The following is a 55,280-nucleotide window of genomic DNA, read 5'->3' on the forward strand; positions in this document are numbered from 1 at the left end:
GCGAGGGAGCCGGTGAGATCGGGTTCTTCAGCCCGAGCAGCTGGTGGCCGCTGTTCGTGTGCCTGGCGGCGGCCTTCGCCTTCGCCGGGTTCGTGTTCGGCTTCTGGATGTTCCTGATCGGGGTCTTCCTGATCCTCATGGCCATGATCGGGTTCGTGTTCCAGTACTACCGGGGCAACTTCTCGCACTGAGCGAAAGCTGAGCGAAACCGGAGCGGGTGTCCTTCCTTGGGGGAGGACGCCCGCTTTTTCAGGTTCTTTACCAGTGGTCGGATGTGGTGATTCGATCACTCAGGGTAATAAAGGAGGCAGAAGCGGTTCGATCTTGGGCGAGGGAGTCACCGTGGAGCGCGTAACGTATGGATCCGCCGGTCTGCTGGTCTTGGTGCTGGCGACCGCGTGCTCGGCGAACGACCCGGCGCCGATCGCCATGGTCGGCGGCGCGCGGGGGCCCGCGGTGTCGTTCTCTCCTCAGGACAAGACCAAGGACGTGCCCACCGACCAGCCCGTGGTCGTGGCGGCCAACAGCGGCAAGCTCAGGAGCGTACGGGTGGACGCTGGCAAGTCCGCCTCCCTCAAGGGCGTGCTGAGCGGTGACGGCAGCCGCTGGCGTAGCATCGGCACCGCCCGCCCCGGCACCGCCTACACGGTCACCGCCGTCACCGAGGACGCCGCGGGCAAGCAGAGCACGACCAGCAGCACGTTCACCACGGTCAAGGGCAAAGAGACGTTCGACATCGAGACCATCACCCCGAACAAGGACGACACCGGGCTGACGGTCGGTGTCGGCATGCCCATCATGATCGCCTTCGACAAGCCGGTCACCGACCGGGTATCGGTCGAGCGCAACCTCACCGTCCGTAGCTCCAAGCCGGTGGAGGGCGCCTGGCACTGGTTCGACGACCAGCACGTCGACTTCCGGCCACAGAAGTACTGGCCCGCGCATACGAAGGTGCGGGTGGACGCGCAGCTGGCGGGGGTGCGCGGGGGACCGGCCATGTACGGCAAACGTGACGTCACGGTCAACTTCAAGATCGGCCGATCGCAGATCACCAAGGGCAGCACCGACGAGCACGTGCTCACGGTCCGCCGCGACGGCAAGAAGGTCCGCACCATGCCGATGAGCGCCGGCCAGGGCGGGCAGTGGAAGTACTACACGACCTCCGGTATTCACCTGGCGATGTCGCGCGAGCCCGTCACCGTCATGACCTCCCCCGGGATCGGGCCGGGCCAGGCCGGCTACTACCGGCTGACGGTCTACAACACCGTGCGCATCTCCAACAGCGGCGAGTACGTGCACAGCGCGCCCTGGTCGGTCGGCTCGCAGGGCAACTCGAACGTCAGCCACGGATGCGTGAACATCAGCCCGGACAACGCCAAGTGGTTCATCAAGAACACCCTCATCGGCGACCCGATCATCATCACCGGGTCGCCGCGGAAGCTGGAGCCCCTGAACGGGTGGGGGCACTGGCAGGAGAACTGGAGGCAATGGCTGAAGTGGAGCTCGCTCAAGGCGGGCCCCACGATCGGCCTGTCGTAGCCGGCCGGCACCGGCACGTCCTCAGGCGATGCCTGAGGACCCGGCAGCTCCGTGCCGGGAGCCCCGCCGTCAGGCGGGGCGCAAGGAGCGGCTGACCTCCACCCACCGATCCAGGAGGGCCGCGGCGGCGCCGGAGTCCACGGCCTGCACCGCGCGGGCATACCCCTCGGTCATGGCGGAGTCGAGATCGTCGCCGGGGCCGTCGTAGGCCACCAGCGCGGCGGCCGCGTTGAGCAGCACCGCGTCGCGCACCGGCCCGGTCTTGCCGCGCAGCAGGTCGTGCACGGCCTGGGAGTTGAACGCCACATCGCCGCCGCGCAGCGCGCCCGCGTCGGCGCGCGGGATGCCGAGGGCCGCGGGGTCGAACGTCGTCTGCGTGGCGGTGCCGTCCTTGACCACCCACACCGTCGAGGTGCTGGAAATGGTCAGCTCGTCCAGGCCGTCGTCACCGCGGAACACCAGGGCGGACACCCCGCGCTCGGCGAAGACGCCCGCGAGCACGGGCAGCATCCTGGCGTCGAAGACGCCGATGGCCTGGGCCGCCGGGCGGGCCGGATTGGTGAGCGGGCCGAGGAAGTTGAAGATCGTGGGTACGCCGATCTCCTTGCGCGTCGGCCCGGCGAAGCGCAGCGCGGGGTGGTAGACGGGGGCGAAGCAGAACGCGATGCCGGCGTCTTGCGCCACCTGCGCCGTCTGCTCGGGCGTGAGATCGAGGCGGATGCCCAGGTGCTCCAGGACGTCGGCGGCGCCGCACGAGGAGGAGGCGGCGCGGTTGCCGTGCTTGACCACGCGCGCGCCGGTCGCGGCGACGACGATGGCCGCCATCGTCGAGACGTTGACGGTGTGGGCGCGGTCACCCCCGGTGCCGACGATGTCCACCACGCGGCCCTCCACGCTGAGCGGCGTGGCCAGGTCGAGCATGGTGCGGGCCAGGCCCACCACCTCGGACACCGTCTCACCCTTGGCGCGCAAGGCGATCACGAAGCCCGCGATCTGAGACGGCGTCGCGGAGCCGGACATGATCTCCCGCATCGCCCAGGCCGTCTCGTCTGATGTCAAATGCTCTCCGGCCAGGAGAGCGGAAAGCAGGGCAGGCCAGGTCGTCCGGGAGTCCATGGGGCACCTACTTAGCGTTGAGTCGGGTGGAGGAACGGCGGCGCATCAGGTCGGCCACCGTGTCGGCCACGACCATGGGCTCCAGCGGCTGGGACACCACGGCATCGGCCTTGGACCATTCGGCCAGCCACCGGTCGTCGCGCCGGGCGATGATCAGGCAGATGGGCGGGCAGTCATAGACCTCGTCCTTGGCCTGGCGTGAGACGCCCATGCCGCCCGCGGGCTGCGTCTCGCCGTCGAGGACGGCCACGTCGATCTCGCCCGAGCCCAGCCACTGGTGGACCTTGGGCTCGGTGGCGCACTCCACGATCTCGACGAAAGGCACGTCCGCCGCGGGCCGTCTGCCGATGGCCTGGATCACCTCGGCCCTCGTGGCGGCGTCGTCGCTGTAAACGAGAACCTTCATCGTGTCGTCGGTGCTCCCAGATGACGTCACTGTCGCGCTCACTATCGGTCGTAGCGGTAGGGTCACCCTGGATCGTACCGGTGTGCCGGGGTGCAAACCCAGGTTGCCGCCCGTTGGGGGCGTTTTGCGGCAATTATCCCAGGTTGGTGGCCGGTTTGTACCTGCTAACGGGGGGTCGTGCGCGGGACCGGCTACTGGAGCCGCAATAATGCTGCCCGTGGCGACAGCATCCGCAATAACTTCGACGACGACAGCACCGTCGTACCGCAGACCCAATCTGGTCAGCGTCGGGACGATCGTGTGGCTGTCCTCTGAGCTCATGTTCTTCGCGGCGCTGTTCGCGATGTACTTCACCATCCGGTCGGTGAGCGAGGGCAAGGGTCTCGAATGGAGCCCCGCGCTACTTCCCGCAGGCGCGCAAGCCGCTGAGGGTGTCGCTCACCTGGACATCCCGTTCGCAACGGTCAACACGATCATCCTGGTGCTGTCGAGTGTGACGTGCCAGCTCGGCGTGTGGGCCGCAGAGAAGGGGCAGGTCAGCAGGCTCCGCTTCTGGTACATCGTCAGCTTCCTCATGGGCGCGGTCTTCATCGCGGGCCAGCTGTTCGAGTACTCCAAGCTGGCGTCAGAGGGCGCGACCCTGTCCGCCAACGCCTACACCTCGGTGTTCTACCTGACGACGGGCTTCCATGGCCTGCACGTGACCGGTGGCCTGATCGCGTTCCTGTTCATGCTGGGACGCACGTACGCCGCGAAGCGCTTCACGCATGAGCAGGCCACCAGCGCGATCGTCGTGTCCTACTACTGGCACTTCGTCGACGTCGTCTGGATCGGTCTTTTCGCGACCATCTACATCATTCGTTAAGGAACGGGATCTCTGTGACTAGGATCACCGCTTGGCGGCGGCATCCCCTCGCGAGATACGCCGTCCTGATTTTGGCGCTGGCGCTGGTCGGGATGGTATACGCCGCCTTTGTCCAGGCGGGTAAGCCTGCCGACGCGGCACTCGCGGCAGGCAAGGTCGATGACGTGGCCGAGGGCAAGAGCCTGTTCGTCCAGCATTGCTCGAGCTGCCATGGCATGAACGCCGAGGGCATCAACGACAAGGCGCCCACGCTCATCGGCGTCGGCGCCGCGGCCGTCGACTTCCAGATGAGCACCGGACGCATGCCCGCGGGCGCGCCCGGCCCTCAGGTCCCGCGCAAGCCTCCGGCGCCCTGGGTCAACGAGACGACGACCCGCCAGATTGCGGCCTACGTGCAGTCGCTCGGCGGCGGCCCGCAGGTTCCCGGAGCCGAGCAGGTCGACGCGAAGCTCGGCGACGCCGGCCGGGGCGGCGAGCTGTTCCGCGCCAACTGCATCCAGTGCCACAACTGGGTCGGCGCCGGTGGCGCCCTGACCCAGGGCAAGTACGCCCCCAACCTCAATGAGGCGTCCCCCACGCAGATCTACGAGGCGATGGTCACGGGCCCGCAGGCCATGCCGGTGTTCAACGACACGACGATCACGCCGGAAGAGAAGCGCGACATGATCGCCTACATCACCCAGGTGCGTTCGCAGAAGGACCCGGGAGGTTTCGGCCTCGGGCGTATTGGCCCGGTCACCGAAGGTCTCGTAGCGTTTGTTGTGGGACTCAGCGCCCTGGCACTCGCCGCCATCTGGATCACCGCGAAGAAGCGACAGAAGTCATGACAGACAACGAGCACGAGATCGAGCAGCCGGACGAACGCGTACCCAAGCGCGTCATCGGCACCCCCGCGCCGGGCACCTCGATGCTCGGCACCGTGGAAGCGGCGGAGCCTGCCGCCGAAGAGGTCCCCGGCGTGACGCTGCAGGACGAGGCCAAGGCCCGCAAGGCGGAGAAGGTCGTGGCGCTCTGCTTCACGATCACCTTCCTCGCGTCCATCGCGTTCATCGTCTCCTATGTGGTGTTCCAGGTGGGCAGCCCGGAGGCGACAGGGACGTCCAACCTGGCGCTGGGCAGCACGCTGACGATCGCGATCCTGGGCCTGGCGGTCGGCATCGTGGTCTGGGTCCGCCAGATCATGCCGAAATACTCGCTGATCCAGGAGCGCCACGCGATGGCCTCCGACGAGCCCGACCGCGAGGTCGTGGCCGACACCTTCGTCCAGGGCGCCAACGAGAGCGGCTTCGTCAAGCGCAAGCTGCTGCGTCGCACGCTGCTGCTGGCGGCGGCGCCGCTCGGCCTGGTGCCGCTGGTGCTGCTGCGCGACCTGGACAACTCGAAGATGCCGGGCTCCAAGTTCAACGAGGAGCTGCGCCACACCGTCTGGGGCGAGAAGAACAAGGAAGGCAAGCCGCTCAAGCTCGTCGTCGAGGGCACCGGACAGCCGATCAGGGCCGCCGACTTCAACTCGCCCGGCGGCATCCTGTCGGTGGTCCCCGAGGGCTACGAGCACGACCTCAACGCCCTCGCCAAGGCCACGCTCATTCTCATCAAGTTCCGCCCGGAGGAGCTCAAGTCCGGGGTGCGGAAAAACTGGACGCACGACGGCATCGTCGCCTACTCCAAGATCTGCACCCACGTGGGCTGCCCGGCGGCGCTCTACGAGCAGAACACCCACCACATCCTCTGCCCGTGCCACCAGTCGACGTTCGACGCCGCGGACGGCGCCAAGGTGATCTTCGGCCCGGCCGCGCGGCCGCTGCCGCAGCTGCCGATCGCCGTGGACGAGCAGGGCTACCTCATCGCTCAGGGCGACTTCGACGTGCCCGTCGGTCCCAGCTACTGGGAGCGCGGTGACGCCGAGAGGGCGGCCCGGGAGCAGGGAGGCCAGGCATGACCACCGAACTGAAGACGGTTCCCAAGGCGATCTCCGGCCCGTCGACCTTCCTCGACGACCGGCTCGGCGGGGCCAACTTCCTCAAGCGCAACCTGCGCAAGATCTTCCCGGACCACTGGTCGTTCCTGCTGGGTGAGATCGCGCTCTACTCGTTCATCATCCTGCTGCTGACCGGCACGTTCCTGACGTTCTGGTTCAAGCCCAGCATGGAGCACGTCATCTATGACGGCGTCTACGAGCCGCTCAAGGGCGTGGGGATGTCCGCGGCCTACGCCTCGACGATGGAGATCAGCTTCGAAGTCCGGGGTGGTCTGCTCATGCGGCAGATGCACCACTGGGCGGCCCTGCTCTTCGTGGCCGGCATGACCGTGCACATGCTGCGGGTGTTCTTCACCGGCGCCTACCGCAAGCCGCGCGAGCTCAACTGGATCATCGGCGTGCTGCTGCTGACGCTGGCGCTGCTCGAGGGTCTGACCGGCTACTCCCTGCCCGACGACCTGCTGTCCGGCGCCGGTCTGCGGATCACCGAGGGCGTGGCGATCTCGCTGCCGCTCATCGGCACGTTCCTCACATTCTTCCTGTTCGGTGGGGAATACCCGGGTGAGGACATCATCGCCCGGTTCTACTCGCTGCACATCCTGCTCATCCCGGGCATCCTCCTGGCGTTGATCTCGGCTCACATGGTGCTCATGTGGGTGCAGAAGCACACCCAGATGCCCGGCAAGAGCCGCACCAACCAGAACGTGGTGGGCGCGCCGTTCTACCCGGCCTTCATGGCCAAGGCGGGCGCCTACTTCCTGTTCACCCTCGGGGTGATCGCGGGCCTGGCGACCTTCGCCCAGATCAACCCGATCTGGCTGTTCGGCCCCTACACACCGGCGGACGTGTCGGCCGGCTCGCAGCCCGACTGGTACATGGGCTTCCTGGAAGGCGCGCTGCGCATCATGCCGCCGTGGGAGATCAACCTCTTCGGCACGACCCACGCGGGCACGTTGCCGCTGAGCGTGATCATCCCGGCGCTGGTGCCGATGGGCATCATCATGACCGGTCTGGCGCTCTATCCGTTCCTGGAACGCTGGGTGACGGGCGACAACCGTGAGCACCACATCGCGGACCGCCCGCGCAACAACCCGCACCGCACCTCGATCGGCATGACGGCCATCACGTTCTACGGCGTGCTGTGGCTGCTCGGTGCCAACGACGAGATCTCGGCGAACTTCCACATCAGCCTCAACTGGACGACGTACGCAGGCCGGTTCCTGATCATCTTCGCGCCGGCGCTGGCGTACCTGATCACCTACCGCATCTGCCTCGGCCTGCAGCGCCAGGACTCGGCCGTCGTCTCGCACGGAGTGGAGTCCGGTGTGATCAAGCGGCTGCCGCACGGTGAGTTCATCGAGGTCCACACGCCGCCGGCGGACGACATCGAGGCTCACGTGCGCGGCAAGGAGCCGGTGCTGATGCTGCCGGTGGCCGAGGACACCGCCGGCATCCCGCCCAAGGGCATGCGCGGGCCGCTCGGCAAGCTGCGCGCACGCATGTCCAAGGCGTACGGCGGGGAGAAGATCCCGCTGGACGAAGGCCACGAGCACGAAGAAGAGCACGCCGCCATCAGCGGCGGCGAGGATCACACGCTCACCCGATGACACCGGCCCGCTGATGACACCGGCCCGCTGATGACACCGGCCCGCTGATGACACCGGCCCGCTGATGACACCGGCCCCGGACGGATCTTTCCGTCCGGGGCCGGTGTCTTTATTTTTACGGTCGCCCAGCGTCACCGCACGCGCCGTAGCCCCTTGCCGCCCGTCATGGCCGGTCGTGAAGGCTCACGGGTTGCTCGCCGTGACGGAGCGCGTTCTGGGCCTGCTCCGTGGTCAATGCGGCACCAAGAGGAGGCAGGCGTCAGTCGGCTTCCGGGAAGCCGATCGAGAAGGCCGCGTCCAGGTCGTGTTTGCTGAAGGCGCGGAAGGCGATGTGCGTTTCCGTGTGCAGGACGCCCTGGACCTTGTTGATCTTTCCTGGGACGACCTCGGCGATTTGTTCATAGGCCGGGACGCGGACCATGGCAAGGAGGTCGTATTCGCCGGTGATGGAGTAGACCTCGCTGACGCCGTCGATCTCGGCGATCGTCTCGGCGACCTCCGTGATCCGGTCTACCTCGGCGTTGATGTGGACGATAGCCGTGACCATGGAGCAACTCTAGCGGGTTACCGCAAAGGCCGCCCCTCGCGGCCACGTCCCTGGTCGAGATGGCGGTAGGCGAGGTCGATGCGGGCCTTGTGGCGGGCGGCGCCCCGGGCGGGCAGGCTCCACACGCCGTCCACCTCCACCAGCCGCACGCCCGGCGATTCCAGCCAGCGCAGGATGCACTCGGTCTCCTCGGCGCTGGCGGCGTGGACCGGGCCAGGACCGGGGATGACGACCTCGGCCGTGGCCGTCAGGGAGGCCACGAAAGGGGTGGGATGGACGCCCTTCTGCAGGACACCGGCGGCGGCGAGCCTGCCGTATCTGACAACGTGGACGTCCCAGCCGCCGCCGAACGCCGGGCTGGCGGCGACCAGTTGCGGGATGCGGGTGAGGGAGCTCAGCCGCTGCATGCGGGCCGCCGTGCGGACGAACGCGGCCAGCCGGTCGCGGTCCACGGACGCCTCCTCGTAGCGCTGCTCGACCGACAGACGCTCCATGCGGGCCTGAACGGCGGTGAAGACGGGCGTCGCGTCGAGCGTCATGGCGCGGCGGGCGCTCTCGACGTGGACGGCGTATTCCTCGGGGCTCTCCCAGCCCTCGCACGGCGCGCCGCAGCGGCCCATCTCGTGCAGCACGCAGGCCGCGCGCCGGGTGCGCAGGCTGATCGGCTGGGTGCACTGGCGTAGTGGCACGGCCTCGTGCAGCGCGATGCGGGCGTCGTCGGCCAGCCGGGCGCTGGTGAACGGGCCGAGGTAGGTGGCCTCGTCGTCCTTCAGCTCGCGCACGATCGACAAGCGGGGAAAGGGCTCGGCGGTGAGCTTGAGCCAGAGCACCTTCTCGGGGAAGCGGGAGCGCCGGTTGTAGCGGGGCTTGGCGCCGCCGATCAGGCGCAGCTCCCTGACCTCGGCCTCCAGGGTGGTGGAGCAGACGATGTGGCGCACCCGCTCGGCGATGCCGATCATCTCGCGGATGCGCGGCCGGGTCTCGCTGGCGGTGAAGTAGGAGCGCACGCGGTTGCGCAGGTTGGTGCTCTTGCCGATGTAGAGGACCTCGCCCCGCTCGTCCTCGAAGAGGTAGACGCCGGGCGCGTGCGGCACGGACTCGGCCAGGTGCCGCTTGCGCTGCTGCTCGGGCGTGGGGGCGCGGACGAACGACTTCAGCTCCTCCAGCGTGTGCACCTGGAACGAGCCGGCCCGCCCGATCAGCCCGTGCAGCACGTCCACGGTGGCCCGGGCGTCCTGCAGTGCCCGGTGGCACGGCTCGACCGGGCTGCGGAAGAATCTGGCCAGCGTGGCCAGCTTGGCGTTGGGCGTCTCGTCGCGGGTCAGCACGCGCCGCGCCAGGTCCACGGTGTCGACGACCGGGTTGGCGGGCGGGGGATAGCCGTGCGCGGCACAGGCCGCCTTGAGGAAACGGGTGTCGAACCCGGCGTTGTGCGCCACCAGCACGGCCCCGCGGATGAACTCCAGGAAGCTCGGCAGCACCGCCTCGATCCGCGGCGCGGCCACGACCATGGCGTCGGTGATCCCGGTCAGCACGGAGATGAACGGCGGTATCGGCCCCCCAGGATCGATCAGCGTGGAGAACTCGCCCAGCACCTCGCCCGCCCGCACCTTGACCGCCCCGATCTCGGTGATGGCGTCCTCATTGGGCGCGCCGCCGGTCGTCTCCAGGTCGAACACGACGAACGTGACCTCGTTGAGCGGAGTGCCGAGTTCGTCGAGAGTGCCTTGTACCGCGTCCACGAACCAAGACCATAGAGAGACCGACCGACAGGATCGAATAACCAACCCCCTTGATCATTAGTTACCCTTCCCTTTGTGTCCACGGGAAGACTTGCCGGCCGCTACGCACTCCAGCGCCCCCTCGGCGCTGGTGGCATGGGAACGGTGTGGCTGGCCAGGGACGAGATGCTTGACCGCGACGTCGCGGTCAAGGAGCTCATGCTGCCCGAGGGCATGTCGCCCAAGGAGCGGGCCGACTCGGTGAAGCGGTCCGTGCGCGAGGCGCAGGCCACCGCCCGGCTGCGCCACCCGGGCATCGTGGCCCTGCACGACGTGGTCGTCGAGCACGAGCGGCCGTGGCTGGTCATGGAGCTGCTGCGGGGCCGCACGCTCGCCGACACCGTGCGCGAGTTCGGGCCCATGCCGCCCGACTACGCCGCGCGGATCGGCGCGGACGTGCTGGAGGCGCTGTCCGTCGCGCACGCGCAGGGCATGCAGCATCGCGACGTCAAGCCCGGCAACGTGTTCCTGACCGAGAGCGGCAGGGTGGTGCTCACCGACTTCGGCATCGCCCGGCAGGAGGGCCAGGCCACGCTCACCGAGCAGGGGCTGATGATCGGTTCGCCCGGGTTCATCGCGCCCGAGCGGCTGGAGGGCCACCCCGGCGGCTCGGCCAGCGATCTGTGGTCGCTCGGGGCCACGCTCTACACCGCGGTGACGGGCGCCGCCGCCTACGAGGGGTCGGCGGCCCAGCGCGTACGCGACACGCTGACGCAGCCGCCGCCCGTCGCGCCCGGCCCGCTGGGGCCGCTGATCAGCGCCATGATGGCGCAGCACCCGGAGGCCCGGCCGGACCCGCGGATGATCGTGCCCGCGCTCAGGCAGGTCGCCGCCGGAGGCCCGCTGCCCCATGTGCCGGCCGGCCAGGAGACGACCGCGCCCAGCCCGGTCAGGAAGCGCGGCCGGGCCGTGGCGTGGATTGCCGCGGCGGCCGCTTTCGTGGTCGTGGCGGCCGGCGGCTTCTTCGTGCTGAGGAGCATGGACAGCGGGGCACCAGCGGCGTTCACCGCGCCGATGGACGTGTGCACGCTGATCAACCCGGAGGAGGTCGGCTTGCTCCTGCGCACGCAGAGCCCGCCCAAGGGCCAGCCGGGCGCCGACAGCGTGGGTCCCAAGTGCGGCTGGCCGATCTCCCGCACCGGCGTGGGCCTGCAGGTGCAGAAGGACTCCGACACGGTGGACCCCTGGTCGATGACCCCGGTCAGCGCCCGCAGGCTGTTCCAGAACCAGAAGCGCTACTGGTCGAAGTTCGACGAGCTGCAGTGGAAATGGCCGGAGATCGGGGTGAAGGACTCCATGAAGGCCAAACGCACGCCGGTGCGCCAGATCACCGGCGTGGGGGAGGAGGCGTTCGCCTTCGAGCTGACGGGCCCCACCGGGCGGATGCTCTCGGCCTACGTCTACTACCGGCTGGCCAACCTCGTGGTGAGCGTCGAATACTCCACCATCGCCGACCGGCCCACCGACGAGGACATCAAGCAGTCGGCCCTGAAAGCGGCACAGGCGAGCGAGCAGGCGTTGCGCCATGCCGCATGACCTCTACCTGCTGGCAGGCCGTTACCGGCTGATCGAGCGGCTCGGACAGGGCGGCGCGGGCACCGTGTGGCGGGCCATCGACGAGATCCTGGACCGGCAGGTCGCCGTCAAGCAGGTGCGCGTGCCGGAGGGGCTCAACCCGGCCGAGCGCGCGCAGTTCACCGACCGGGCCATCCACGAGGCCAGGTCGGCGGGGCGGCTGCGCGACCCGGCCATCGTCCTGGTCCACGACGTGGTGCTCGAAGGCGACCAGCCGTGGATCATCATGGACCTGGTCACCGGCCGTTCGCTCGACAAGCTGATCAAGGAGCGGGGGCCGCTGCCGCCCGAGTTCGTGGCCCGGGTGGGGCTGCAGGTGCTGTCGGCGCTGGAGGTCGCGCACGCGCACGGCATGCTGCACCAGGACGTCAAGCCGGCGAACATCCTGCTCGACTCCGACGGCTCGGCCATGCTCACCGACTTCGGCATCGCGGCCCCGATGGGCGGGCGGGGCCAGTTCGGCAGCGGCGGCTCGCCCGGCTACATGGCCCCCGAGCGGCTCAACGAGCAGCCTTCGGGCCCGGCATCCGACCTGTGGTCGCTCGGCGCGAGCCTGTACACCGCAGTGGAGGGCCGGGCGCCGTTCGAGCGGGACCTGCCGGCCGCGGTGGCGGCGGCGGTGCTGCTCCACGAGCCGCCGTTCCCGATGCGGGCGGGCCGTCACCTGGGCGGCCTGCTGATGGCCATGCTCGCCAAGGACCCCGCCGCGCGGCCCACCGCGCCGCAGATCCGCCAGGCGCTGGGCGCCCAGCCCGCCGCCACGGCACCCCGGCGCCGCCGCTGGTGGCCGGCCGTCGCTGTGCTCGCCGCCGTCGTGACGCTGGGCGCGGGCGGCTGGTACGCCGCCGCCGCGCTCCGCGTCGAGCCGGAGACCGGCAGATTCGCCCAGGCGCCCGACCCGTGCAAGCTCGTGAGCGACGCCCAGGCCGCCCGGCTCGTGAAGGCCACGCCCAAGCGCAGTGCGAGCAGGCCGGGCGAGTGCGAGTGGGTCATTCGCGACAAGCCCCAACGCCGCCTCATCGTGCGGGTCTGGGCGGAGCGTCCCGACGGCGACCTCGGCGGCCCTCAGGTGGCCGAGCGGCGCTTCGCCAGCGAGAAGGTCACGCGCGCCGCCGCGGAGGGCACGAACGGCAGAGAGAACCGGGGGGACGTCACCGACGTCAAGGGCGCGGGGGAGTCGGCGTTCATCCAGAACTCGTTCACTTTCTATCTGAACTCCGCGGAAAGCGGCCGATCCGACAGCATCGTGCTCTTCCGGACGAGTAACCTGCTGGGCGAAGTGGTCTGGCATCGCGAGGACGTGCCGGCCTCGAAGCCGGCGGACAAGGAGACGGCCATCGCCGCCGCCCGCCTGGTGGCCGCGGCCATCCCGAAGTGATGCCGACCATTGAGTCGCAAGCACCTTGCAAGGGGCGTGACTAGCATGTTCTCCCGCAAGTCAGGGCAACCCCAGGAGTCTTCGTGAATCCCGGTAGCGAGCACCAGCCGCCGACCACCCCCTACCAGGTGCCGGGCAGGCCGTTCGAGCCGCAGGGACCGCCTCCGACCATGCCGAGTGCGCCGTACCTGCCGCCGTCGTTCCCGCCTCCGCCTCCGCCTCCGCCGCCGAAGCGGCGTCGGCCGGCCTGGCTGCTGCCCACGCTGTCCGCCGCGCTGGTGGTGTTGGTCGCGGCCGGCGGTGTGGGCGCCTATCTGGTGTACGGCAAGGTCTCCGGCTCGTGGTTTCCCGCCAAGACCGGGCAGCCGTCGTCGTCCCAGTCCGCGGCGGGCGGAGCGAAGGGGCCGGACGTGTGCGCCATGCTGCCCAAAGAGGAGGTCGACCGGCTCGTGCCTGAGGCGACCGTGACCAAGTCCTCCAGAGAGTCCGACACCACGGTGACGTTCTCCTGCAACTGGGTGAACCGAAACATTTCGTTCGGGGAGTTCCGGCGCGAGCGGGAGATCGACGTCAAGATCGATCAGTGGAAGGGCGAGGGCGCCAGGACCGGCAGGTCGCTCGCCCAGAACTCCTACGAGATCGACTACGGCGGCGGGAAATACGCCGAGACCGCCAAGCCGACCCTGGACCCTGGCGAGAGGATGTACAACTCCCCGCTCAAGGACATCCCGGGCGTGGGCGAGGGCGCATTCGCCCAATACACCTGGACCCGGGACAAGAAGCTGAGCTGGTACGCCTTCGGCAAGGCGCACGCCCGGGTCGGTGACATGACGATCGAGCTCCGATACCAGGCGGGTCAGCAGCGCAAGGACGCGCAGATGCTGTCCAACGACACCGTGCAGGCGATCACCGAGGAAAACGCGATCCGCGAGGTGAGCGGCCTGATCGCGCACTTCGCCAAGGGCGCGGCCGCCTGGCAGGCGAAGAACCCCGACGTGCTGGCCCAGCCGGAGCCGTCGCAGACCCCGAGCGCGACGAGCGCTCCGCCGACGCCCTCGCCGTCCGTCCTGCCCTCGTTCCCCGCCGACTGCGGCGCCTTGACGGAGGTGGCCACCCGGCTGGTGCCCGATCCGGAAACGCGGGCCCGCGGCACCACGATCGGGGCCGACAACCAGACCGAGTGCCGCTGGCTCAACAAGAACCTGCCGGGCGGCGAGGGGATCATCAAGATCCGCAGCGCGCTGATCACCGTGCACCGGTTCACCAACCGGGCGGGCGGCGTCGACGAGGCCTCGGCCAAGGGCTACTACGCCAGCGAGCGCGGCGGCGACCGCCATATGGCGGAGAGTTCGATGGGTGGCATCACCTGGGGCAAGGTCGCCGACGTCGAAGGGCTGGGAGAGCAGGCGTACCGGCAGTTCGTCCAGACCAGGGGGCGGGGCGAGGTCTCGGCCTCTTCCGGGACGGTGCTGATGCGCAAGGGCGCCGTCGTCGTGCGGGTCGACTACTCGGGGCACCAGCGGCCCGAGGGTGAGGCGACGAACTCGCCCAAGGTCAAGCTCATGACCGAGAAGGACGCGCTGGGCGGCGCGCTCACCCTGGCCAGGGCGTACATGGCGGAGCTGGACAAGCAGCCGACCGGCAGCTGAGCGCGCGGCAGGCGAGCACCGGTCCAGGCGCCCCTCGCGGATCGTCCTCCTGACCAGTGATCCGCGTCAGCGGTTAATGAGGCTGCAACCGGGTTGCAAGTGAGACAAATACCGTTATGTCTGCAAGCACTTGAGCCGCGCGATCCGAGTTTGTCCAGTACAGGGGCATGGGCAAACCACAGGGATCACGCGGCTCGCTTCTTTTCCGTCACGTGTTGCGTGCCGAGCGGTCCAGGAAGGGCTCCAGCAGGCCCGGCATCGCGCGCGAGGCCAGGTCCAGACCGTCGCCGCGGCCGACGTCCACGACGTCGTAGCGCCCGTCGCCGGCGGCGGTGGTGGCCGACACCGTCAACAGGCCGTGGCGACGCTGGAAGAGCGACTCGGTGATGGTCCAGCCGGAGATGCCGGCGCGGTCGAGCGCCACCGTACGCCGGACCACGGCGCCGGTCCGCGTGATCAGGTGCCGTCCGCCGAGCGCATGCCCGAGGCTCCTGGCGCTCTCCGCGGCCAGCCATAACCCGAGCGGCAGAGCCACGGCGGGCGCCGCCCAGACCCCGGCCTGCACCCACGCCCACGGCACCAGCGACGACGCGGCGGCCGCGCCTGCCGCCAGAACGAGCACGGTCACCAGAGCCCGCCTGATCCGCCTGCGCCTGGCCGCCCGGGGATGTGCCGCGAGCCCCGCCGGGGCGGGGAGGTTCGTGCGCGCGATCTCGGCGGCGAGGTGGCCGGCGACGGCGCGGGGGAGTGGCGGGGTCAGGGCGGCGACGTCCTCGGTTTCGTTCTCGCCGGCCTTGCCGAGCCCGGTGGCGATGGCCTTGACGCGCGCCCCGCCGCCCAGCCGGAGCAGCAGCGGCTCGCTGATCTCCACACCCCGCAGGCGACGCTCCTCCATCGTGAGCGACCGGGCGGTCAGCAGGCCGCGGCGTAGCCGGAGCCGCCCCGGCTCACGTTCCAGCCGGTAACGCCCCCACGACTCGGCGAACAGCAGCACGGCCCCCAGCACCCCTACGGCGGCGTTCGCCACGACCAGCAGCGGGACGGTCACCAGCGGCCGCGCGGTCACCCAGCTCCACAGTCTCGCGGCGACCTCTGTGGTGAGCACCTTGACGCCGATCGTGTCGAGCCCTTTGTAGGCCAGGCCCAGCACGACCGCCGCGCCCGTGAACGTCCACACCGACAGCGGCGCGTAGGTGATCCACGACCACTTGAGCTCCGCCAGAGGCGGGTCCGCCTGCGGCCCCGCGACGGCGCCGGGCAGCAGCGTACGGCGCAACGTCTCGGCGTCGTGCCTGGTCAGCGGATCCAGGCGGAGCTCGTCGTCCCCGGCCGAGCGCTCGCCCGTGCCCACCTTGACCGCGGTCAGCCCGAACGCCCGCAGCACCGGATCGGCCCGCAGGTCCACGCTCCGCACCCGATCGCGCGGGATCGAGCGGCGCTGCCGCACGGCGATGCCCGAGCGCAGTTCGAGCCGGTCGCCGGTCAGGCGCCAGCGGGTCGTGCGCAACCTGATCACGTCGTACGCCAGCACCCCGGCGACGATCAGCACCGCGGCCCCCGCACACACCGCCACGACGCCGGCGACCGGCCAATCCCGGGTGGTGAGGAACCGGACGAGCCCGAGCACGGCGGGCACCACGAACACCGATGACTTGACCGCCGACGCCCCCAGGCTGCGGCGCGCCAGTCGCTGCCAGTCCTGGCTCCGGCTCGCATCCCGCTCGCGCCGTACGGAGATCTCACTCATGTGGCGTCACCAGGGGTGGCCTGAGTGATCGCGGTCAGGCGTTCGGCCAGGTCGGCGGCCAGCGTGTGGTCCAGAGCCTCGATCTTGATGGCGCCCGCCGACGACGCCGTGGTGACCGTGACGTCCGCCAGCCCGAACCATCGCTGCACCGGCCCCCGCGCGGTGTCGATGCGCTGGATCCGTGACATCGGCGCCACCTTCCAGGTGTGCGTCAGCCAGCCCTTGCGCGTGTAGACCGCCTCTTCGGTGACCTCCCACCGCTCCACCTGGTAGGAGGCCCGCGGCGCCACCACCGCGAGCACCAGGCAGCCCACGGCGAACGCCGCGACCACCATCCCCAGCCAGACCGGCCGGTCGGTGAACACCCAGTACGACACCACCGCCCCGGCGGCGACCGGCACCATGAGGATCAGCCACTGCACGGTCCACCACGGGATCGCCCGCGGATCGGCCTGGTGGCGCGGCGGCCGCAGCGACGTCGTGCTCATTCGCCCGCCTCCGCCTTCTTCGCCGAGTCGGCGACCGCCAGCAACACGAAGCCGAGCACGCCGATCACGACGCCCGCGAACACCTCGTACCCGTCGAGGAACGCCACGTGGTTGACCACGATCAGGCTCTCGGCCCACCGCCACCACCCGAGCACGGCGTTCACCAGGCCGGCCACCCCTTGCAGGAGCAGCAGCCAGCCGAACACCTTCAATACCGCTTCCATACGCACAAGCGTCCTGTCCGGCCGGCTGCTCCCGCGTCGGCCGGAGGTCTCGCCCGGCTGCGACTTTGGTCGGTGTCGCCAAGCCGGTGGAAGGGCCTAATCTCGGTGCCTGTGACGCGAGCGCGAGGGCGGGACGAGCTCGTCCCCGAATACCGGTGGGTGCTCCCGTCGGTGTTGCTCGGGGACGGCCGCGAGGGCCGCCGGGTGCGGCGCTCGCTGCGCGACTGGGTCGTCGACATCGCCGTGTTCCTGATCGCCTGCGGCATCACGCTGCTGGGGCTGCAGGAGATCCAGGACGAGCCGGAGCCGCTCATCGCGATCGAGCAGGTGATGGGCGCGCTGTCGTGCGTGTCGGTCTGGCTGCGGCGCCGCTGGCCGGTCGGGCTCGCGCTGGTGCTGGTCATACTCTCGTCGTATCTGGAGCTCGTCGGCGGTGCGTCCATCGTGGCGCTGTTCACGGTGGCGGTGCACCGGCCGTTCAAGATCTCCGGGCCCATCACGCTGCTGGCCCTCATCACCCTGATGCCCTACCTGGTCCTGCGGCCCCAGAGCGACATCGATCCGCTGCCCTGGGGCTTGCTCCTGGTGGCCCTCATCCTGACCATCTACGCCTGGGGCATCGTGATCAGGGCCAGGCGGCAGCTCATCTGGTCGCTCAGGCAGCGTGCCGACATCGCCGCCGCGGAGGCCAAGCGGCTCGAACGCGAGCGGATCGCCAGGGAGATGCACGACGTGCTCGCGCACCGCATCTCGATGCTCAGCCTGCACGCCGGCGCGCTGGAGTTCCGGCCCGACGCGCCCGCCGGCGAGATCGCCAAGGCGGCCGGGGCCATCAGGACCAACGCCCACCTCGCGCTGCAGGACCTGCGTGAGGTGATCGGCGTGCTGCGGCACGCGCGGCCGGGCGAGGACGACACGGGGGACGACACCGTGCCCGACCGGCCGCAGCCCACGCTGGCCGACCTGCCGACGCTGGTCGAGGAGTGCCGGCAGGCGGGCATGGACGTGCGGCTCGACCTGCGGGCGGACGACGTGCCGGAAGGGCTGGGCCGCAACGTCTACCGCATCGTCCAGGAGGCGCTCACCAACGCGCGCAAGCACGCGGGCGGCGCGCCGGTGACCGTGACCGTGGCGGGCACGCGCGGCAAGGGGCTGTCGGCGGAGGTACGCAACCCGCTGTGGTCCCGCCGCCCCCTGCGCCTGCCCGGGGCGAGGGCGGGACTCATCGGGCTGACGGAGCGTGCGGAGCTCGCCGGCGGCACACTCGAGCACGGCCCGACGCCCGAGGGGGAGTTCGTGGTACGCGCCTGGCTGCCGTGGCCGGTGGAGACGACCTTGGAGGACGCATGACGGGGCCGATCCGGCTGTTGATCGTCGACGACGACGCCATGGTGCGGGCGGGGCTGTCGATGATCCTGGGCGGCGTGGCCGACATCGAGATCGTGGCCGAGGCCGGCGACGGTTCCGAGGTGCCGCCGCTGGTGGCCGAGCACCGGCCCGATGTGGTGCTGATGGACATCCGCATGCCGGGCGTCGACGGTCTCACCGCCACCGAGGCGCTGCGGGGCACGTCGTCGCCGCCCGAGGTGGTGGTGCTGACCACGTTCCACGCCGATGCGCAGGTGCTGCGGGCGTTGCGGGCGGGGGCGGCCGGGTTCCTGCTGAAGGACATCGCGCCCGGCGACCTCGTCCAGGCGATCAGGAAGGTGGCCGCGGGGGAGCCGATCCTGTCGCCGGCGGTGACCCGGCAGCTGATCACGCACGTGTCGGACGGCGGCGCGGGGCAGCGTACGGACCGGGCCAGGAAGCTGCTCGGCCGGCTCAGCGAGCGTGAGCGCGAGGTGGCGCTGGCCGTGGGCCGGGGCAGGTCCAACGCCGAGATCGCGCGGGAGCTCTACATGAGCGTGCCCACGGTCAAGGCGCACGTCTCGCGGATCCTGACCAAGCTGGACCTCAACAACCGGGTCCAGGTGGCGCTGCTGGTCTACGACGCTAACGACTGAGCAGCTGCTCGATGGTGGCCCGGTGCAGGACCAGGTCGTCGGGGTCGGCCGGGTCGGGCTGCTCGCCGAAGTGGATCCTGCGCTGCCACACCCGGGCCATGATGATCCCGTGCCGGAGGGCGGCATACATCTCGTAGAAGTCCATGTCGCGGGGCTGGTAGCCGGTCAGCTCCCGATATTTCTGGCATACGTCGTCACGCCGCATGAATCCAGGCATGCCGGGGAAGCCCGCGGCGACGGTGAGGTCCTGGAAGAACCGATGCAGGAAGATCATCCAGGAGAGATCCAGCTCGCGCGGCCCCACGGCGGCCATCTCCCAGTCGAGGACCGCGACCGGAGTGAAGTCCTGGAACATCAGGTTGCCGATCCTGGCGTCGCCCCAGCACAGCACGTCGGGCCCGGGATCCTCCGGCCAGTGCGACTCCAGCCAGCCGAAGGCCCGCTCCAGCACGGGGATGCGCCGCTTGCCGTGCGCCCACTCGTAGTACGCCTGCTGCGCCTCGACGTGCGCCCGCAGCCCGCCGGCCCCGATCACGGACAACTCCCGCGGCGTGAACGGCGCCTGATGCAGCGCCGCCACGATCCCGACGCTGGCGTCCTGCAGCCTGCGCTGGTCCTCGGGCGCGGCGTCGCACAGCCACCCGCCGAACGTGTACGGCATCACGTCCGGCGGCACCTCGCCCTCGGCGCATTCCATGACGAAGAACGGCGTGCCGAGCGGGCCGGGATCCGGCTCGAGCCAGAGGACCCTGGGCGCTGGAATTCCAGCTATTTCCCTGGCCAGGCGCATCACGTCGAACTGCGCCCGCACATCATACGAGGGGAAGACCGGAACGGCTTCTCCCGCCGGTGCGAGCCGTGCTACGCAGCGCGTTCGCTGCTCATCCCAGGTGGCGGTGAAGAACAGGGTCTCGCTGGACATGCCGTTACTCGTCGGTCTGGACAGTCCGGACACCGAGGCGTCCCTGCCGACCCTGCCGCGGAGCCAGGCAGTCAGCTGATCACGCAGTTGTTCCAGGTCGCGGGTGGACGTACGCATCTGCTCGGTCATGACCGGCCTCCCGGCTCAACAGGCGCCCCGGCACAGTCGTACACCCCCAACCAAGCGCTCGTCCATACGCAGGTGGCCGTTACGGTCAGGTACGCGGCAGCCGTACCCTTGTCTGAAAGGGCATGTCACGAAGGGACAAGTGGGATGAGTTCAGCGGGTGAAGGCCTGTCTCGCCCGCTTCCCGAGCAGGTGCGGCTCAATGTCGTCGACCTGGCGGCTCAAGTCCTCGGGACGATGCCCGGTGCCTCCATTCCACCGCCGTTGCGCGGCATCGCCAAATTCGACCCGCGCAAGCGGGCCAAACTCGGCAGCGCGCCCATCGCCGCGCAGCTGGAGAACGACAAGAAGTTCCGCGAGCTGGTCGCCGAGTCGGTGGCCGCCGGATGGCCCGAGCTGGTGGCCTCCCTGGCCGAGGGCCAGGTGCCGCCGGCCGCCGATCCCGTGCTCGTGGCTGCGGCGGCTTACCTCATCCGGCCGCCCGGCTGGGAAGAGATGATCGAGCTCGCCCGCACCGACCTGGAGCAGTCGGCCGCGGCGGCCGAGGGGTCGGAGCGCGAAGAGGTGGTCTCGCGGCTGCGTGAGCAGCTCGCCGCGCAGAAGAGCGCCGCCAAGGAGGAGGCCGATCGGCTGCGCGAGCAGGTCAAGCTCGCCCGCGCCGAGAATTCCGACCTGCGGCGCAAACTCCACGACGCCCGCGAGCGCGCCAAGGCCGCGGTCGCGCGGGCCGAGGAGATGGAGCGCGCGGCCGAGGACGCCAGGTCGGCCGCCGTGGCCGCGGGCAGCGCCGGCGAGTCCGAGCTGCGGCGGTTGCGTGAGCGGCTGGCCGACGTCGAGAAGCAGCTGGAGGCCTCGCGCCGGGCCGCCCGCGAGGGCAGGAGCATCGAGGACGCCCGCATCAGGGTGCTGCTCGACGCGCTGCAGGACGCCTCGGCCGGGCTGCGCAGGGAGCTCGCCCTGCCCACGACGATCAGCCGGCCCGCGGACTCGGTCGCCGCCGTCACGGGCGAGCGGCCCGGCGTGCGCGCGGTGCCCGCACGCGCCCTCGCCGACGACGACCCGCAGCTGCTCGACCAGCTGCTGGCGGTGCCGCAGGTGCATCTGGTCATCGACGGCTACAACGTCACGAAGACCGGCTACGGCACGCTCACGCTCGCCGACCAGCGCAACCGGCTGATGACCGGGCTCGGCGGGCTGGTCGCGCAGACCAGGGTCGAGGTGACCGTGGTGTTCGACGGCGCCGAGCTCAACGCCCCCGTCCAGGTGGTCGCGCCGCGCGGGGTGCGGGTGCTGTTCAGCGCGCCGGGGGAGACCGCGGACGACCTGATCCGCCAGCTCGTACGCGCGGAGCCGCCCGGCCGGGCCATGGCCGTGGTGTCGTCGGACCGCGAGGTGGCCGAGTCCGTCAGGCGGATGGGAGCCAGACCCGTTCCGTCTGCCTTGCTGCTGCGCCGGCTGGGCCGGGCCTAGGTTACGAATTGACTGTTTGGGGGTAACCCCAGCCGCCACTTCTGTACTATTTCGCCCCAGATGTTATCCCTGGGAGGCGACACAGTGAGGTTTGGCCGAGTGCCGGTGTCCGTGGGTATCGCGTTCGGGCTGGTGCTGTCCCCCATGGGAGCCGCCGTCGCTGATCCCAAGCCCACGATCAGCCAGGCGAAGGCCAAGCTCGAGAAGCTCAACGACAAGGCCGACAAGGTCGTCGACCAGTACAACACGGCGACGGAACGCTACAAGAAGGCCAAGAGCACCTACGTCAAGCTGAACGACAGCTACAAGCGCAAGCTGGAGACGGTCGCCGACCTGCGGGCCCAGGTGATCAACATGGCCGTGGACAGCTACCGGCTCGGTGGCGACGTCATCTCCCTTCCCGGGCTGATCGGCGCGGGCAATCCCGAGGACTTCCTGTCGCGGCTGGCGGTCGCGGGGCAGATGTCGCAGGAGCGGGCGCAGAAGCTTGCCGCTTTCGACCGGGAGAACCGCGGGCTGAAGGCCGAGCGTGACAAGGCGCAGGAGGCGCTGGAAGCGGCGGACAGGGAACGCGACGGGGTGGAGAAGGAACGCTCGGAGATCCTCAAGCTGATCGCCGAGCAGAAGAAGCTCCTGAAGAAGCTGGGCGCCTACAATCCCGGAAATCCCAGCAGCGCCGGCATCAAGTACACAGGGTCGGCGTCGGGGAACGCGGCGGCGGTGCTGCGGTTCGCGTACGCGCAGGTCGGCAAGCCGTATGTCTACGGGGGTACAGGGCCCGGCGGGTTCGACTGCTCGGGGCTGACGCAGGCGGCGTGGCAGGCCGGAGGGGTGTCGCTTCCCCGCACGACGTGGCAGCAGTGGGCGTGGGGGGCCGACCGCAAGGTGTCACTGGACGATCTCCAGCCTGGTGACCTCATCTTCAGCGAAGGGCTGGGGCACGTCAGCATCTATGCCGGGAACGGGGAGATCGTGCACGCGCCGCAGACCGGTGACGTCATCAAGGTCGTCCAGCTCTCCGACTACGGCCGCACCCTCGCCGGCGCCGTCCGTCCGTAAGGCGGCGCCTGCCCATCACGCCCTCGCCATCGCAGCATCTTCTCCGTCTACCGCACCGGGTCGGTGGGCCGGGAGGTGAGCGTGCTCAGGAAGGCGGAGACGGCCGGAGGGCGGTCGGTCGGGGGCAGGGTGGCGGCGAGGATGGTGCGCGACGGCAGGGGCGGTGAGGGGCGCAGGAGCCGGATGTCCGGGCGGGCGGTCGCGTAGCCCGCGATCGACGGATAGAGCATCACCCCCACCCCGGCGGCGACCAACCCCTGCCTGCCGTTCCAGTCGTCGCACACGTGACTGATCCGCGGCGCCCGGCCCAGAGCCGCCGCGAGCTGGGCGATGGGACCGAGGCAGTCGGGATGGGTGCCGTCGATCCACGGATCCGCCGCGAGATCCCGCAGCCGCACCCGGCTTCGCTTCGCCAGCGGATGGCTGACCGCGAGCGCGACCAGCAGCTCGTCCTCGTGCAGCGGCGTCAGCGCCACCCCGGGCATGCCCGCGGTTCCCGAAGGGCCGCTCATGTCCCAGGAGGTCAGGAGGGCGATGTCGGTCTCACCGTCCAGGACGGCGGCGCACGGGTCGTGTTCGCCGGAGCGGACCGTGAGGGAGAGCTCCACGTCCGGATGCCGGGCCGCGAATGAACGGAACCGGTCGGGAAGGTAGCTGGTCGCGGCGCTCGGGAAGGCCGACACCCGGACCCGCCCCGCCTCCGCCGTCGCGAAGGCCCGCATCCGCGTTTCGAACAGCCTCAACCCCCGCAGCACCTCATCCGCCTGCTCCAGTGCCGCCCGCCCGGCGTCCGTCGGCCGGACGCCACGCGGCAGGCGTTCGAACAGCCGGACGCCGGTGTGCCGCTCCAGCGTGGCGATCTGCCGGGACACGGCGGGCTGCGTCATCGACAGCTCCTCGGCCGCCGCCGAGAACGATCCCAGCCTCCCCACCTCCACCAGCACCTTCAGCGACCACATATCAAGCATGCACTGAGCTTATGGGTTCCATGCCAAGCCCGCAGTGGTGTGCATGGCTGCGGGCGGTCATGCTCGGTCGTATGGAGACAGAAACGGTGGACAACCACCAGTACGAGTGGCTGAGTCAGGTGCTTCCCCGGCAGGCGCAGCGGGTCCTCGACGCCGGGTGCGGGCGGGGCGAGTTGGCCCGGCAATGCGGCGCGGTCACTTGGTCACCGCGATCGACATCTCGCCGGAGGCCGTCGGAGCGGCGCGGGCGGCCGGGGTGCCGGCGGTGCAGGCCGACATCGTGACCTATCCCGACTCCGCCGACGACGACCACGCGCTCGTGCGCCACTACGACGGTGAATCGTTGTTCGATGCGGTCGTCATGTCACTCTCGCTGCACCACGTGCATCCGCTCCAGGCGGCGCTGGACCGCGTGCGGTCGCTGCTCCGGCCGGGCGGGCTGCTGGTCGTGGACGAGTTCGGGTGGGAATGGGCCGACCGGGCCGCAACCACCTGGTTCTACGATGCCGGGTCGTTGCTCGCCGCTGCGGGAGTGGCGGATTTCACCCGCGAGCCCAGCGGTCCCGGACGTGACCCGCTCGAGCGATGGCGCGAGGCGCATGGGGACCACACCCCCGCGGACGTCATGCTCGCCGCCCTCGCCGAACGGTTCCAGGTCACGAGCATGCGGCGAGAACCGTACTTGTCGCGATATATCGGCGGAAAGGTGACGAACAGCAGCACCGACGTCCTCAACGAGCTATGGCGCATCGAACGGGACCGTATTGCCGCGGGAACGCTCCCGCCCACCGGCTTCAGGATGACGGCGCGAAGCATGTGACGAAAGTGACAATTGGGACCTTACACGACAGTGTGCCGCAGTTTGTGAGAAGGGTCACATTTCCATAACTGAACCTGGCGTTCCAACAGGGGTTTCGGACCTGACAGAACCAGTTGTTGGATCTTTACAACCTGACTGGCGCTTTGCCGAGTCTTGACGTTTCGGCGTAGCTTCTGGCGTCGCAGTGACAAGCCATGTCGCCGCGAATCCGCATCGGTCCCCCCGATGTGAGCCAGATAGAGATCCGCCGGTCGCCGCCGTACGTCCCCTTGTCGAACACGACACCGGACGGCGACCTGCCGAGTCCGTGCAGCCAGGAGGCACGGAGCCGGGGAACCATCGATCCCTTCCCGGGATCAGGGGTGAATCGGCGCGTATCGCGCCGTAGGGCGACTTCCAGGCCCGAATCCGTCAGCTAACCCGGTAGGCGTTCGTGGAAGACCCAAGGAGAAATCCTGTCTACCTCCCCGCAGAACCCCCGTCTGTCCCGCATTGCCCTGAGTGGCGTAGCGCTCACCATGACCGTGACGGCCGGAGGTCTGATCCTCCATGCCCCGACGGCGCAGGCGGCGACGACCAGCGATTCAGCCGGTGCCTCCACGACCAAGGCCAGTACGGCGGCTAGCTCCGCGACGTCGGCCAAGGCTCTCAGGATCGCCCGGCAGGAGGCGAGGGCCCGCAAGGCCGTCGCCGTGGCCAAGGACCAGATCGGTGACCCTTACCGGTACGGTGCCACGGGCCCTGGTTCGTTCGACTGCTCCGGCCTGACCCAGTACGCCTGGAAGAAGGCAGGCGTGAAGATCCCCCGCGTGGCGGCCAGCCAGTTCGCCGGCATCAGGAAGAAGGTCTCCTGGAAGAATCTCCAGCCAGGCGACCTGATGTTCTTCAGAGGGCTCGGTCACGTGGGCATCTACGTCGGCAACGGCAAGATGCTCCACTCCCCGCGGACAGGCGAGCGGGTGCGTATCGACAAGCTGAGCAGCTGGCGCAAGGCGTCTTTCGTCGGCGCTGTCCGTCCCGGCTTGTGAGGAAAAGGGCTCCGATCCCATCGGGGCCCTTTCTTCATGCCCGCCCTCTTTTGTACGGCGAGCCACCGTCCCCCACCCGCCGTACGGGGCTGATGGCCCTCCAGGGAGACGGTGTCTGATCCCTTCACAAGCGGGCCGCCGTTACGGCGCGATGTGGGCCGCCTGCCGTGGCACATCGGGGCCCGGCGACGATCGGCCCGGTGACGATCGGCCCGGTGACGGTCGGCCCGGTGACGGTCGGGCCCGGCTGCGATCCGGCCCGGCTACGATCGGACATCGTGTCCGAGCAGGTGAGTCGACGAGCCGTGGTGGCCGGACTCCTGCTCCTCGCCCCCGCCAGCGCCCCGGTCCCCGAGTCCCCCCTTCTTCCCCCGGAAGCACGTGACCTGTGGCGCGACGGCGTCGTCCTGGCCCGCGCAGGGCGTTCCCTCGTGGTCGGCCACCACACCCCGCCCGGCACGCTCGACGAGCTGGCGCGGCGGGCCGACACGGCGGGACGCCGGGTGTCGGACGTCCTCGGCAGGCCTGTGCGGCCGCTCGTCGTCGTACCCGGGTCCGCCCGCGAGGCGGCCGGGCTGGCCGGGGTGGGGCGGGTCGACGGGCTGGCCGCGGTGGCCGACGGTGGCCGGGTGATCGTCGTCCCGGAGGTCTTCGCCAGGCTCAACTCCACGGGGAAGGACGTGGTGCTCGCGCACGAGCTCACCCACGTCGTGGCGGGCACCGGCGACCTGCCCGTCTGGCTCTACGAGGGGTTCGCCGACTATGTGGGCTACCGGGACGCGGGGCTGCCCGTGCGGACGGCCGCCGCCGAGCTGGCCGACGAGGTGCGGGCCGGGCGGGTGCCGAGCGAATTGCCCGGGCCTGCGGCGTTCGCGGCGGATGGCCGGGATCCCGTGCGGCTCGCACGGGCGTACCAGGAGGCGTGGCTGGCGTGTCGCTTCCTCGCCGACCGGTTCAGTGAGGAGACCCTGGTGGGGTTCTACCGTGATGCCCAGGCGTCCGGCGTCGATCGGGCGCTCTCCTCGCTGGGGCTGTCCGTGGCGACGCTGACGGCACGGTGGCGCGTGTACGTCCGGGAGCAGCTCACGTAAGAGGGGGAGGCCGATGAGCGAACGGCACGACACGGACGACGCAGGACCAGGGACGAGGAAGCCCCGAACCGAGGTCTCGACCGGTGATCCCACCGCCGTCGGCGATGCTCGGAGCCCGGGTGGCGCCGGCGACGGCGGCCGGGCCGTGGGCGGCGATCGGCGTGCCGGCAAGGGCGGGACTCCGGATGCGGACGGGAGGCGGTTGCGGCGGGAGGCGGCGGTCGCGGCCGTGGCGCTGGGGGTGGTGATCCTGGCCGTGGCCGCCTTCGCCACCCCCTGGCGGGTGCTGGCCGGGGGCCCGCCCGATCCGGCCCGCGACTTCACCGCCGCCCAGATCGCCAGAGCGCAGGCGTTCGACGCGGCCACCACCCTCCCGAGCTACCTGTCACTGGCCCTGTCGATCATCATCGCGGGCCTCCTGGTGGCCACCCCGATCGGCGCGAAGGCCGTGGGCTGGCTGAGGGGCCCCTGGTGGCTGCGGGTGATCCTGGGCGTCGTCGTCATCACCGCGCTCACCGAGCTGGTCCGCTGGCCGCTCGGGATGTGGTTCGAGACGCTGCTGCGCGCCTTCGGCCTGTCCACCCAGGACTGGGGGTCCTGGGCCGGCGACCGGCTCAAGAACATGGGCGTGCAGACGGCCATCCTCTGCCTGATGCTGGTCGTGCTCGTGGCCTTGGCCCGCAAGGTGCGGCGCTGGTGGATCCCGGCGGCCGTCGGGGCGTTCGCGCTGACGGTGGTGGCGTCGTTCGTGTATCCGGTGCTGTTCGAGCCGCTGTTCAACGACTTCAGGTCCATGCCACAGGGCTCGCTGCGGACGAACCTGCTGGCCATGGCCGAACGCGACGGCGTGCCGGTGAAGGACGTGCTGGTGGCCGACGCTTCGCGCCGGACGACGGCGCTCAACGCCTACGTGTCCGGCTTCGGCGCCACGCGCCGCATCGTCGTGTACGACACGCTGCTCAAGGCCCCGCAGCCGGAGGTGGAGCTGGTCGTGGCGCACGAGCTGGGCCACGCCAAGGACAACGACGTGCTCACCGGCACACTCATCGGCGGCCTGGGCGCCGGGCTGGGCGCCGTGCTGCTGTTCCTGGTGTTCGATCCGGTACGCCGCCGCACCGGCGTCGCCTCGATCGCCGACCCTCGCGCGGTGGGGGCGGTGCTGGGCCTGATGACGCTGGGCTCACTGCTCCTGGGACCCGCGGAGAACGTGATCAGCCGCCGCGTCGAGGCCCGGGCCGACGTCCACGCCCTCGACCTCACCAGAGATCCCGCCACATTCATAAAAATGCAGAAACGTCTGGCAGTAACCAATATTTCCGATTTGTCGCCGGATGCGGTGGAATATGTGCTCTATGCCTCCCATCCCACCAGCCCCGAGCGCATCGCCATGGCCCGCGCATGGGCGAAGCTGAACGGCATCCCGGTGCCGTGACCCATGTGGTCATCGTCACGAACGACTTCCCGCCCAGGCCGGGCGGCATCCAGTCGTTCGTGCACGGGCTCGCGCTGCGCACACCGGGAGTGGCCGTCTACGCACCCGCCTGGCCGGGGTGCGCCGAGTTCGACCGGCGTCAGCCGTTCCGGGTGGTGCGGCATCCGACGCGGATCATGCTGCCGACTCCGGCCGTGGCACGCCGCGCGGCCCGGCTGGTGGCCGAGCACGAGGCGGGCACCGTCGTGTTCGGGGCGGCGGCACCGCTCGGCCTGCTCGCGCCGCACCTGCGCAGGGCGGGCGCGCGGCGCGTGGTGATGCTCACCCACGGCCACGAGGCGTCGTGGGCGAGCGCACCGGGCTTCCGCGCCGTGCTGCGCAGGATCGGCGAGCACGCCGACGTGGTCACGTATCTGGGGGAGTACACACGGCGGCGGCTCGTCGCGGCCATCCCGCCGGCCAAGCTCGTACGGCTCGCGCCGGGCGTGGACGCCGGCCTGTTCCATCCCGGCGCGCCCAAGGCCGAGCTGGGCCTGCAGGGCAGGCCGGTGGTGGCATGCGTGTCCCGGCTGGTGCCGCGCAAGGGCCAGGACCAGCTCATCAGGGCCTGGCCCCGGGTGCTGCGGGCGGTGCCCGGCGCCGTCCTGCTGCTGGTGGGCGGCGGACCCTACCGGCGTACGCTGGAGCGGCTGGCGGCCGGGCACGAGTCGATCAGGTTCACCGGCACGGTGCCGGCCGCGAGCCTGCCCGGTTACTACGCGGCCGCCGACGTGTTCGCGATGCCCTGCCGTACCCGGTGGGGCGGGGTGGACGTGGAAGGGCTCGGGATCGTGTTCCTGGAGGCGTCGGCCACCGGCCTGCCGGTGGTGGCCGGCGCGTCGGGCGGCGCGCCCGATGCGGTCAAGCACGGCGAGACCGGGCTCGTGGTGGACGGCACTGACCCGGAGGAGATCGCCCAGGCGATCGTCGAGCTGCTGAGCGACCCGGACAAGGCCCGCAAGATGGGCGCGGGCGGCCGCGACTGGATCGCCGGCGATTGGTCGTGGGACCACGTCGCCGCCCGCTTCCAGAGCCTCCTCTAGCCTTTGGTGGAGCCGAGCGTGAGCCCGGCCACGAACTGCTTGTGCAACATCTGGAACACGATCAGCGTCGGCAGCGCCACCAGCATCGACCCGGCGGCCAGCAGGTTGTAGTCGGTGAAGAACTGGCCGCGCAGGTTGTTCAGCGCCGAGGTGACGGGCAGCTTGTCGCCCGACGACATCAGCACCAGCGCCCACAGGAAGTCGTTGTACATCCAGGTGAACTGCAGCGTGGACAGCGCCGCCAGCACCGGCCGGCACAGCGGCAACGTCAGCCGCCAGTAGCGTTTCCACACCCCGGCCCCGTCCACCAGCGCCGCCTCGCTGATCTCCTCGGGGATCGTGCGCATGAAGTTGGCCATGACGAAGACGCAGAAGCCGAACTGGAAGGCCACGTGGATGAGGATCAGCCCGAGGTAGGAGTCATAGAGCGACTGCGAGTCCGACAGCCACGCGGGCAGCGGGATGAGCGTGTAGAGGGTGTAGAGCGGGGTGATGAGGACCTGCGGCGGCAGCAGGTTTCCGGCGGTGAACACGATCAGCAGCGTCTTGCGGCCGGGGATGCGCAGCCGTGCGATCGCGAACGCCGTGAACGACGCCATGAACAACGTGATCAGCACGCCGGGGATCACGATGATCAACGTGTTGACGTAGTAGCGGGGCAGCTCGGCCTGGCTCCACGCCTGTCCGTAGTAGTCGAGCGTGAGGTGCTCGGGCAGCGAGAAGTAGCCGAGCCGGGCGGTCTCCTCGTACGGACGCAGCGACGCGTACACCGCCAAGACGAGCGGCAGCAGCCAGCCCAGCGCCACCAGCACCAGGAACGCGTGCAGCAGGATCCGCAACGGCCGGACCGGCCGCCGTGACGGCGAGCGCTGCGACTCGGCCGGGGGAGCGGCGGCCGGTGCGGTGAGCGTCATCGCTCCTCCCCCTTGAACAGCTGTGACAGGTACGTGACGATGAACCCCAGCGAGATCACCAGCAGCACCACCGCGATCGCCGAGCCGAACCCGATCCTGCTGGCCTCGCCCACGATGTTCTCGGTGACCAGCACGGACAGCAGCTCGAGCCCGTTCCTGCCCTTGTTGATGGCGTAGACGATGTCGAACGCCCGCAGCGCCTCGATCACCGTGATCACCAGCACGATCACGTTGATCGGCCGCAGCGTCGGGAACACCACGCGGAAGAACGCCTGCCGTTCGTTGGCCCCGTCGATGGCCGCCGCCTCCTTCAGTGCCGGATCGACCGCCTTCAGGCCCGCCAGATAGATGATCATGACGTAGCCGACGTGCCGCCAGGCGGCCGCGACCACGACGACCCAGATGTTGATCGAGCTGTCGCCGAGCCAGTCCACGCTCAGCCCGGTCACCGCGTTCAGCACGCCGTAGTCGGAGGAGTAGACCAGCTGCGCGATGAAGCCGACGACGGCCAGGGACAACACGACCGGCATGTAGAGCGCGCTCTGGTAGACCCGCGACAGCCGCAGCCGCCGATCCAGCAGCACCGCGCAGAACAGCCCGAACGGCGTCGCGACCAGCCCGAGGAAGGCCAGCCACAACACGTTGTTGCGGATGGCCGACCAGAACGGCGGATACTCGGCGGCCAGGTCGTGGTAGTTCTGTCCGCCGATCCACTCGATGGGCCCGATGCCGCCCCAGTCGGTAGCGGACAGCCCGGCGGAGGCCAGCGTGGGCCCCCAGATGAAGCCCACGTTGACGATGACGGCCACCCCCAGCCCGATGACCAGAACGGTCACGTCGCGGGCGGAGTAGCGACGGGTCTTGACAGCCATCAGCGGAAGATGTTGGCCTTCTGCTTCTCGATGCTCGCCAGCAGGGAGTCGATCTCGTTGGGCTTGCTCACGAACGACTGCAGCGACGGGATCATCACGGTGGAGGCGAAGTCCGGCCGCGTGTCGCGGTCGAGGAACTGCGCGATATGCGTGGCCTTCGACACCAGCTCGGCGCCGCGCTTCTGCAGGGCGCTGTAGCCGGAGGTGTCGGCCTTGGAGCTGGCCGCGAGCGTGCCCGGGTCCAGCTTGGTGGCGATGTTCTGCGATGAGGCCTGGGCCAGGTGCTTGAGCAGCGCCTTGGCGCCGTCCACGTTCTTGGCCTTGGCCGAGATCATGTAGCCGTCGATGGGGGCGTCGATCGAGTCGGTGCCGTACTGCGGGTTGATCTCCGGGAAGGTGAAGAAGTCGAGGTCGTCGCGGTCGGCCTCGGGGAACTGCTGGGCGACGAACATCCCGAGCACATACATCCCGGTCTTCTTCTGCGCCAGCGACTGCGCGGCCTCCTGCCACGTACGCCCCAGCGCCGCGGGCTGGTGATACTCCATCAGCCCCCGCCAGGTGTCGAACACCTGCCTGACCCGCGGGTCCGTCCACGACTCCTTGCCGCCCATGAGCGAGATGTGGAAGTCGTAGCCGTTCGTGCGCATGTTGAGGATGTCGAACGTGCCCATCGCCGGCCAGCCGTCCTTGTCGGCGAACGCGATGGGGATGATCCCGTCGGCCTTCATCTTCTTGGCCAGCGCGGTGAACTCGTCCAGCGTCGCGGGCGGCTCGTACCCCTTCTCCTGCCAGACGCTCTTGCGGTAGAAGACCGCCCACGGATAGTACGTGGACGGGATGAAGTACTGCTTGCCGTCGACGCCCGTCGACTGGTCCTTGAACGCCTGCGTGTAGTCGCCGCCGATCTCCCGCCACACGTCCGAGATGTCGATGGCCAGCCCCTGCTCGGCGAAGAACTGCATGCGGTAGCCCGCGAACCAGGTGAACACGTCGTCGGGCGTGCCCCTGAGGTAACGGTTGATGTTCTCCTGGAACGTGTTGTGGTCGACGGTGTTGATCTTGACCGTGGCCTGGGTGAAGGCCTTGACCTGGGTGTCGAGGGACTTCTTCGGGATCTCGTCGGAGGCGTTCGAGCCGATGGTGACCGTGCCGAGGTTGCCTGCGGCCGTACCGCCGCCGGGGGCGGGGGAGGGGGTGTCGGATCCGCATCCGACGAGGGCGGCGGGGACGCCGAGCGCGGCGGCTCCGAGCAGCAGATTGCGGCGGGATATCGGCAGTCGTTGGGCCATGGGGGTTCCTCCTAGCCGGACCCTTCAGATTCCCCCGAGTTCGCTCACCTTCATTCATCGAAAAGCGCATATTTCGGACTGTCAACGCCCGGTTTCATGACGAATCAGCCACAGTCCCGACGTCACGATCGTGTCATCATGCGATCGAGAACGATGACGGAATCTGTTGGGATCTGGTGGTGCGATGCTCGCCCCGCAGCGACAGCAGGCGATTGTCGAGCTCGTCAGGCAGCACGGCGGCGTCCGGGTGATCGAGCTGGTGCGGGCGTTCGGCGTCTCCGACATCACCATCCGCCGTGACCTGGAGATGCTGGCCGAGCGCGGCCTGCTGGCCAAGGTGCACGGCGGCGCCACGGCTGTCGGCTCCACCGACGAGCCCGGTTTCGCCGCCAAGTCCGTACGCCAGGAGGAGGAGAAACGGGCCATCGCCCGGCACGCCGCCGCCCTGGTGGACGCGGGCACCGCGGTCGCGCTGTCGGCGGGCACCACCACGTGGGCGCTCGCCCACCGCCTGGCCGCCGTCCCCGCCCTGACCATCGTGACGAACTCGGTGCGCGTCGCCGACGTCTTCCAGCGCTCGGGACGGACCGACCAGACGGTCGTGCTCACCGGTGGCGTGCGCACCCCCTCCGACGCCCTGGTCGGACCGGTCGCCGTGACGGCGATCCGCCAGCTCAACGTGGACCTGCTCTTCCTCGGGGTGCACGGCATGACCGTCCGGGCCGGCTTCACCACCCCGAACATGATGGAGGCGGAGACCGACCGCGCGCTCGTGGAGGCCGCCGGCCGGCTGGTCGTGCTCGCCGACCACACCAAGTGGGGAACGGTCGGCATCAGCACCATCGCCAAGCTCGGCGAGGCCGACGTGCTCGTCTCCGACGCCGGGCTGCCCCGCTCGGCGCGGGAGGCGCTGTCGGAGCAGGTCGGCGAACTCGTCATCGCGGACGTAGCCTGACGGCCATGAGCTCCACGCGCCGCAGCGTCGCGGAGGCCGCGGGTTTAGTCTGGCACGCCGGCCCCATCCGGGCGGTGTGCCACGCGATCATCACTTTCGTCCAGGCCGCGCTGCCCGTGGCGGTCGCCTGGCTGACCAAGCTCGTGCTGGACGCGCTGGTCCGCGGCGCCACGGTCGCGGAGCTGGCCGCCCTCCTCGTGCCGCTGGTGGCCGTCGGCGTGGCCATCGCCGCGTTGCCCCAGCTCGGCGCGTACGTCGGGACGGAGCTGGGCAGGCGCGTGTCGACCTACGCCCTCGACCGGCTGTACGTCGCCCTAGAGCGCATCATCGGCCTCGGCCCGTTCGAGACGCCCGCGTTCCTGGACCGGCTCCGGCTGGCCTCGCAGGGCGGCATGATGGCGCCCGTCTTCGTCGGCAGCGCCTTCGGACTGGGCAGCACCGTGCTCACCATCGGCGGGTTCATCGGCTCCGTCGTGCTGCTCTCCCCGGTGATGGCCGGCGTCGTCATGGTGGCGGGCATCCCGGCACTGATCGCGCAGATCGCACTGGCCAGGAGGCGGGCCAAGCTGATGCTGGAGCTCGCGCCCGTGCAGCGCCGCGAGTTCTTCTACTCCCACCTGCTCAGCAGCGTCGAGGCGGCCAAGGAGGTGCGGCTGTTCGGGCTCGGCGCGTTCATGCGCGCCCGGATGCTGGCCGAGCGCCACACCGCCGACGTGGCCAACCGGGCCCTGGAGCGCAGGGACCTGCTCATCGAGAGCGGCCTCGAGCTGCTGGGCGCCCTGATCGCCGGCGGCGGCCTGGTCTGGGCGGTGCTCGCCGCCGGCCGTGGCACGCTGACGGTGGGCGACGTGTCGATGTTCATCGCCGCCGTGGCCGGGCTGCAGGGCGGGCTGTCGTCGCTGGTGCGCGGCATCGCCTCCACGCATCACCAGCTGCTGCTGTTCGGCCACTACGCCGACGTCGTGCACATCGAGCCCGACCTGCCCGTCGCTGCCGACCCCCGCCCCACGCCGCCGCTGCGGCAGGGCATCGAGCTGCGCGACGTGTGGTTCCGCTACGCCGACGACCTGCCGTGGACCCTGCGGGGCGTCACGCTCACCATTCCGTACGGCAAGGCGGTCGCCGTCGTCGGGCTCAACGGCGCCGGCAAGAGCACCCTCGCCAAGCTGTTGTGCCGCTTGTACGACCCGACGCGCGGGTCCATCCACTGGGACGGCGTGGACCTGCGCGACCTGGATCCGGCCGAGCTGCGGGCCCGGCTCGGCGCGGTGTTCCAGGACCACATGACGTACGACTTCAGCGCCCGCGACAACATCGCGGTCGGCGACCTGAGGGCGCTCGACGACCTCGACCGCATCAAGCGGGCGGCTGTCCACGCCGGCGTGGACGAGGCGATCAGCGCGCTGCCCGACGGCTACGACACGGCGCTGACCAGGATGTTCGTCTTCACCCTCAAGCGGGGAAAGCAGCCGTCGACCGGCGTCACGCTGTCCGGTGGCCAGTGGCAGCGGGTGGCGCTGGCCAGGGCGTTCCTGCGGGACCACGCCGACTTCATGATCCTGGACGAGCCCAGCTCGGGGCTGGACCCGGAGGCGGAGCACGACGTGCACCAGCGGATGCGCCGCTACCGGGCCGACCGGACGAGCCTGCTGATCTCGCACCGGCTCAACGCGGTACGCGAGGCGGACGTGATCGCGGTGCTGCAGGACGGGGAGATCGCCGAGCAGGGCTGCCACGACGAGCTGATGGCCGCGGACGGGTTGTACGCGCGGATGTTCAGAATCCAGGCCAGCGGCTATCAGGACGAAGCCGTGCCCGGTCCCGGCGCCCTCCCGGACGGCTTCCCCGGCGCGCTGCCGCTCCCGAGGCCGCCCGACCTGCCCTAACGGCTGCTGTAGAGCTCGTCGATCTCCTTGGCGAAGTCGCGCATGACGAGGCCGCGCTTGACCTTCAGCGTCGGCGTCAGATGCCCGCTGTCCTCGGTGATGTCCCGGTCCAGGATCAAGAACTTCTTGATCTGCTCGGCCTTCGACACCGACTGGTTCGCCCGGTCCACCGCCTCCTGGATCTCCGCCTGCACCTTCGGGTCCGCCCGCAGCTCCGACACCGACGACCCGGCGGGCAAGGCCTCGGGATCCAGCGTGACGAGGGCCGCCACGAACGGCCGGCCATCGCCGATGATCATGGCCTGCGAGACCAGCGGGTGGGCGCGCAGCGCGTCCTCCAGCGGCCCGGGCGCGACGTTCTTGCCCGCCGCGGTCACCAGGATCTCCTTCTTGCGTCCCGTGATGCGCAGGTAGCCGTCGGCGTCCAGCTCGCCCACATCACCCGTGTGGAACCAGCCGCCGTCGTCGATCACCTCGGCCGTGGCCTCGTCGTTCTTCCAGTAGCCGGCGAAGACGTTTCTGCCCTTGGCCAGGACCTCGCCGTCGTCGGCGATGCGCAGCGTGACGCCGGGCAGCGGCTTGCCCACGGTGCCGATCTTGTTGGCGCCCGGCATGTTGACCGAGCACGGGGCGGAGGTCTCGGTCAGGCCGTAGCCCTCGAAGACCTCGATGCCGACGCCCCTGAAGAAGTGGCCCAGCCGCTCGCCCAGCGCCGAGCCGCCGGACACGGCGGCCGACAGCCGCCCGCCGGTGGCGGCCCGCAGCTTGGCGTAGACCAGCTTGTCGAACACCGCCCGCTGCAGCCGCAGCCCCAGCGACGCGCCGCCCGAGCTCTCCGCGCGGCTCCAGGCCTCCGCCACGTCCACGGCGCGGGCGAAGATCTTGCCCTTGCCGCCCGCGATGGCCTTCTGCTCGGCCGCGTTGTAGACCTTCTCGAACACCCGCGGCACGCCCAGCAGGAACGTGGGCTGGAAGTCCTGCAGGTCCGGGGCGACGTTCTTCATGTTCGGCGTGTGCGCGATGACCGCGCCCGCCTCGAGCAGCACCACCTGGATCATCCGCGCGAAGATGTGCGCCAGCGGCAGGAACAGCAACGCGGCCGGGTCCTTGCGGGCGAACAGCGGCTCCAGCGGCCCCCGCAGCACGTTGAGCGCGGTGAACAGCAGGTTGTCGTGGGTGATGCGGCAGCCCTTGGGCCGGCCCGTGGTGCCGGAGGTGTAGACGATCGTGGCCAGGTCGCCGCCCGTCACCCGGGCGCGCCGCTCGTCCACGTCGGCGTCCGTGACGGCGCCGGCCTCCGGCGTGCCGTCGATCCGCCAGAGCGCCTTCAGGCCGGGCACCGCCGCGCGTACGGTCTCCTCGTGCCCCTCCAGCTCGACGAAGGCCGCCTTGGCCTCGCTGTCGGACATGATCCAGCCGACCTGATCGGCCGACGAGGTCTCATAGATCGGCACGGTGACCGCCCCGATGGACCAGATCGCGTAGTCGACGAGCGTCCACTCGTAGCGGGTGCGCGACATCAGCGCCACCCTGTCGCCGTGCTCGATGCCGGCCGCGATCAGGCCCTTGGCCACCGCGACCACTTGGTCGCGGAACTCCGACGCGGTGACCACCGGCCACCCCGCGTCGCTCTTGCGGCGCATGATGACGGCGCCGGGCTCCTGCTCGGCCCGTCGGAAGACGGTGTCGGCCAGGCTCGCCGAGGCGGGCACGTCGACCAGGACCGGGACGCTGTACTCGCGCACGAACTCAACTCCTCTTCGGGTGACGCCGTGACGCTACCGCGTTAAGTTACGCGTCGGTAGCCCTGTCATTGAGGCGTTATGAAGGGCATTCATCACGCTAGCAGCCGTCGCTCATAGTATTTCCCACCATGAGGATCCATGTGGTGAGCGACGTGCACGGCAGAGCCGACGCGCTGGCCAGAGCGGGTGACGGCGCGGACGCGCTGATCTGCCTGGGCGACCTGATCCTCTTCATCGACTACGCCGACCACGCGCAGGGCATCTTCCCCGCCCTATTCGGCGCGCAGAAGGCTGCCGAGTACGTCGCGCTGCGCACGGCCAAGCGGTTCGACGAGGCCAGGGAAATGTCCGCGGCGCTGTGGGCCACGCTCGACGGCGACCCGCGCGAGCACATCGAGCGCAACGTCCGCGCCCAGTACGCCGCCCTCTTCGCGGCCATGCCGGCGCCCGCCTACCTCACCTACGGCAACGTGGACATCCCACGCCTGTGGCCGGAGTTCGCGCAGCCCGGCCACCACGTGCTCGACGGGCAGGTGGCGGAGATCGGCGGGCTGCGGTTCGGCTTCGTGGGCGGCGGGCTCAGGACCCCCTACCGCACTCCCTACGAGATCAGCGACGAGGAGTACGCCGCCAAGGTCGAGGCCATCGGCGAGGTGGACGTGCTGTGCTGCCACATCCCGCCCGCCGTGCCCGAGTTGCTCTATGACGTGGTCGCCAGGAGGTTCGAGCGCGGCAGCGAGGCCACGCTGGAGGCGATCAGGCGCACCCAGCCGCGCTACGCCCTGTTCGGCCACGTGCACAACCCCCTCCGCGACCGGATCCGCGTCGGCCGCACCGAGTGCATGAACGTCGGGCACTTCCGCGGAAGGGGCGTCCCCTTCGTCCTCGAATGGTGACCAGCAGGTCGCGTATGGCCGCTCCACCGCCAGGAGCGGATTGTGCACTACCGTGGTCGCATGGCTGATCGCACCACTTCCAGCACCACCATCGACGCCGGGCGCGCCGACGTCATGGCGGTCATCGCGGACTTCCCGTCCTACCCCGAATGGGCCGGGTCGATCAAGAACGCGGAGGTCCTCAGCACCGGCGACGACGGCAGGCCGCGGACGGTGCGGTTCGTCCTCGACGCCGGGATGATCAGCGACACCTACACCCTCGGCTACACCTGGCAGGACGACCAGAGCGTGAGCTGGCAGGTGGTCGAGCCGGGGAAGATGGTCGCCGACCTCAGAGGGAGTTACCAGCTCACCGACAAGGGCAGTGGCACCGATGTGACATATGAGCTGACGGTCGATCTGAGCGTGCCCATGATCGGCATGATCAAGCGCAAGGCGGAGAAGGTGATCGTGGACACCGCACTCAAGGGTCTCAAGAAGCGCGTAGAAGGCCGCTGAGGTGACCCCGCGGGTCCTGCTCTTCACCGGCAAGGGCGGCGTCGGCAAGACCACGGCCGCCGCCGCCACCGCCACGCTGGCCGCGCGGCGCGGCCTCAAGACGCTCATCGTCTCCACCGACACGGCACACTCGCTGGCCGACGCGCTCGCCGTCGAGCCGGGCGAGGTCGCGCCGGGCCTCCACCTGCACCAGGTCGACACGCAGAAGACGCTGGAGCGCCACTGGGGCGAGCTGCAGGACTACGCCCGCGGTCTGCTGGGCGAGCTGGGCCTGGACGAGATCACCTCCGAGGAGATCACGGTGCTGCCGGGCGCCGAGGAGGTCATCGCCCTGCTGGAGCTGCGCGAGCACGCCCGCGAGGGCCGCTGGGACGTGATCGTCGTCGACTGCGCGCCCACCGCCGAGACGCTGCGCCTGCTGGCCCTGCCCGAGGCGCTCGACTGGCACGTCGGCAGGCTCATGCCGGTCGGCCGCAAGCTGGTGCGGCTGGTCTCGCCGTTCGTGCGCAGCGTCGCCCACGTCAGCGCGCCCGGCGAAGGCGTCATGAACGCCGCCGAGCGTTTCCACCGTGGCCTCATGGAGGTGCGCGAGCTGCTCACCGGCGACCACGCCTCCGTGCGGCTCGTGCTCACCCCGGAGTCGGTGGTGCTGGCCGAGGCCAGGCGCACCCTCACCTCGCTCAACCTTTACGGCTACCGCGTCGACGCGGTGATCGCCAACCGGGTCTTCCCTTCGGACGACGCCGACGCGTGGCGCGCCCAGTGGGTGGCGGCGCAGTCGCGGCTGCTGGCCGAGGCGGAGCAGTCGTTCGCGCCGCTGCCCATCCACATCGTCCCCTACCTGCCCGCCGAGCCCGTCGGCAAGGACGCGCTGGCCGCGGTGGGAGCCAAGCTTTACGGCGAGCACGACCCGTTCGCCGCTCCCGCCGTCGACCCCCCGCTGCGGATGAGCGCCGACGAGCTGACCCTGGCCCTGCCCGGTGCGGACCGCGGCGACGTGGACCTGGCGCGCAAGGGGGACGAGCTGATCATCACCGCGGGGCCGTACCGGAGGATCCTGGCGCTGCCCGCGGCGCTGGCCCGCAGGAAGATCAGCGCAGCCGCGCTCCGCGACGGCGTGCTCCGAGTACGGTTCATCTCGGGGACCCCATAACGCTGGGACCCGGCACGCAGGGAGGGCCAGATGACGGAGAGCAACGACAGAGACCCGATCGGGACCGTCGCCGACGAGGCACGCAAGCTGTTCGAGTCGATCCAGGGACGCGCCACGCGCCAGGTCGGCAAGACGGTGCTCAACTCGTTCACCGGCGGCGGGCGCAGGGACCGGGACGTGTGGGAAGAAGCGGTGTCCGAGCCCCACGACGAATACATCTGCCGCGCCTGCCCGCTCTGCCGGGCGATCGCGGCACGTCGCGAGTCGGGCGCCGACGTGACCGGGCACCTCATGGCCGCGGGCGGGGAGCTGTTCGCCGCGTTCCGCGGGGCGCTGGACGTGCTGAGCAGGCCCGCCCCTGGCACACAGCAGCGAGAGCGCGATAATCGTGATCGTCGCGAGGACGTGGAACACATAGATCTGGGATGACAAAGGGAGCGGAGCTCCCGAGCGATAAGAGGGAGTGACACAGGGGCATGCTCACGATCGGTGTCGACATCGGCGGGACCAAGGTCGCCGCGGGTGTGGTCGACGACCAAGGGAAGATCGTCGCCCATACGTTGCGGCCCACCGCCGCCGACCGCCCTGACGTGGTGGCCGAGACGGTGGCCGACGTCGTTCGCGAGCTGTCCGCGGACCGGGAGATTGAGGCCGTCGGGGTGGGCGCGGCCGGGTTCGTCGACGAGACCCGGTCGATGGTGCGCTTCGCGCCCAACCTCGCCTGGCGCGATGAGCCGCTGCAGAAGAAGATCAGCGGCCTGGTCGGCCTGCCGGTCGTGATCGAGAACGACGCCAACGCCATGGCCTGGGGCGAGACCAGGTTCGGCGCCGGGCGCGGCCAGTCCCACGTGGTCTGCATCACGCTCGGCACCGGCATCGGCGGCGGTCTCGTCTTCGACGGCGCGCTCTACCGCGGCCGCTGGGGAGCGGGCGCCGAGTTCGGCCATATGCAGGTCCAGCCCGGCGGGCGGCCGTGCGGCTGCGGCAACGTCGGCTGCTGGGAGCAATATGCCAGCGGCCAGGGCCTCGTCAAGGAGGCCAGAGAGCTGGCCGCGGCCCGGCCGGAGCAGGCGGAGATCCTGCTCGGGCTGGCCGGCGGCAAGATCGAGGGCGAGGAGGTCACCGAGGCCGCGCGGCTGGGCGACCAGGTCTCGCTGGCCGCGTTCGCCGCCTTCGCCGACTGGCTCGGCCAGGGGATGGCCGATCTGGCGGCCGTGCTGGACCCCGGCTGCTTCATCGTCGGCGGCGGCGTCTCCAGGGCCGCCGACCTGTTCATCGACCAGGCCCGCGCGACCTACGCCGAGCGGCTCACCGGGCACGGGCACCGGCCGCTCGCCGAGATCAGGCTGGCCGAGCTCGGCGCCTCGGCCGGGGTGGTGGGCGCCGCCGACCTGGCCAGGCTGCGCTAGGGCCGCGTGACGATCAGGGTCGGCACCTACAACGTGCACGGGCTGCGCGACAGCGCGCCCGCGCTGACCAGGGTCATCACCGCCACGCGCGCCGACGTGCTGTGCGTGCAGGAGGCCCCCAGGTTCTACCGCTGGCGGGCCAGACGCCGGGCGCTGGCCGCCGCCGCTGGGCTGCGCCTGGCCACCCCCGGCAGGCTCGGCGGCGTGGCCGTGCTCGTCGGCAGGCGCGTCCGGGTGCTGCGGGCCGAGAGCCACGCGCTGCGGGTCTTCCTCGGACTGGAGCTACGCGGGCTGGCCGTGGCCGTCGTCGAGGCCGACGGGGCGCGGCTGGCCGTCGGCTCGCTCCACCTCGACCTCAACGACCCGGCCAGGGTGCACCACGCGGCCGAGGCGGTGGCGCTGATGGAGCGGGCGGCCGTCCCGTTCGGCGCGGCGATCGTGCTTGGCGGCGACGTCAACGAGCAGCCGCACCAGCCGGCCTGGCGGTATCTGGCCGGGCGGCTGGCCGACTGCTACGCGGTGGCGCCCAAGGGCGACGGGCTGACGTTCCCGGCGGCGCGGCCTGCCGTACGCATCGACGGGGTGTTCGCCGCGCGCGAGGCGCGTGTGGTGTCGTGCGGGGGAGTGGACGCCGAGATCGCCGATCTGGCCGGGGCCAGTGACCATCTTCCTGTTATCGCAGAGTTGCGACTTGGGCACTAAAGGGCAAGAGGGGCCGGTCAGCCCGTAGCATTTGCACCATGACTCGTCGCTCTCAGCGGCGTGCGCTCTCCTTGATCTTGGCGACGTCCGTGGCCTTGCCGCAGGTCACGCCCGCCGCGCATGCCGATCCTCGCCGCCCCACCACGATCGAGGCGTGGCAGCAGTCGACCAGCGTGCGCCTGCAGGCCGACGGCTCGCTCTCCGACGTGCTGGCGCTGTCCTCCAGCGACGTCTGGGCGGTCGGGCAGCAGGAGATCTGGGACGTGTGGAAGAACCGCGGCACCATCCGCCACTGGAACGGCGCCCGGTGGACCGAGGTGGCCATCCGCGACGCCACGGCCGCGGGCAACCTGCGCAGCCTGGCCGCCGCCGGGTCGTCCGACGTGTGGGCGGTCGGCGACGGGCACGACGGGCTGCCCTACCTCGCGCACGGCGACCTGGCCGGATTCGACCGGGTCAGGCCGCCGGGGCTGCGGGCCGGCGACTGGCTCGCCGGCGTCGACGCCAAGCAGGGCAAGGTGGTGGCCGTCGGCAGCCGCGACAAGCAGGGGCTCATCCTCACCGGGCAGGGCAACACCTGGAGCGCCCAGCAGACCAAGGAAGAAGGGGCGCTCTACGCGGTGGCGGGCGGGTTCGCCGTCGGCGACACCGGCACCGAGCCGCTGGTCGTGCACTACTCGGGTGGCTCGTGGAAGTCGATGCCGCTGCCCTCCATCCCCGGCGGCTACCTGCGCGACGTCCAGGCCGACAGCGCCAAGCGGGCGGTGGCCGTCGGCGGCGTCTACCGGGGCCCGGGCGACATCTCCCCGCTCGTGCTCACCTGGAACGGCAAGCGGTGGAAGCAGCTGGCGCTGCCCGAGTCAGACGCCCGCCTCTACGGCGTGACCGGCGACGGCAAGGGCCGCTACTGGATGGCCGGCTATGACCCGGCGCGGGCGGCCGAGCCGTTCATGATGCGCTGCGAGAAGGCCGCGTGCGAGATCATCCGCGGCGAGGCCGAGCGGGGCAGGAGCACCGTGCGTCTGCAGGCCGTGGCCTATCTCGCGGGCAAGAGCACGGTGTGGGCGGTCGGGCACGCGGTCGACACCCGCGACCGCTACACCGACGTCGTGGAGTCGTTCGCACCCAAGGCGATGGAGGGCAAGTCCTGAAGGGGCGATGGAGAGCGGGTCCTAAAGGACCGCGCCGTCGTCCCAGCCGGAGTCGTTCGGCGGGCCGTCGCCCATGCGCACCACCAGGGCCACGAACCCGCCGATGAACGCCGCCACCGCCGTGAACAGCGCCCACCCGTCCATCTGCCAGCTCGCCATCGCCGCGACCAGGAGGTAGGCCGGGCCGCCGAACAGCGCCACCCACGCCAGCTTGGCCGGCAGGTCGAGCTTCGGCAACGGCGGGGGCGGGGGCGGCACGAAGTGCCCCTCCCCTTCTTCTTCTTCCTCGTCGTCGTCCTGCTTGTCCTCGGGCTCGTCGAGATCCTCCTCGAGCTCCTCCGAGGGCTTGACCACCCGCCTGGTGGGCTCGGCAGGGACGTTTTCGCTGTCCGGCCATGGCTGGTCGGCCGAGTCGCGTTCGGCTGTGTCGTTGAAGGACGCGACGATCTGCCGCCAGACCTCGTCCTCGTCACTCTGGGGCGTCACCTAGATGGGCCTCTCCGCAGCGATCGCGACTTCCCCCTGGGTGCGATCAGTCCCTCTGCAAGGGTACCGAGGCATGTGTCCGGATGAAGTCGAGGCTACCGGCAAAGATCCTGTCGGCATCATTGTCGAGCGTCGCAACATGGTAGCTATCGGTCAGCTCCTCGATCGTGGCCTGCGGAACCCTTTGGCGAATGATCGCCACACTCGTCGGCTTCACCACATGGTCGTCCACGCTGTGGAAGACCAGCAGCGGCTGCGTCACCTTCACCAGGTCGGCCTGCACCAGCGACCACAGTCCCGGCAGCGACGCGGCCGCCTTCACCGGGGTGCGGGAGTAGGCCAGCTCGGTCACGCCGGGCTTCTTGACGTCATTGGCGACGCCGGGCACGGACGGCACGAACCACTTCAGCAGCGGCGCCAGTTTCAGCAGCGGCACGTCGTTGGCGATGGACGGGTTGACCAGCACCACGCCCCTGATCGCCGGGCCGTGCACCTCGGCCAGCCGCAGCGCCAGGCAGCCGCCCAGCGACAACCCCGCCACGAACACGTCCGCACAGCGGCCCTGCAGGTCCGCGAACGCCTTCTCCACCTCGGCGTACCAGTCTTCCCACCGCGTGCGGTTCATCTCCTGCCATCTGGTGCCGTGCCCCGGCTGGCGGGGCAGCGAAACGCTGACCCCGTGCCCGGCCAGGAACTGGCCCCAGGGCCGTAACGATTGCGGGGTGCCCGTGAACCCATGGCAGAGCAGCACGCCGACCTCGCCTGCGTCATGGTTGTAGGGCTCCGCGCCTGGCATGAGCGGCATAACAGCTCCTCCATGCGATTTCATTCCGGGGGACCGGGGCGTTCATCCAGGAACGGCCCGATCGTCGCACGTTCAGGGGTGATTGTGCGAGCGCTGGTGTAGGAGCATGGCCGTCGAGGTGGGAAGATGACTCTGCTTGCCGACGACGTGCTGGAGAAGAGGTGCCGCGGTGTTCTACTGGGTGGTCAAGGCCATCTTGGGGCCGATCCTCCACCTTGTGTTCAGGCCGTGGACGGAGGGCGCGGAAAACGTGCCGAAGGAAGGGCCGGCGATCCTGGCCGGCAACCACCTGTCGTTCGCCGATCATTTCTTCGGCCCGCTCCAGCTGCGCCGCAAGGTCATCTCGCTGGGCAAGTCCGACTACTTCACCGGCCGCGGCGTGAAGGGCTTCTTCACCCGGCTGTTCTTCAGCGGCGTCGGCACCGTGCCGATCGACCGCTCCGGGGGCAAGGCCAGCGAGGCGGCGCTCCGCACCGGCCTGCGCATCCTGCGCGAGGGCAACGTCCTGGGCATCTACCCGGAGGGCACCCGCTCGCCCGACGGGCGGCTCTACAAGGGCAAGACCGGTGTGGCCCGGCTGGCCCTGGAGTCGCGGGCCCCGGTCATCCCCTGGGCGATGATCAACACGTACGAGATGATGCCGCCGGGGCGGGTGCTCCCCAAGCTCGGGATCCGGCCGGGCGTCCGGTTCGGCAAGCCGCTCGACTTCTCCCGCTACTACGGGATGGAGGACGACCGCCTGGTGCTGCGCGCGGTGACCGACGAGATCATGTACGCGCTGATGGAGCTGTCCGAGCAGGAATACGTCGACAAATACGCCGCCAGTGCCCGCGTCGAGATGGAGCGCGCCGCCCGCGCCGCCGCCGCCAGGGACTAGCGGACGTCCGAGGAGCGTAGTGCCTCCTCTGTCTTCCTAAGGGCGGCCGTCATCGTGTGCAGCTCCTCCCGGTTGAGCCGGTCGATCAGATATCTCCTGACGACCTCCACGTGCCCCGGCGCCACCCGCTCCAGGCACCGCAGGCCCGCCTCGGTGATCACCGCCAGCACACCGCGCTCGTCCGACGGACAGGTGGCACGCTCCACCAGCCCTGCCTTCTCCAGCTGAGTGATCTGGTACGTCAGCGCGCTCTTCGACACCACGACACCCTTGGCCAGCTCCGTCATCCGCTCCTGGCGGCCGGGGGCCTCGGCGAGCCGCACCAGGATCTCGAACTGCGGGTGCGTCAGCCCCGCCGCGGCCTTGAGCTGCTCTTCGATCCGCCTGTCGAGCAAGTGGGAAGTCGACAGGAAGGCGCGCCAGGCCGCCATCTCCGTCGAGTCGAGCCATCGGGGTTCCGTCACCGGCACAGTCTACCGCGTTTGTTCAGATTTTAACTTTCCCTGCTACAGTGCTCTCGTTCAAAACTGAACAACTATCTCACTAGGAGGTCGCATGGTCGACCAGGCCCGTCCCCTCGTCCTGCTGCTCGCGAGAATCGCCCTCGGGGTGATCTTCCTCGTGCACGGCTACCAGAAGTTCGCGACCATGGGCATCGCGGGCACGACCAAGTTCTTCGAGTCCGTCGGCATCCCGCTGGCCGGCGTGGCCGCTCCGGCCGTCGCGGTGCTGGAGGTGGCCGGCGGCCTGGCGCTGATCCTCGGCGCCGCGCTGCCGATCGTCGGCACGCTGCTGGCCCTCGACATGATCGGCGCGATCGTCTTCGTCCACGCCGCCAACGGCTTCGGCGCCGCCGAGGGTGGCTACGAGCTCGTCCTGGCGCTGGCCGCGGCGAGCCTGGCCATCGGCTTCACCGGCGGCGGCGCGCTGGCGCTCGACCGCGTCTTCGGCCGCCGCCGCACCGCCGAGTCGGTCTCCGCCTGACCCCGGGCTCCTCAGACGGTCTCCGTCTGACCCCGGCTTCCCAGGCGGTCTCCGTCCGACTTCGGCCGCCGAGGACCCCCGCGCACCCACTCCCTCAGCCAGGCGTGCGCGGGGTCGGCGTCGTAGGCCGGTCCCTCGGACCGGCCCGGGCTGCGTCCTACGACAGATGGGCGCGGATCTGCGTGATGTGCTCGGGAGTCGTCCGGCAGCAGCCGCCGATCAGCGACGCGCCCGCCAGCTGCCACTCCTTGGCGGCCTGCCCGAACTCCACCGGATCGGCCAGGCCCAGCCAGCGCCGATGCCCGGCGTCCCAGCTCTCGCCCGAGTTCGGGTAGACCACGACGGGCAGCCCGCCGGACAGGCAGGCGATGAGCCCGGGGATGTGGCGGGGCGCCGTGCAGTTCGCGCCGACGGCCACCACCTGCGGATTCCCGCTGAACAGGGCGGCAGCCTCGCGGATCGGCGTGCCGTCGTTGAGCCGTTCGCCGTCCCGGCAGGAGAAGCTCACCCACGCCTTGACCCCCGGCGTGCGCTCCAGCAGCCTGGCCAGAGCCCGCGCCTCCGGATAGGACGGAATCGTCTCGCAGGCCAGCAGGTCGGCGCCGGCCGTGGCCAGGATCTCCCAGCGGGGCAGGTGCCAGGAGTAGAGGCCGTCCTCGTCGAGGTCGTAGTCGCCGGTGTATTCAGCGCCGTTGGCCAGGAACGCGCCGTACGGGCCGACCGAGGCCGCCACCAGCCCGCGGCCGGCCTGGTCGCGCGCCTGCCCGGCCAGCACCACCGACAGCCTGATCAGCGCCTCCGCCTGTGCCGCTCCCAGGCCGCGCCGCATGAAGCCCGGGATCGTGGCCTGGTAGCTCGCGGTGATGGCCACATCGGCCCCCGCCGTGAAGTAGTCGGCGTGCGCCTGCCGGATCAGCTCCGGCTGCTCCAGCAGCAACCGCGCCGACCAGAGGTCGTCGCTGAGGTCGGCGCCGAGCCGTTCGAGGTGGGTGGACAGGCCCCCGTCCAGGACAAGTGTGGTCACCCATCCAGGGTAAGAGCAGGCGGAGGATGGCCGGGAAAGGCGCTGATCACCTGCTCGAGCAGGACCGGCGTGTCTTCGGGGGAATCCACCGTGAAGTCGGCCCGGCGCGCCAGCTCGTCGCCCGTCTCCCGGTTGGCCACCGCGACCCGGACGCCCATGAACCCGGGATCCCGCTCCTCCCTGCAGCGCAGCGCGTCGAACGCGCGGCCGTCGGAGATGTCGTCGCCGAAATACCAGGCGCGGGTCAGCGTCTCCGCCTCCTGAGCGATGACCGTGCCCTTGTCGCACTCCACCGGCGGCCGGAGCTCCACCACCATGCGGCCGTGCTGCTCGCGCAGGCCCAGCTCCACCGCCTTGCCCGAGGCCCACCGCTCCACCGCGCCACGCAGCGCCGGGACCGCGCGGTAGTGCAGCGACACCACCAGCGCCTTGTCCTCGATCAGGACCTCGCCCGGCAGATCGCGGGCGGCGTCCGCGGCCAACCGGCGCATGATCGGGGCCCACGGCTCGGCCGCGGCCTCGGTGCGCACCCGGCCGTCGACGACGGTCTGCATCCCGTAGAGGCCGAACAGGGCGACCTGCGGCGCACGCGAGAACCGCTCGCACAGGAACGCGGCCGGGCGGGCCGAGACCACGGCGACCCTGCCGACCAGGCTCGTCAGCGCCTGCAAGCGCTCCACCGCCCCCGGAACGGGGAGCACGGCGCCGGGATCTCGCATGATCGGGGCGATCGTGCCGTCGAAGTCGAAGAAGAAGCCGGATTTCCTGCTCTCGGAAACGGTGGCCGACACCGCTTCGGCGAAGCGGAGCGGGGCGCGAGGGGTCGCCATGGTCGTGACGATAGAACAGCCTGACCGGCTCGGATAGACGCTCGTCCGATATTCGGCCGCGGTTCAGACGGCGGCTACGCGGGCGAGGGCGGGGTCGTCATTCAGCCGGCGGCCACGCGGGCCAGAGCGTGGCGATCCAGGACGACTACCTCGCCGGAGCCGATCTCGATCATCCGGCGGCGTTCGAACGAGCGAAGGGCGCGGTTCACGCTCACCCGCGTCGCGCCGATCTCGGCGCCCAGCCCTGCCTGGCCGGCGTGCAGCGGCACCCGGCCGTCCGTGATCCGGCGTACCAGCCAGGTGGCCACGCGTGCCGGCACGTCACGCACCGTCGTACGCGGCAGATAGGCCACCTCCACCGCCGTCAGGGCCGTCCGTGTCGCCCGATGCGGGCCGTCCACCAGCAGGGCCGTCTTGTCGAACGCCACCGGCGCCGCCTCCACGGCCAGCACCACCTCCTTGCCGTCCGCACTCACCCGGCCCGCCTTCACCCGGACGCCTAGCAGCACGATCAGCTGATCGGCCGGGTCGCCCTCGGTGCACAGCACCTGCCCGGCCGGATAGCGCCTGCGCCGGGTCAGGGCCGCCAGCGCCCGCAGCCGCTCCTCGCCAAGCCCGCCCAGCATCGGCAGGTCGGCCAGCGTGTACGTCATGTATCCCCGTATACACCCCGCCGGTGCCCCGCGATGCAGAGCGAAGGCCCCATCGCCCCTAGCGTGCGGGGACATGGCGAGATACGTGGTGCAACTGGCCTTCGACGGCGACCCACGACGGCTCACGGCCCGCCCCGCGCACCGGGAGCACCTGCGGCGGCTCAAGGAGGAGGGGCGGCTGGTGAGCGGACGCCGATCCTGTGACCGCCCCGGCCCTGCCCGATGCCTGGGCAGGGCCGGAGCGGGCGGTCAGTGACGCTTCCAGAAGGGCGTGCGACGGTCGCCGCCGGGCAGCGGGCCACCGGGATGCCCACCACCGGGTTGCCCGCCCTCGTCGCCGAGGTGTCCGCGGCCCGGCGTGGGTCGGGGCGGCGGTGTGGAGCCGCCGATCAGGGCCCTGAGGACCGCGATGGCGTGGTCGTGCAGCGCCTGGGCTTCCGCGTCCGGCCGCTCGGCCGCTTCCAGCTCGCGAGCCAGCCTCACCAGCTGCTCGTCGCCGCCCAGGTATTCCGCGAGCGCCGCCAGCCGCGACCCCAGGTCGGCCAGGTACAGCAGATCGGGCGCGGGCAGCGCCGTGAGCCGATCCAGCTCGGCCACCAGCTGCGGCCGTACCGACTCCAGCCGGCCCGCGGGACGCGGCCCCGGAGCGAACCTCGGCCCGCCCCCGAGCCGCCCAGGCTGACTGGGCCGGGGACCGGGCTTGGGCCCGCCGCCACGGGCCAGGAACCCCCCATCGTCACCGGCCATCTCGGCGGCGCCGAACCCAGGCTCAGGCCGCCGCATCCGCGGCGCGGCCGCGGGCATGGCCATCATCGCGGTGTGCGCCGTGAAGCCGCCGCCCATCATCGGCGCGGCCTGCGGCGGCTCCCAGCCGCTCGGCGGCTCGACCGGCTGGATGACGCGGTGCTCGGGCCCGCCGTCGGCGACCTGCCTGGTGTCGATCGCCACGTACGCGGTGAAGCGGCAGAGCACGCCGCGCTCGAGCGAGGTGCGGACGATGCGCGACTCCAGCTCGTGCTCGCCCATGGCATAACGGTCCTCGAGCTCCCGCAGGTGCGCCCGGGCCCACACGGCGCGGACGGCCGGATTGTCCACTGTGACACCCGCGACCTGCTCCTCCCACGGGCCGCCGGCGGCCATCCCGCGAACGGTCACCGAGGACCCTTCGCGGTAGCGCCCGTACACGCGCAGCGGGACACCCGGGAAGATCGACCCGAGATGCGTGACCGTACCGGGTTCGACCTCCAGCCCCTTGAGCGAGAGGTCGGTCACCAGGGGCGCGCCGATCCTGCGGTGGATGTGGTCCATGGCCGCGTCGAGCCGGTCCTCCGACTCGACCAGCTCACACCGGCCCGCGCCGAGCCCGGCGAGCCTGCCGAGGAAGCCGGCGTTCACGGCCCGGTCGATGCCGACCGTGTGCACGCGCATGGCCGACAGCGCGCCGCCCGCCTGCTCCAGGATCTGGTCCTCGTTGCCCACCTGGCCGTCGGTGACCAGCACCACGACCCGCTCCCGCTCGGCCGGGGCGCCCAGCAGGGCGATGGCCTGGCGCAGCGGCTCGAGCAGCTCCGTGCCGCCGCGGGCGTCGACCCGGGCGAGGTGCTCCACGGCGCGGTACCGGTTGCGGTCCGACGCCTCGACGAGCCCCTCGAACGCCCGCTCCACCACGGAGTCGAACGTCAGCACCGCGAAGCGGTCCTGCGGCGTCAGCGTGTCGACGATGCGGGCGGCGGCCCGGCGCGCGGCCACCATCTTCCAGCCGCCCATGCTGCCCGAGCGGTCGAGCAGCAGCACCAGATCCCGCGGCGTGCGCGTGGCCTGCAGCGGCGGCGGCACGACGGTGAGCGCGAACGTCCCCCCTTGCCCGGCCGGGCTGTCGAGCTGCAACGATGTGGAGGCGTCGAACGACATCCGCAGGATGAAGTCCCGGTCCAGCCGCTCGCCCGGACGCAGCCGCACCGTGTGGCCCTCCTCCTCGACCACGTGGAGGCTGGAGGCCAGCTCCCGCAGCTCCAGACCGGCGGCGTCCACGCTCGCGGCGAGCGACAGGCGCACCGGGTTGGGGAAGCCGGGCAGCAGCACGGGCGGGCTGATCCTGGACGCGTCCGGCACGGCGTCGGTGTCGGGCACGACGCCGTCACCCGCGGGCCGGCCGTCGATGGGCGTGCCTGGGATGTAACGCGGCGCCACCACCAGCGGGAAGCGGAACGTGGCCGCCCCGTCCTCATACGGCAGCGGCTGGCTCATCGTCAGCCTGACCGAGACATGCTCGCCGGGCAGGATGTTGCCCACCCGGATCGTGAACACGTCCGGCCGGTCCTCCTCGGCGATGGCGGCCCGCCTGCCCTCCCGCAGCGCGCGGTCGTAGTCCGCCCTGGCCTGGCCGCGCTCCTTCAGCACGCCCTCGACCACCCGGTCGTCGGCCTCCATCCGGAACGCGGTCACGGCCGCCCGGTCGGGCAGCGGGAAGACGTACGTGGCCTCCAGCGTGACGTCGAACGGGTTCCTGAACCCCTGCGTGACCTCGACCCCGGCGATGAGGCCCGAGATGTCCGCGCTCACGTCCACGCTCTCCAGCGGCAGGTTGCCGCGCTCGGTCAGCAGCGCGCCGAACCCGGCGTCCGGCACCGGCAGGCACCGGGCGGGCTCCAACGAAGTGATCTTCATATCAGCTCCCTTTCTTCGAGCACCGCGAGCAGCGGTCCCGCCGCCGCCAGCACCGCCTGAACGTCCTCCTCGGACAGGGCGTGCCCGCCATCCAGCACCAGCCTCACCCCATCACCCAACCTGACCCCGGCGACCACCGCCCCGGCGCCGCCGCGCCCCTCCGCTCCCGTCTGCCGCCCGGCCACGTCGGCGCGCCCTCCCGGCCGCCACCCGGACATCCCGGGACGCGTTCGCCTCGAGGATTGCCTATCAACATCGGGAGTACCTGCCGCCTCGACGCCCACGCGGCCGTGGGGCAGGGCGAGATCTGCACCGCTGCCGGGCATGGCGGCATCTGCACCGCTGCCGGGCATGGCGGCGCCGGCGCTCCCCTGGCCGGGCGCCGCAGCATAGGGCGCCGTCTCGGCGGCACGATGCACGCCGTCCCCGTCGGGCCGCTCGGTCCAGAACCGCTCGCGCACCGCTTCGTCACGAACTGAGCCGTCCGCGTCCTCCAGACCCATGGCACGCGGAGCAGCACTCGCCGTGTCCTCGAGCATCCGATCCGTGGCGCCCGCCAGGGCCGCCTGGATCTCGGCGATCGAGTGGCCGGCCGCCTGCAGTCGCTTGATGGCCAGCAGTTGCAGCAGGTGCCGCCGTCCGTACTGGGCGATCCGGCCGCGCCGGGTCAGGGGCGGGTCGACGAGGCCGATGGTCGTATACCACCTGATCAGCCGCTCTCCAGGCACGTCGCGGACCCGGCCGTTGGCTGGCGCGGCGCCGGCGCGCAGCGCCCGGGCCGCGTGCTCGGCCAGCTCGCCGATGGTCCAGGTGTCGCTCATACCTCCACAATGACACTGTCATTATTACAGTGTCAACGTTAAGGGCCTGGAAGTTTGGGCATGTGGATGCTTGTACGGAAATAAGCGGACAAAGCTCATCGAACGGGGAGGAATTACGACATGGCGAAGATCACTGGTCCGCTATCGGGAGACGCCAAGAACACGGTCGCGGACGCCCTACAGGGCGCCCTGGTCGATCTCATAGACCTGTCATTGGTCGCCAAGCAGGCGCACTGGAACCTCATCGGCTCGCACTTCCGCTCCATCCACCTTCAGCTCGACAAGGTCACGGACATGGCGCGGACGCACATGGACACCATCGCCGAGCGTGCGGTCGCCCTTGGGGCCAACCCGGACGGCCGGGCCGCCACGGTCGCCAAGTCGACCAAGCTCGCGCAGTTGGAGAGCGGCTGGGTGGAGGACGGAAAGGTCCTCGCGACGATCATCGACGTCCTGGACGGCATCAGCAGGCGCATGCACGAGCGCGTCCGGGCCACCGACCAGCCCGACCCGGTCAGCCAGGACCTGCTCATCTCCGTGGCACAGGACATCGACAAGCAGCACTGGATGTTCCAGGCCATGAGGTGACCAAGGCGCGACGGGAGTCCGGGAGCCGCATCGGCCCCGGGCTTTCGTATGCCGTAAGCGGCACCGCGGCCAGGTGATCGGACCGCTCTACGAGGAGTCGCTCTCGGATGCCGTACGGCTGACCCGGCAGGAAGGGGCAACGTCACCGCAACCTGATGATCGCGGGACGGGCCCATGGGGTTTGCGCAGAGTTTGATGTCGCGAGTCCCTCCCATTCATGTCGGTGCGGTCGACTAGCGTGGCACCTAGAGGGAGGCCCCACGATGTCCCACAAGACTCTCCTCCGCACGGGCCCGCTCTTGCCGGGCGGCGCCAGCCCCTACGGGCCGCTCGGCCTGCCGGGCGCCGGCGGTCTCGCGCTGCCCTCGGGGTTCACCGGCCGGGTCGTGGCCCGCTCGGGTCACAAGATCGCCGGCCTCACCTGGCACGCGGCGCCCGACGGCGGCGCCTGCTTCCCCGACGGCGACGGCTGGATCTACGTCTCCAACTCCGAGCTGCCCCTGCTCGGCGGCGCCTCCGCGCTGCGGTTCCGCGCCGACGGCAGCGTCGGCGACGCCTACCGCATCCTGTCGGGCACCGACCTCAACTGCGCGGGCGGCGCCACGCCGTGGCACAGCTGGTTGTCGTGCGAGCTCGGCCACCGCGGCCGCGTCTTCGAGTGCGACCCCTACGGCGCCCGCGCCGCCCGCCCACGCCTGGCCATGGGCCGCTTCAAACACGAGGCCGCGGCCTGCGACCCCGAGCGCGGCGTGGTCTACATGACCGAGGACGAGCCCGACGGCTGCTTCTATCGGTTCAGGCCGGGCGACTGGGGCGATCTGACCGAGGGCACGCTGGAGGTGCTGTGCTCCTCCGGCCACTGGCGGGTGGTGCCGTCGCCGGCGGCGCTGCTCCAGGAGACCCGCCACCAGGTTGAGGACGCCCGCCACTTCGACGGCGGCGAGGCCTGCCACTACGCGGGCGGGGTCTGCTACTTCACCACCAAGGGCGACACGGGCCTGTGGGCCTATGACGCGCAGACCTCCACACTCGACCGGCTCTGCGAGGGCGTACGCGCTATCACCGCCGCGCCGTCCGGCGACCTCTACGTCGCCAGGGAGACGATGCAGATCGACGTCATCGCGCCGGACCGCGCGGTCACGCCGTTCCTTCGGCTGGAGGGGCACGAGGGGGCCGAGCTGACCGGGCTGGCGTTCTCGCCGCGCGGCGACCGGCTCTACTTCTCGGCCAGGCGCGGCCGCGCGGAGGGCCACACGTTCGAAGTGACGGGCCCCTTCCGCGGCTAGGTCAAATAGCGGACGAGCATGAGCTTGAGCTCGTCCACCAGTTCGGCGCTGTGCTCGGGCGTGGCCGTGGTGATCATCGGCATCACCGTCTTCACCATGGACAACATCATCGTGCCCATGAGCCGGGCCCGGTCCTCGGCGAGCTCGGGCCTGAGACGGCGCAGCATGGCCGCGAGCTGCCGGGAGATGTCCTCGTGCAGCCGCTGTGAGGCCGCGGCGAACCGGTCGCCGGTGGCGGATCCGTACAGCAGCGACCAGTAGGCCGGTGAGCGGCTCTTGAACCGCACGCTCTCGTCCACGAGCTGCCCGACCAGCACCTCCAGCGGGACGTCCGGCGTGACCTCGGCCAGCCGGGCGGCCCAGAACTCCTGGCGGTCGTCGGTGTAGCGGGACACCAGCCCGTCCAGGATCTCCTCCTTGTTGTGGAAGAACTGATACAGCGACCCTGGCGACATCCCCGCCCGCGCGGCGACCTGGTTCGTCGTCAGGTCCGGGTAGCCGACCTCGGCGATCACCAGCTCGGCGGCGTCGAGGATCTCCTCCATGCGCTTCAGGCCGCGCGCCTGCCGGCGCACCGTGCGTTCAGCCATGCGGCACCTCGTTGACAAATACGAGCATTTACTTGTATTTCTGGTTGGGAACAGCAAACACGAGTAGTTTACCGAGTTTTGATCGGAGTTCCCATGCGAACTGCGCTCGTCCCCTGCCAGGGTGCGTACGCGGGCGGCAAGGCCGCGCCCGCCCCGGGGCTCGCGCCATGACGGTGGACGCGCGCCTGCGGCCCGCCGCCGCGGCGACCACGGGCCCGCCGCTACGCAGGCTCGGCTTCCTCCTGGTACGCCGCCGCAGGCTAGTCCTCACGCTGGCCCTGCTCGTCCTGATCGCCGCCGGGGTCCTCGCCGCGGGCGCGGTGCCCCGGCTGTCGCTGGCCAGATTCGAGGCCCCGGGCTCGGAGTCCGACCGGGCGCAGGCCGAGCTGGCCGAGCGGTTCGGAACGGGCAGCCCCGACATGATCTTCCTGGTGACCGCGAAGAGCGGCACGGTGGACGATCCGGCCGTTGAGACCGCGGGCAGGGAGCTGACCGCCCGGGTCGGACGCGAGGCCGACGTCGCCGAGGCGGCCTCGTACTGGACCCGCGGCAAGCCGGCCACGATGCGCAGTGAGGACGGCAGGCACGCGCTGATCGTCGTCCGCATTCCGGGGGACGCCGACCACGTGCGGGCGCGGGTGCTGCCCAGGCTGGTCCCCGAGATCACCCGGGGCACGGACCTGCTGCAGGTGCGGGCCGGGGGAGGGGAGGAGGTCTTCCGCGAGACCGTGCCGCTGGCCAGGCAGGACTTCGTCCGGGCCGAGCTCGTCATCTTCCCGCTGGCGTTCGTGCTGCTCTGGCTCTACCAGCGGCGCGCGATGGCGGCCCTGGTGCCGATCCTGGCCGGGTTGTTCGCGATGGTGATCGGGCTGGCCCTCCTGAGTGCCGTCCTGATATTCACCGAGATCTCGACGTTCGCCCTGAACCTCACCCTGGCCATGGGGCTCGGCCTCGGCATCGACTACTGCCTGTTCGTGATCCAGCGCTTCCGCGAGGAGACACGAAACGGCAAGGACCGGGCGGCGGCCGTCGCCGGGGCGGTCGAGCACGCGGGCCGGACGGTGTTGTTCAGCGGCGCGACCGTGGCGGCGTCGCTCGCGGTGTTGTTCGCGCTGCCGTTCGACTTCCTGCGCTCCTTCGCCTACTCCGGCATCGCCGTCGTCATCGGTGGCCTGGTCGCGGCGGTGCTGGTGCTGCCTGCCGTGCTCGCCACCATCGGCGGCACGATGCTGCCCAAGCGGGAGCGGCCGGAGCGGGCGGCGGGGTTCTGGCATGCGCTGGCCACCCGCGTGATGCGC

The 55,280-nt window shown here is 70.5% G+C and carries 55 protein-coding genes and 1 riboswitch (2 of these 56 cut by a window edge); of the genes, 33 read left to right on the forward strand and 22 right to left on the reverse strand.

All coding sequences use genetic code 11. The features are described 5' to 3' along the window. Together Q9G87_RS30120 and Q9G87_RS30125 are read left to right on the forward strand one after the other, a co-directional pair. On the forward strand, positions 1-191 hold the 3' portion of the coding sequence (locus Q9G87_RS30120; RefSeq protein WP_305919877.1) for a cytochrome c oxidase subunit 4. It extends 223 nt beyond the left edge of the window; 191 of the gene's 414 nt are visible here — the last part of the coding sequence; the start codon falls outside the window, past its left edge; its stop codon occupies positions 189-191. Positions 192-342: 151 nt separating this feature from the next. Further along, a complete protein-coding gene (locus Q9G87_RS30125; RefSeq protein WP_305919878.1) occupies positions 343-1,539 on the forward strand; it encodes a L,D-transpeptidase in 1,197 nt (398 codons plus the stop codon). A 69-nt stretch (positions 1,540-1,608) separates the two neighbouring features. On the opposite strand, the gene trpD is transcribed toward Q9G87_RS30125, so the two are convergent. Continuing rightward, positions 1,609-2,655: an anthranilate phosphoribosyltransferase gene (gene trpD / locus Q9G87_RS30130; RefSeq protein WP_305919879.1), complete on the reverse strand. Its 1,047-nt coding sequence runs from the start codon at positions 2,653-2,655 to the stop codon at positions 1,609-1,611. Positions 2,656-2,662: 7 nt separating this feature from the next. Continuing rightward, complete coding sequence (locus tag Q9G87_RS30135; protein WP_127940564.1) at positions 2,663-3,061, reverse strand: hypothetical protein; 399 nt, start codon at positions 3,059-3,061, stop codon at positions 2,663-2,665. A gap of 208 nt (positions 3,062-3,269) precedes the next feature. Here Q9G87_RS30135 and ctaE point away from each other — a divergent pair, with 208 nt between their 5' ends. From ctaE to qcrB, 4 genes are read left to right on the forward strand one after another with little or no spacing between them, the layout of a single operon-like run. Further along, complete coding sequence (gene ctaE / locus Q9G87_RS30140; protein ID WP_305919880.1) at positions 3,270-3,926, forward strand: aa3-type cytochrome oxidase subunit III; 657 nt, start codon at positions 3,270-3,272, stop codon at positions 3,924-3,926. Between the two features lie 14 nt (positions 3,927-3,940). Next, positions 3,941-4,753 carry a cytochrome bc1 complex diheme cytochrome c subunit gene (gene qcrC / locus Q9G87_RS30145; RefSeq protein ID WP_305919881.1) on the forward strand — a complete coding sequence of 271 codons (813 nt, stop codon included), beginning with the start codon at positions 3,941-3,943 and terminating at the stop codon, positions 4,751-4,753. Further along, complete coding sequence (gene qcrA / locus Q9G87_RS30150) at positions 4,750-5,865, forward strand: cytochrome bc1 complex Rieske iron-sulfur subunit (RefSeq protein ID WP_305919882.1); 1,116 nt, start codon at positions 4,750-4,752, stop codon at positions 5,863-5,865. The genes qcrC and qcrA overlap by 4 nt, the downstream gene beginning before the upstream one ends. Next, positions 5,862-7,511, forward strand: a complete 1,650-nt coding sequence (qcrB, locus tag Q9G87_RS30155) for a cytochrome bc1 complex cytochrome b subunit (protein WP_305919883.1) — start codon at positions 5,862-5,864, stop codon at positions 7,509-7,511. The genes qcrA and qcrB overlap by 4 nt, the downstream gene beginning before the upstream one ends. A 259-nt stretch (positions 7,512-7,770) precedes the next feature. Here the strand turns inward: qcrB and Q9G87_RS30160 are convergent, their stop codons facing one another. Both Q9G87_RS30160 and Q9G87_RS30165 read right to left on the reverse strand, forming a co-directional pair. After that, the gene (locus Q9G87_RS30160) at positions 7,771-8,058 is read right to left on the reverse strand and encodes an Lrp/AsnC family transcriptional regulator (RefSeq protein ID WP_305919884.1); all 288 of its coding nucleotides are present in this window, start codon (positions 8,056-8,058) and stop codon (positions 7,771-7,773) included. Between the two features lie 17 nt (positions 8,059-8,075). Beyond that, positions 8,076-9,800 (reverse strand): DEDD exonuclease domain-containing protein, encoded by a 1,725-nt coding sequence (locus Q9G87_RS30165; RefSeq protein ID WP_305919885.1) that lies wholly within the window; start codon positions 9,798-9,800, stop codon positions 8,076-8,078. A 75-nt stretch (positions 9,801-9,875) separates the two neighbouring features. Here Q9G87_RS30165 and Q9G87_RS30170 point away from each other — a divergent pair, with 75 nt between their 5' ends. From Q9G87_RS30170 to Q9G87_RS30180, 3 genes are all read left to right on the forward strand, one after another. Next, a complete protein-coding gene (locus Q9G87_RS30170) occupies positions 9,876-11,375 on the forward strand; it encodes a serine/threonine-protein kinase (RefSeq protein ID WP_305919886.1) in 1,500 nt (499 codons plus the stop codon). Further along, a complete protein-coding gene (locus Q9G87_RS30175; protein ID WP_305919887.1) occupies positions 11,365-12,792 on the forward strand; it encodes a serine/threonine-protein kinase in 1,428 nt (475 codons plus the stop codon). Before Q9G87_RS30170 ends, Q9G87_RS30175 begins: the two co-directional genes overlap by 11 nt. An 83-nt stretch (positions 12,793-12,875) precedes the next feature. Further along, positions 12,876-14,441, forward strand: a complete 1,566-nt coding sequence (locus tag Q9G87_RS30180) for a hypothetical protein (protein WP_305919888.1) — start codon at positions 12,876-12,878, stop codon at positions 14,439-14,441. Positions 14,442-14,649: 208 nt separating this feature from the next. On the opposite strand, the gene Q9G87_RS30185 is transcribed toward Q9G87_RS30180, so the two are convergent. Genes Q9G87_RS30185 through Q9G87_RS30195 form a run of 3 tightly spaced genes read right to left on the reverse strand, consistent with a single transcriptional unit; the run spans position 14,650 to position 16,900 of the window. Next, positions 14,650-16,188: a PH domain-containing protein gene (locus Q9G87_RS30185; RefSeq protein ID WP_305919889.1), complete on the reverse strand. Its 1,539-nt coding sequence runs from the start codon at positions 16,186-16,188 to the stop codon at positions 14,650-14,652. After that, positions 16,185-16,676, reverse strand: a complete 492-nt coding sequence (locus Q9G87_RS30190; RefSeq protein WP_305919890.1) for a PH domain-containing protein — start codon at positions 16,674-16,676, stop codon at positions 16,185-16,187. The genes Q9G87_RS30185 and Q9G87_RS30190 overlap by 4 nt, the downstream gene beginning before the upstream one ends. Continuing rightward, a complete protein-coding gene (locus Q9G87_RS30195) occupies positions 16,673-16,900 on the reverse strand; it encodes a hypothetical protein (RefSeq protein WP_305919891.1) in 228 nt (75 codons plus the stop codon). The genes Q9G87_RS30190 and Q9G87_RS30195 overlap by 4 nt, the downstream gene beginning before the upstream one ends. Positions 16,901-17,011: 111 nt before the next feature. On the opposite strand from Q9G87_RS30195, the gene Q9G87_RS30200 reads away from it, so the two are divergent. Further along, complete coding sequence (locus Q9G87_RS30200; RefSeq protein WP_305919892.1) at positions 17,012-18,250, forward strand: sensor histidine kinase; 1,239 nt, start codon at positions 17,012-17,014, stop codon at positions 18,248-18,250. Continuing rightward, complete coding sequence (locus Q9G87_RS30205) at positions 18,247-18,903, forward strand: response regulator (protein WP_305919893.1); 657 nt, start codon at positions 18,247-18,249, stop codon at positions 18,901-18,903. Before Q9G87_RS30200 ends, Q9G87_RS30205 begins: the two co-directional genes overlap by 4 nt. On the opposite strand, the gene Q9G87_RS30210 is transcribed toward Q9G87_RS30205, so the two are convergent. Beyond that, entirely contained in the window at positions 18,893-19,954 is a 1,062-nt protein-coding gene (locus Q9G87_RS30210) for a phosphotransferase family protein (protein WP_305919894.1), read from the reverse strand. The genes Q9G87_RS30205 and Q9G87_RS30210 overlap by 11 nt on opposite strands. A 144-nt stretch (positions 19,955-20,098) precedes the next feature. On the opposite strand from Q9G87_RS30210, the gene Q9G87_RS30215 reads away from it, so the two are divergent. Both Q9G87_RS30215 and Q9G87_RS30220 read left to right on the forward strand, forming a co-directional pair. After that, positions 20,099-21,421, forward strand: a complete 1,323-nt coding sequence (locus Q9G87_RS30215; protein WP_305919895.1) for an NYN domain-containing protein — start codon at positions 20,099-20,101, stop codon at positions 21,419-21,421. A 105-nt stretch (positions 21,422-21,526) separates the two neighbouring features. Continuing rightward, positions 21,527-22,480, forward strand: a complete 954-nt coding sequence (locus Q9G87_RS30220) for a C40 family peptidase (RefSeq protein WP_305919896.1) — start codon at positions 21,527-21,529, stop codon at positions 22,478-22,480. 47 nt (positions 22,481-22,527) lie between these two features. On the opposite strand, the gene Q9G87_RS30225 is transcribed toward Q9G87_RS30220, so the two are convergent. Beyond that, the gene (locus Q9G87_RS30225; RefSeq protein WP_305919897.1) at positions 22,528-23,448 is read right to left on the reverse strand and encodes a LysR family transcriptional regulator; all 921 of its coding nucleotides are present in this window, start codon (positions 23,446-23,448) and stop codon (positions 22,528-22,530) included. Between the two features lie 184 nt (positions 23,449-23,632). Here Q9G87_RS30225 and Q9G87_RS30230 point away from each other — a divergent pair, with 184 nt between their 5' ends. The 5 genes from Q9G87_RS30230 to Q9G87_RS30250 all read left to right on the forward strand — a co-directional run bounded on the left by Q9G87_RS30230 (position 23,633) and on the right by Q9G87_RS30250 (position 28,901). Continuing rightward, positions 23,633-24,268: a class I SAM-dependent methyltransferase gene (locus Q9G87_RS30230; protein ID WP_305919898.1), complete on the forward strand. Its 636-nt coding sequence runs from the start codon at positions 23,633-23,635 to the stop codon at positions 24,266-24,268. Positions 24,269-24,555: 287 nt separating this feature from the next. Further along, positions 24,556-24,713: riboswitch (cyclic di-AMP (ydaO/yuaA leader) on the forward strand. A 73-nt stretch (positions 24,714-24,786) separates the two neighbouring features. Beyond that, complete coding sequence (locus Q9G87_RS30235; RefSeq protein WP_305919899.1) at positions 24,787-25,296, forward strand: C40 family peptidase; 510 nt, start codon at positions 24,787-24,789, stop codon at positions 25,294-25,296. 200 nt (positions 25,297-25,496) lie between these two features. Further along, entirely contained in the window at positions 25,497-26,387 is an 891-nt protein-coding gene (locus Q9G87_RS30240) for a gluzincin family metallopeptidase (protein ID WP_305919900.1), read from the forward strand. A gap of 13 nt (positions 26,388-26,400) precedes the next feature. Then, positions 26,401-27,819, forward strand: a complete 1,419-nt coding sequence (locus Q9G87_RS30245; protein WP_305919901.1) for a M48 family metallopeptidase — start codon at positions 26,401-26,403, stop codon at positions 27,817-27,819. Continuing rightward, the gene (locus Q9G87_RS30250) at positions 27,816-28,901 is read left to right on the forward strand and encodes a glycosyltransferase family 4 protein (RefSeq protein ID WP_305919902.1); all 1,086 of its coding nucleotides are present in this window, start codon (positions 27,816-27,818) and stop codon (positions 28,899-28,901) included. The genes Q9G87_RS30245 and Q9G87_RS30250 overlap by 4 nt, the downstream gene beginning before the upstream one ends. Here the strand turns inward: Q9G87_RS30250 and Q9G87_RS30255 are convergent. Genes Q9G87_RS30255 through Q9G87_RS30265 form a run of 3 tightly spaced genes read right to left on the reverse strand, consistent with a single transcriptional unit; the run spans position 28,898 to position 31,976 of the window. Further along, entirely contained in the window at positions 28,898-29,815 is a 918-nt protein-coding gene (locus tag Q9G87_RS30255; RefSeq protein ID WP_305919903.1) for a carbohydrate ABC transporter permease, read from the reverse strand. The genes Q9G87_RS30250 and Q9G87_RS30255 overlap by 4 nt on opposite strands. After that, complete coding sequence (locus Q9G87_RS30260) at positions 29,812-30,687, reverse strand: carbohydrate ABC transporter permease (protein WP_305919904.1); 876 nt, start codon at positions 30,685-30,687, stop codon at positions 29,812-29,814. Before Q9G87_RS30260 ends, Q9G87_RS30255 begins: the two co-directional genes overlap by 4 nt. After that, a complete protein-coding gene (locus tag Q9G87_RS30265) occupies positions 30,687-31,976 on the reverse strand; it encodes an ABC transporter substrate-binding protein (protein WP_305919905.1) in 1,290 nt (429 codons plus the stop codon). The genes Q9G87_RS30260 and Q9G87_RS30265 overlap by 1 nt, the downstream gene beginning before the upstream one ends. Positions 31,977-32,160: 184 nt before the next feature. On the opposite strand from Q9G87_RS30265, the gene Q9G87_RS30270 reads away from it, so the two are divergent. Beyond that, entirely contained in the window at positions 32,161-32,931 is a 771-nt protein-coding gene (locus Q9G87_RS30270; RefSeq protein WP_305919906.1) for a DeoR/GlpR family DNA-binding transcription regulator, read from the forward strand. A 5-nt stretch (positions 32,932-32,936) separates the two neighbouring features. Then, the gene (locus Q9G87_RS30275) at positions 32,937-34,817 is read left to right on the forward strand and encodes an ABC transporter ATP-binding protein (RefSeq protein WP_305919907.1); all 1,881 of its coding nucleotides are present in this window, start codon (positions 32,937-32,939) and stop codon (positions 34,815-34,817) included. On the opposite strand, the gene Q9G87_RS30280 is transcribed toward Q9G87_RS30275, so the two are convergent. Further along, positions 34,814-36,562 (reverse strand): AMP-dependent synthetase/ligase, encoded by a 1,749-nt coding sequence (locus tag Q9G87_RS30280; RefSeq protein ID WP_305919908.1) that lies wholly within the window; start codon positions 36,560-36,562, stop codon positions 34,814-34,816. The genes Q9G87_RS30275 and Q9G87_RS30280 overlap by 4 nt on opposite strands. A gap of 128 nt (positions 36,563-36,690) precedes the next feature. Here Q9G87_RS30280 and Q9G87_RS30285 point away from each other — a divergent pair, with 128 nt between their 5' ends. The 7 genes from Q9G87_RS30285 to Q9G87_RS30315 are packed head-to-tail and all read left to right on the forward strand — an operon-like array spanning position 36,691 to position 42,371. Beyond that, entirely contained in the window at positions 36,691-37,458 is a 768-nt protein-coding gene (locus Q9G87_RS30285) for a metallophosphoesterase family protein (RefSeq protein ID WP_305919909.1), read from the forward strand. Between the two features lie 60 nt (positions 37,459-37,518). Further along, positions 37,519-37,956, forward strand: coding sequence for an SRPBCC family protein (locus tag Q9G87_RS30290; protein ID WP_305919910.1), 438 nt, complete (start codon positions 37,519-37,521; stop codon positions 37,954-37,956). 1 nt (position 37,957) lies between these two features. After that, positions 37,958-39,109 carry an ArsA family ATPase gene (locus tag Q9G87_RS30295; protein WP_305919911.1) on the forward strand — a complete coding sequence of 384 codons (1,152 nt, stop codon included), beginning with the start codon at positions 37,958-37,960 and terminating at the stop codon, positions 39,107-39,109. A gap of 30 nt (positions 39,110-39,139) precedes the next feature. Beyond that, on the forward strand, positions 39,140-39,538 hold the full coding sequence (locus Q9G87_RS30300; protein WP_305919912.1) for a DUF5304 family protein: 399 nt from the start codon (positions 39,140-39,142) through the stop codon (positions 39,536-39,538). Between the two features lie 47 nt (positions 39,539-39,585). Next, entirely contained in the window at positions 39,586-40,518 is a 933-nt protein-coding gene (locus Q9G87_RS30305) for an ROK family glucokinase (protein ID WP_305919913.1), read from the forward strand. Positions 40,519-40,524: 6 nt separating this feature from the next. Then, a complete protein-coding gene (locus Q9G87_RS30310) occupies positions 40,525-41,220 on the forward strand; it encodes an endonuclease/exonuclease/phosphatase family protein (protein WP_305919914.1) in 696 nt (231 codons plus the stop codon). A 38-nt stretch (positions 41,221-41,258) separates the two neighbouring features. Continuing rightward, positions 41,259-42,371, forward strand: coding sequence for a hypothetical protein (locus Q9G87_RS30315; RefSeq protein ID WP_305919915.1), 1,113 nt, complete (start codon positions 41,259-41,261; stop codon positions 42,369-42,371). A gap of 21 nt (positions 42,372-42,392) precedes the next feature. On the opposite strand, the gene Q9G87_RS30320 is transcribed toward Q9G87_RS30315, so the two are convergent. After that, on the reverse strand, positions 42,393-42,857 hold the full coding sequence (locus Q9G87_RS30320) for a hypothetical protein (RefSeq protein WP_305919916.1): 465 nt from the start codon (positions 42,855-42,857) through the stop codon (positions 42,393-42,395). A gap of 46 nt (positions 42,858-42,903) precedes the next feature. Then, entirely contained in the window at positions 42,904-43,662 is a 759-nt protein-coding gene (locus tag Q9G87_RS30325) for an alpha/beta hydrolase (protein WP_305919917.1), read from the reverse strand. Between the two features lie 169 nt (positions 43,663-43,831). On the opposite strand from Q9G87_RS30325, the gene Q9G87_RS30330 reads away from it, so the two are divergent. Beyond that, positions 43,832-44,539: a lysophospholipid acyltransferase family protein gene (locus Q9G87_RS30330; RefSeq protein ID WP_305919918.1), complete on the forward strand. Its 708-nt coding sequence runs from the start codon at positions 43,832-43,834 to the stop codon at positions 44,537-44,539. Here the strand turns inward: Q9G87_RS30330 and Q9G87_RS30335 are convergent. Next, positions 44,536-45,003, reverse strand: coding sequence for a MarR family winged helix-turn-helix transcriptional regulator (locus tag Q9G87_RS30335; protein ID WP_305919919.1), 468 nt, complete (start codon positions 45,001-45,003; stop codon positions 44,536-44,538). The genes Q9G87_RS30330 and Q9G87_RS30335 overlap by 4 nt on opposite strands. 91 nt (positions 45,004-45,094) lie before the next feature. Between Q9G87_RS30335 and Q9G87_RS30340 the strand changes: the two genes are divergently transcribed. Then, positions 45,095-45,523: a DoxX family protein gene (locus Q9G87_RS30340; RefSeq protein ID WP_305919920.1), complete on the forward strand. Its 429-nt coding sequence runs from the start codon at positions 45,095-45,097 to the stop codon at positions 45,521-45,523. Positions 45,524-45,680: 157 nt separating this feature from the next. Here the strand turns inward: Q9G87_RS30340 and mmuM are convergent, their stop codons facing one another. The 3 genes from mmuM to Q9G87_RS30355 all read right to left on the reverse strand — a co-directional run bounded on the left by mmuM (position 45,681) and on the right by Q9G87_RS30355 (position 48,030). Beyond that, a complete protein-coding gene (mmuM, locus tag Q9G87_RS30345) occupies positions 45,681-46,547 on the reverse strand; it encodes a homocysteine S-methyltransferase (RefSeq protein WP_305919921.1) in 867 nt (288 codons plus the stop codon). After that, a complete protein-coding gene (gene otsB, locus Q9G87_RS30350) occupies positions 46,544-47,377 on the reverse strand; it encodes a trehalose-phosphatase (RefSeq protein WP_305919922.1) in 834 nt (277 codons plus the stop codon). The genes mmuM and otsB overlap by 4 nt, the downstream gene beginning before the upstream one ends. A gap of 101 nt (positions 47,378-47,478) precedes the next feature. Next, the gene (locus tag Q9G87_RS30355; protein WP_305919923.1) at positions 47,479-48,030 is read right to left on the reverse strand and encodes a Crp/Fnr family transcriptional regulator; all 552 of its coding nucleotides are present in this window, start codon (positions 48,028-48,030) and stop codon (positions 47,479-47,481) included. A gap of 73 nt (positions 48,031-48,103) precedes the next feature. Here Q9G87_RS30355 and Q9G87_RS30360 point away from each other — a divergent pair, with 73 nt between their 5' ends. Next, positions 48,104-48,286 carry a YciI family protein gene (locus Q9G87_RS30360; RefSeq protein WP_305919924.1) on the forward strand — a complete coding sequence of 61 codons (183 nt, stop codon included), beginning with the start codon at positions 48,104-48,106 and terminating at the stop codon, positions 48,284-48,286. On the opposite strand, the gene Q9G87_RS30365 is transcribed toward Q9G87_RS30360, so the two are convergent. Together Q9G87_RS30365 and Q9G87_RS30370 are read right to left on the reverse strand one after the other, a co-directional pair. After that, complete coding sequence (locus tag Q9G87_RS30365) at positions 48,280-50,697, reverse strand: VIT domain-containing protein (RefSeq protein ID WP_305919925.1); 2,418 nt, start codon at positions 50,695-50,697, stop codon at positions 48,280-48,282. The two genes, Q9G87_RS30360 and Q9G87_RS30365, sit on opposite strands and share 7 nt — an antisense overlap. Further along, on the reverse strand, positions 50,694-51,518 hold the full coding sequence (locus Q9G87_RS30370; protein WP_305919926.1) for a helix-turn-helix domain-containing protein: 825 nt from the start codon (positions 51,516-51,518) through the stop codon (positions 50,694-50,696). The genes Q9G87_RS30365 and Q9G87_RS30370 overlap by 4 nt, the downstream gene beginning before the upstream one ends. 120 nt (positions 51,519-51,638) lie before the next feature. Between Q9G87_RS30370 and Q9G87_RS30375 the strand changes: the two genes are divergently transcribed. Beyond that, complete coding sequence (locus Q9G87_RS30375) at positions 51,639-52,106, forward strand: Dps family protein (protein ID WP_305919927.1); 468 nt, start codon at positions 51,639-51,641, stop codon at positions 52,104-52,106. A gap of 263 nt (positions 52,107-52,369) precedes the next feature. After that, positions 52,370-53,392 carry an alkaline phosphatase PhoX gene (locus Q9G87_RS30380; RefSeq protein ID WP_305919928.1) on the forward strand — a complete coding sequence of 341 codons (1,023 nt, stop codon included), beginning with the start codon at positions 52,370-52,372 and terminating at the stop codon, positions 53,390-53,392. Here the strand turns inward: Q9G87_RS30380 and Q9G87_RS30385 are convergent. Continuing rightward, positions 53,389-53,982, reverse strand: coding sequence for a TetR/AcrR family transcriptional regulator (locus tag Q9G87_RS30385; RefSeq protein WP_305919929.1), 594 nt, complete (start codon positions 53,980-53,982; stop codon positions 53,389-53,391). The two genes, Q9G87_RS30380 and Q9G87_RS30385, sit on opposite strands and share 4 nt — an antisense overlap. A gap of 167 nt (positions 53,983-54,149) precedes the next feature. Between Q9G87_RS30385 and Q9G87_RS30390 the strand changes: the two genes are divergently transcribed. After that, positions 54,150-55,280: the 5' portion of an MMPL family transporter gene (locus tag Q9G87_RS30390; RefSeq protein WP_305919930.1), read on the forward strand. It continues 1,053 nt past the right edge of the window; only the first 1,131 of its 2,184 coding nucleotides appear in the window; its start codon is at positions 54,150-54,152; its stop codon lies off the right edge, out of view.

Origin of the sequence: Nonomuraea turcica (assembly GCF_030718205.1) — a bacterium.
Classification (GTDB): Bacteria; Actinomycetota; Actinomycetes; order Streptosporangiales; family Streptosporangiaceae; genus Nonomuraea.

What these genes read in the sequence shown, in the direction of transcription:
- trpD (WP_305919879.1), bottom strand. Translation starts at nt 2,655, where the DNA reads ATGGACTCCCGGACGACCTGGCCTGCCCTGCTTTCCGCTCTCCTGGCC.
- Q9G87_RS30135 (WP_127940564.1), bottom strand. Translation starts at nt 3,061, where the DNA reads ATGAAGGTTCTCGTTTACAGCGACGACGCCGCCACGAGGGCCGAGGTG.
- ctaE (WP_305919880.1), top strand. Translation starts at nt 3,270, where the DNA reads ATGCTGCCCGTGGCGACAGCATCCGCAATAACTTCGACGACGACAGCA.
- qcrA (WP_305919882.1), top strand. Translation starts at nt 4,750, where the DNA reads ATGACAGACAACGAGCACGAGATCGAGCAGCCGGACGAACGCGTACCC.
- qcrB (WP_305919883.1), top strand. Translation starts at nt 5,862, where the DNA reads ATGACCACCGAACTGAAGACGGTTCCCAAGGCGATCTCCGGCCCGTCG.
- Q9G87_RS30160 (WP_305919884.1), bottom strand. Translation starts at nt 8,058, where the DNA reads ATGGTCACGGCTATCGTCCACATCAACGCCGAGGTAGACCGGATCACG.
- Q9G87_RS30175 (WP_305919887.1), top strand. Translation starts at nt 11,365, where the DNA reads ATGCCGCATGACCTCTACCTGCTGGCAGGCCGTTACCGGCTGATCGAG.
- Q9G87_RS30185 (WP_305919889.1), bottom strand. Translation starts at nt 16,188, where the DNA reads ATGAGTGAGATCTCCGTACGGCGCGAGCGGGATGCGAGCCGGAGCCAG.
- Q9G87_RS30190 (WP_305919890.1), bottom strand. Translation starts at nt 16,676, where the DNA reads ATGAGCACGACGTCGCTGCGGCCGCCGCGCCACCAGGCCGATCCGCGG.
- Q9G87_RS30195 (WP_305919891.1), bottom strand. Translation starts at nt 16,900, where the DNA reads ATGGAAGCGGTATTGAAGGTGTTCGGCTGGCTGCTGCTCCTGCAAGGG.
- Q9G87_RS30205 (WP_305919893.1), top strand. Translation starts at nt 18,247, where the DNA reads ATGACGGGGCCGATCCGGCTGTTGATCGTCGACGACGACGCCATGGTG.
- Q9G87_RS30210 (WP_305919894.1), bottom strand. Translation starts at nt 19,954, where the DNA reads ATGACCGAGCAGATGCGTACGTCCACCCGCGACCTGGAACAACTGCGT.
- Q9G87_RS30215 (WP_305919895.1), top strand. Translation starts at nt 20,099, where the DNA reads ATGAGTTCAGCGGGTGAAGGCCTGTCTCGCCCGCTTCCCGAGCAGGTG.
- Q9G87_RS30225 (WP_305919897.1), bottom strand. Translation starts at nt 23,448, where the DNA reads ATGCTTGATATGTGGTCGCTGAAGGTGCTGGTGGAGGTGGGGAGGCTG.
- Q9G87_RS30230 (WP_305919898.1), top strand. Translation starts at nt 23,633, where the DNA reads ATGCGGCGCGGTCACTTGGTCACCGCGATCGACATCTCGCCGGAGGCC.
- Q9G87_RS30235 (WP_305919899.1), top strand. Translation starts at nt 24,787, where the DNA reads ATGACCGTGACGGCCGGAGGTCTGATCCTCCATGCCCCGACGGCGCAG.
- Q9G87_RS30245 (WP_305919901.1), top strand. Translation starts at nt 26,401, where the DNA reads ATGAGCGAACGGCACGACACGGACGACGCAGGACCAGGGACGAGGAAG.
- Q9G87_RS30255 (WP_305919903.1), bottom strand. Translation starts at nt 29,815, where the DNA reads ATGACGCTCACCGCACCGGCCGCCGCTCCCCCGGCCGAGTCGCAGCGC.
- Q9G87_RS30260 (WP_305919904.1), bottom strand. Translation starts at nt 30,687, where the DNA reads ATGGCTGTCAAGACCCGTCGCTACTCCGCCCGCGACGTGACCGTTCTG.
- Q9G87_RS30265 (WP_305919905.1), bottom strand. Translation starts at nt 31,976, where the DNA reads ATGGCCCAACGACTGCCGATATCCCGCCGCAATCTGCTGCTCGGAGCC.
- Q9G87_RS30270 (WP_305919906.1), top strand. Translation starts at nt 32,161, where the DNA reads ATGCTCGCCCCGCAGCGACAGCAGGCGATTGTCGAGCTCGTCAGGCAG.
- Q9G87_RS30275 (WP_305919907.1), top strand. Translation starts at nt 32,937, where the DNA reads ATGAGCTCCACGCGCCGCAGCGTCGCGGAGGCCGCGGGTTTAGTCTGG.
- Q9G87_RS30285 (WP_305919909.1), top strand. Translation starts at nt 36,691, where the DNA reads ATGAGGATCCATGTGGTGAGCGACGTGCACGGCAGAGCCGACGCGCTG.
- Q9G87_RS30290 (WP_305919910.1), top strand. Translation starts at nt 37,519, where the DNA reads ATGGCTGATCGCACCACTTCCAGCACCACCATCGACGCCGGGCGCGCC.
- Q9G87_RS30300 (WP_305919912.1), top strand. Translation starts at nt 39,140, where the DNA reads ATGACGGAGAGCAACGACAGAGACCCGATCGGGACCGTCGCCGACGAG.
- Q9G87_RS30305 (WP_305919913.1), top strand. Translation starts at nt 39,586, where the DNA reads ATGCTCACGATCGGTGTCGACATCGGCGGGACCAAGGTCGCCGCGGGT.
- Q9G87_RS30315 (WP_305919915.1), top strand. Translation starts at nt 41,259, where the DNA reads ATGACTCGTCGCTCTCAGCGGCGTGCGCTCTCCTTGATCTTGGCGACG.
- Q9G87_RS30325 (WP_305919917.1), bottom strand. Translation starts at nt 43,662, where the DNA reads ATGCCGCTCATGCCAGGCGCGGAGCCCTACAACCATGACGCAGGCGAG.
- Q9G87_RS30340 (WP_305919920.1), top strand. Translation starts at nt 45,095, where the DNA reads ATGGTCGACCAGGCCCGTCCCCTCGTCCTGCTGCTCGCGAGAATCGCC.
- otsB (WP_305919922.1), bottom strand. Translation starts at nt 47,377, where the DNA reads ATGGCGACCCCTCGCGCCCCGCTCCGCTTCGCCGAAGCGGTGTCGGCC.
- Q9G87_RS30355 (WP_305919923.1), bottom strand. Translation starts at nt 48,030, where the DNA reads ATGACGTACACGCTGGCCGACCTGCCGATGCTGGGCGGGCTTGGCGAG.
- Q9G87_RS30360 (WP_305919924.1), top strand. Translation starts at nt 48,104, where the DNA reads ATGGCGAGATACGTGGTGCAACTGGCCTTCGACGGCGACCCACGACGG.
- Q9G87_RS30365 (WP_305919925.1), bottom strand. Translation starts at nt 50,697, where the DNA reads ATGAAGATCACTTCGTTGGAGCCCGCCCGGTGCCTGCCGGTGCCGGAC.
- Q9G87_RS30370 (WP_305919926.1), bottom strand. Translation starts at nt 51,518, where the DNA reads ATGAGCGACACCTGGACCATCGGCGAGCTGGCCGAGCACGCGGCCCGG.
- Q9G87_RS30375 (WP_305919927.1), top strand. Translation starts at nt 51,639, where the DNA reads ATGGCGAAGATCACTGGTCCGCTATCGGGAGACGCCAAGAACACGGTC.
- Q9G87_RS30380 (WP_305919928.1), top strand. Translation starts at nt 52,370, where the DNA reads ATGTCCCACAAGACTCTCCTCCGCACGGGCCCGCTCTTGCCGGGCGGC.
- Q9G87_RS30385 (WP_305919929.1), bottom strand. Translation starts at nt 53,982, where the DNA reads ATGGCTGAACGCACGGTGCGCCGGCAGGCGCGCGGCCTGAAGCGCATG.